The sequence below is a fragment of the Desemzia sp. FAM 23990 genome (assembly GCF_045528485.1).
In the GTDB taxonomy this organism is placed as follows: domain Bacteria; phylum Bacillota; class Bacilli; order Lactobacillales; family Carnobacteriaceae; genus Desemzia.
The window spans coordinates 1-57,671 of the sequence record NZ_JBGQQW010000019.1; the positions used below are offsets into that span (position 1 = coordinate 1).

The 57,671-nt window shown below is 38.3% G+C and carries 46 protein-coding genes, 1 pseudogene and 1 other annotated feature; of the genes and pseudogenes, 12 read left to right on the forward strand and 35 right to left on the reverse strand.

The features are described from left to right. Window positions 1-635: 635 nt before the first annotated feature. The 12 genes and pseudogenes from ACEN4I_RS08440 to ACEN4I_RS08495 form a co-directional block, all read right to left on the reverse strand. Window positions 636-1,820 carry an AI-2E family transporter gene (locus ACEN4I_RS08440; RefSeq protein ID WP_407103036.1) on the reverse strand — a complete coding sequence of 395 codons (1,185 nt, stop codon included), beginning with the start codon at window positions 1,818-1,820 and terminating at the stop codon, window positions 636-638. Between the two features lie 550 nt (window positions 1,821-2,370). Then, window positions 2,371-3,870 (reverse strand): lysine--tRNA ligase, encoded by a 1,500-nt coding sequence (lysS, locus tag ACEN4I_RS08445; RefSeq protein WP_407103035.1) that lies wholly within the window; start codon window positions 3,868-3,870, stop codon window positions 2,371-2,373. Between the two features lie 426 nt (window positions 3,871-4,296). Next, window positions 4,297-5,226 carry a cysteine synthase A gene (gene cysK / locus ACEN4I_RS08450; RefSeq protein WP_407103034.1) on the reverse strand — a complete coding sequence of 310 codons (930 nt, stop codon included), beginning with the start codon at window positions 5,224-5,226 and terminating at the stop codon, window positions 4,297-4,299. A gap of 409 nt (window positions 5,227-5,635) precedes the next feature. After that, entirely contained in the window at window positions 5,636-6,511 is an 876-nt protein-coding gene (gene hslO / locus ACEN4I_RS08455; protein ID WP_407103033.1) for an Hsp33 family molecular chaperone HslO, read from the reverse strand. Window positions 6,512-6,628: 117 nt separating this feature from the next. After that, window positions 6,629-8,842, reverse strand: a complete 2,214-nt coding sequence (gene ftsH / locus ACEN4I_RS08460; protein ID WP_407127711.1) for an ATP-dependent zinc metalloprotease FtsH — start codon at window positions 8,840-8,842, stop codon at window positions 6,629-6,631. Window positions 8,843-8,925: 83 nt separating this feature from the next. Then, window positions 8,926-9,462: a hypoxanthine phosphoribosyltransferase gene (gene hpt / locus ACEN4I_RS08465; protein WP_407103031.1), complete on the reverse strand. Its 537-nt coding sequence runs from the start codon at window positions 9,460-9,462 to the stop codon at window positions 8,926-8,928. Window positions 9,463-9,480: 18 nt separating this feature from the next. Beyond that, complete coding sequence (gene tilS / locus ACEN4I_RS08470; protein WP_407103030.1) at window positions 9,481-10,878, reverse strand: tRNA lysidine(34) synthetase TilS; 1,398 nt, start codon at window positions 10,876-10,878, stop codon at window positions 9,481-9,483. Window positions 10,879-11,016: 138 nt separating this feature from the next. Next, complete coding sequence (locus tag ACEN4I_RS08475; protein WP_407103029.1) at window positions 11,017-11,676, reverse strand: hypothetical protein; 660 nt, start codon at window positions 11,674-11,676, stop codon at window positions 11,017-11,019. A 24-nt stretch (window positions 11,677-11,700) separates the two neighbouring features. Continuing rightward, window positions 11,701-12,292, reverse strand: a pseudogene (locus ACEN4I_RS08480) (sugar O-acetyltransferase). Between the two features lie 72 nt (window positions 12,293-12,364). Continuing rightward, window positions 12,365-12,832 (reverse strand): DUF805 domain-containing protein, encoded by a 468-nt coding sequence (locus tag ACEN4I_RS08485; RefSeq protein ID WP_407103028.1) that lies wholly within the window; start codon window positions 12,830-12,832, stop codon window positions 12,365-12,367. Window positions 12,833-13,323: 491 nt separating this feature from the next. Further along, on the reverse strand, window positions 13,324-14,172 hold the full coding sequence (locus tag ACEN4I_RS08490; protein WP_407097111.1) for an SDR family oxidoreductase: 849 nt from the start codon (window positions 14,170-14,172) through the stop codon (window positions 13,324-13,326). Between the two features lie 139 nt (window positions 14,173-14,311). Continuing rightward, window positions 14,312-15,943: a peptide ABC transporter substrate-binding protein gene (locus tag ACEN4I_RS08495; protein ID WP_407103027.1), complete on the reverse strand. Its 1,632-nt coding sequence runs from the start codon at window positions 15,941-15,943 to the stop codon at window positions 14,312-14,314. 298 nt (window positions 15,944-16,241) lie between these two features. On the opposite strand from ACEN4I_RS08495, the gene ACEN4I_RS08500 reads away from it, so the two are divergent. Then, the gene (locus ACEN4I_RS08500) at window positions 16,242-17,561 is read left to right on the forward strand and encodes an APC family permease (protein WP_407103026.1); all 1,320 of its coding nucleotides are present in this window, start codon (window positions 16,242-16,244) and stop codon (window positions 17,559-17,561) included. Between the two features lie 46 nt (window positions 17,562-17,607). On the opposite strand, the gene ACEN4I_RS08505 is transcribed toward ACEN4I_RS08500, so the two are convergent. From ACEN4I_RS08505 to ACEN4I_RS08525, 5 genes are all read right to left on the reverse strand, one after another. Then, window positions 17,608-17,787 (reverse strand): 2-hydroxymuconate tautomerase, encoded by a 180-nt coding sequence (locus tag ACEN4I_RS08505; protein WP_407103025.1) that lies wholly within the window; start codon window positions 17,785-17,787, stop codon window positions 17,608-17,610. Window positions 17,788-17,852: 65 nt separating this feature from the next. Then, on the reverse strand, window positions 17,853-18,767 hold the full coding sequence (locus ACEN4I_RS08510) for a nuclease-related domain-containing protein (RefSeq protein WP_407103024.1): 915 nt from the start codon (window positions 18,765-18,767) through the stop codon (window positions 17,853-17,855). Between the two features lie 895 nt (window positions 18,768-19,662). Beyond that, the gene (locus ACEN4I_RS08515; RefSeq protein WP_407097116.1) at window positions 19,663-20,781 is read right to left on the reverse strand and encodes a lactate oxidase; all 1,119 of its coding nucleotides are present in this window, start codon (window positions 20,779-20,781) and stop codon (window positions 19,663-19,665) included. A gap of 56 nt (window positions 20,782-20,837) precedes the next feature. Then, the gene (locus ACEN4I_RS08520) at window positions 20,838-21,545 is read right to left on the reverse strand and encodes an LrgB family protein (RefSeq protein WP_407097117.1); all 708 of its coding nucleotides are present in this window, start codon (window positions 21,543-21,545) and stop codon (window positions 20,838-20,840) included. Continuing rightward, the gene (locus ACEN4I_RS08525; protein WP_407097118.1) at window positions 21,538-21,930 is read right to left on the reverse strand and encodes a CidA/LrgA family protein; all 393 of its coding nucleotides are present in this window, start codon (window positions 21,928-21,930) and stop codon (window positions 21,538-21,540) included. The genes ACEN4I_RS08520 and ACEN4I_RS08525 overlap by 8 nt, the downstream gene beginning before the upstream one ends. 177 nt (window positions 21,931-22,107) lie before the next feature. Between ACEN4I_RS08525 and ACEN4I_RS08530 the strand changes: the two genes are divergently transcribed. Continuing rightward, the gene (locus tag ACEN4I_RS08530) at window positions 22,108-22,995 is read left to right on the forward strand and encodes a LysR family transcriptional regulator (protein WP_407097119.1); all 888 of its coding nucleotides are present in this window, start codon (window positions 22,108-22,110) and stop codon (window positions 22,993-22,995) included. Between the two features lie 55 nt (window positions 22,996-23,050). On the opposite strand, the gene ACEN4I_RS08535 is transcribed toward ACEN4I_RS08530, so the two are convergent. The 3 genes from ACEN4I_RS08535 to ACEN4I_RS08545 all read right to left on the reverse strand — a co-directional run bounded on the left by ACEN4I_RS08535 (window position 23,051) and on the right by ACEN4I_RS08545 (window position 26,881). Then, window positions 23,051-23,773, reverse strand: a complete 723-nt coding sequence (locus ACEN4I_RS08535; RefSeq protein ID WP_407097120.1) for a GntR family transcriptional regulator — start codon at window positions 23,771-23,773, stop codon at window positions 23,051-23,053. A gap of 389 nt (window positions 23,774-24,162) precedes the next feature. Then, window positions 24,163-25,479, reverse strand: coding sequence for a PTS sugar transporter subunit IIC (locus ACEN4I_RS08540; RefSeq protein WP_407103023.1), 1,317 nt, complete (start codon window positions 25,477-25,479; stop codon window positions 24,163-24,165). Between the two features lie 22 nt (window positions 25,480-25,501). After that, window positions 25,502-26,881: a glycoside hydrolase family 1 protein gene (locus ACEN4I_RS08545; RefSeq protein ID WP_407103022.1), complete on the reverse strand. Its 1,380-nt coding sequence runs from the start codon at window positions 26,879-26,881 to the stop codon at window positions 25,502-25,504. A 175-nt stretch (window positions 26,882-27,056) separates the two neighbouring features. Between ACEN4I_RS08545 and ACEN4I_RS08550 the strand changes: the two genes are divergently transcribed. Next, window positions 27,057-27,344, forward strand: coding sequence for a hypothetical protein (locus ACEN4I_RS08550; RefSeq protein WP_407127713.1), 288 nt, complete (start codon window positions 27,057-27,059; stop codon window positions 27,342-27,344). A gap of 100 nt (window positions 27,345-27,444) precedes the next feature. Continuing rightward, window positions 27,445-27,912, forward strand: a complete 468-nt coding sequence (locus ACEN4I_RS08555) for a hypothetical protein (protein WP_407103020.1) — start codon at window positions 27,445-27,447, stop codon at window positions 27,910-27,912. A 242-nt stretch (window positions 27,913-28,154) separates the two neighbouring features. Here ACEN4I_RS08555 and ACEN4I_RS08560 read toward each other — a convergent pair whose 3' ends face one another. Then, window positions 28,155-28,313: a type II toxin-antitoxin system RelB/DinJ family antitoxin gene (locus ACEN4I_RS08560; RefSeq protein WP_407097124.1), complete on the reverse strand. Its 159-nt coding sequence runs from the start codon at window positions 28,311-28,313 to the stop codon at window positions 28,155-28,157. 32 nt (window positions 28,314-28,345) lie between these two features. Then, the gene (locus tag ACEN4I_RS08565; protein WP_407103019.1) at window positions 28,346-31,165 is read right to left on the reverse strand and encodes a TOTE conflict system archaeo-eukaryotic primase domain-containing protein; all 2,820 of its coding nucleotides are present in this window, start codon (window positions 31,163-31,165) and stop codon (window positions 28,346-28,348) included. Window positions 31,166-31,410: 245 nt separating this feature from the next. Here ACEN4I_RS08565 and ACEN4I_RS08570 point away from each other — a divergent pair, with 245 nt between their 5' ends. Next, window positions 31,411-32,670 carry an AAA family ATPase gene (locus ACEN4I_RS08570; RefSeq protein ID WP_407097126.1) on the forward strand — a complete coding sequence of 420 codons (1,260 nt, stop codon included), beginning with the start codon at window positions 31,411-31,413 and terminating at the stop codon, window positions 32,668-32,670. Between the two features lie 14 nt (window positions 32,671-32,684). Beyond that, complete coding sequence (locus ACEN4I_RS08575; protein WP_407097127.1) at window positions 32,685-33,332, forward strand: RloB family protein; 648 nt, start codon at window positions 32,685-32,687, stop codon at window positions 33,330-33,332. 798 nt (window positions 33,333-34,130) lie between these two features. Here ACEN4I_RS08575 and ACEN4I_RS08580 read toward each other — a convergent pair. The 11 genes from ACEN4I_RS08580 to ACEN4I_RS08630 form a co-directional block, all read right to left on the reverse strand. Beyond that, window positions 34,131-34,958: a MetQ/NlpA family ABC transporter substrate-binding protein gene (locus ACEN4I_RS08580; RefSeq protein ID WP_407103018.1), complete on the reverse strand. Its 828-nt coding sequence runs from the start codon at window positions 34,956-34,958 to the stop codon at window positions 34,131-34,133. Between the two features lie 18 nt (window positions 34,959-34,976). Beyond that, entirely contained in the window at window positions 34,977-36,197 is a 1,221-nt protein-coding gene (locus ACEN4I_RS08585) for an aminotransferase class I/II-fold pyridoxal phosphate-dependent enzyme (RefSeq protein WP_407103017.1), read from the reverse strand. Between the two features lies 1 nt (window position 36,198). Then, the gene (locus ACEN4I_RS08590) at window positions 36,199-37,299 is read right to left on the reverse strand and encodes an iron-containing alcohol dehydrogenase family protein (RefSeq protein WP_407103016.1); all 1,101 of its coding nucleotides are present in this window, start codon (window positions 37,297-37,299) and stop codon (window positions 36,199-36,201) included. Between the two features lie 65 nt (window positions 37,300-37,364). After that, window positions 37,365-37,633: a binding site (T-box leader), on the reverse strand. A 260-nt stretch (window positions 37,634-37,893) separates the two neighbouring features. Further along, window positions 37,894-38,226: a hypothetical protein gene (locus tag ACEN4I_RS08595; RefSeq protein ID WP_407103015.1), complete on the reverse strand. Its 333-nt coding sequence runs from the start codon at window positions 38,224-38,226 to the stop codon at window positions 37,894-37,896. A gap of 210 nt (window positions 38,227-38,436) precedes the next feature. Continuing rightward, window positions 38,437-39,612 carry an acyltransferase gene (locus ACEN4I_RS08600; protein ID WP_407103014.1) on the reverse strand — a complete coding sequence of 392 codons (1,176 nt, stop codon included), beginning with the start codon at window positions 39,610-39,612 and terminating at the stop codon, window positions 38,437-38,439. A 653-nt stretch (window positions 39,613-40,265) separates the two neighbouring features. After that, window positions 40,266-41,699: a PTS transporter subunit EIIC gene (locus ACEN4I_RS08605; RefSeq protein WP_407103013.1), complete on the reverse strand. Its 1,434-nt coding sequence runs from the start codon at window positions 41,697-41,699 to the stop codon at window positions 40,266-40,268. A 150-nt stretch (window positions 41,700-41,849) separates the two neighbouring features. Continuing rightward, complete coding sequence (locus tag ACEN4I_RS08610; RefSeq protein ID WP_407103037.1) at window positions 41,850-43,220, reverse strand: M24 family metallopeptidase; 1,371 nt, start codon at window positions 43,218-43,220, stop codon at window positions 41,850-41,852. A gap of 30 nt (window positions 43,221-43,250) precedes the next feature. Beyond that, the gene (locus ACEN4I_RS08615) at window positions 43,251-44,702 is read right to left on the reverse strand and encodes a M81 family metallopeptidase (protein ID WP_407103012.1); all 1,452 of its coding nucleotides are present in this window, start codon (window positions 44,700-44,702) and stop codon (window positions 43,251-43,253) included. A gap of 13 nt (window positions 44,703-44,715) precedes the next feature. Continuing rightward, complete coding sequence (locus ACEN4I_RS08620; protein ID WP_407103011.1) at window positions 44,716-46,176, reverse strand: glycoside hydrolase family 1 protein; 1,461 nt, start codon at window positions 46,174-46,176, stop codon at window positions 44,716-44,718. A gap of 99 nt (window positions 46,177-46,275) precedes the next feature. Further along, window positions 46,276-47,067 (reverse strand): MurR/RpiR family transcriptional regulator, encoded by a 792-nt coding sequence (locus tag ACEN4I_RS08625; protein ID WP_407103010.1) that lies wholly within the window; start codon window positions 47,065-47,067, stop codon window positions 46,276-46,278. A gap of 328 nt (window positions 47,068-47,395) precedes the next feature. After that, window positions 47,396-48,214, reverse strand: a complete 819-nt coding sequence (locus tag ACEN4I_RS08630) for a MurR/RpiR family transcriptional regulator (RefSeq protein ID WP_407103078.1) — start codon at window positions 48,212-48,214, stop codon at window positions 47,396-47,398. A 194-nt stretch (window positions 48,215-48,408) separates the two neighbouring features. Here ACEN4I_RS08630 and ACEN4I_RS08635 point away from each other — a divergent pair, with 194 nt between their 5' ends. Next, entirely contained in the window at window positions 48,409-49,101 is a 693-nt protein-coding gene (locus tag ACEN4I_RS08635) for an N-acetylmannosamine-6-phosphate 2-epimerase (protein WP_407103079.1), read from the forward strand. 11 nt (window positions 49,102-49,112) lie between these two features. Then, entirely contained in the window at window positions 49,113-50,615 is a 1,503-nt protein-coding gene (locus tag ACEN4I_RS08640) for a PTS transporter subunit EIIC (protein ID WP_407103080.1), read from the forward strand. 827 nt (window positions 50,616-51,442) lie between these two features. On the opposite strand, the gene ACEN4I_RS08645 is transcribed toward ACEN4I_RS08640, so the two are convergent. Then, entirely contained in the window at window positions 51,443-52,192 is a 750-nt protein-coding gene (locus ACEN4I_RS08645; RefSeq protein WP_407103081.1) for an HAD family hydrolase, read from the reverse strand. 298 nt (window positions 52,193-52,490) lie between these two features. Between ACEN4I_RS08645 and ACEN4I_RS08650 the strand changes: the two genes are divergently transcribed. From ACEN4I_RS08650 to phnE (ACEN4I_RS08665), 4 genes are all read left to right on the forward strand, one after another. Beyond that, window positions 52,491-53,558, forward strand: a complete 1,068-nt coding sequence (locus ACEN4I_RS08650) for a phosphate/phosphite/phosphonate ABC transporter substrate-binding protein (protein WP_407096315.1) — start codon at window positions 52,491-52,493, stop codon at window positions 53,556-53,558. A 96-nt stretch (window positions 53,559-53,654) separates the two neighbouring features. Beyond that, the gene (gene phnC / locus ACEN4I_RS08655) at window positions 53,655-54,431 is read left to right on the forward strand and encodes a phosphonate ABC transporter ATP-binding protein (protein WP_407103082.1); all 777 of its coding nucleotides are present in this window, start codon (window positions 53,655-53,657) and stop codon (window positions 54,429-54,431) included. Between the two features lie 12 nt (window positions 54,432-54,443). Further along, window positions 54,444-55,271: a phosphonate ABC transporter, permease protein PhnE gene (gene phnE, locus ACEN4I_RS08660; RefSeq protein WP_407103083.1), complete on the forward strand. Its 828-nt coding sequence runs from the start codon at window positions 54,444-54,446 to the stop codon at window positions 55,269-55,271. Between the two features lie 17 nt (window positions 55,272-55,288). Then, window positions 55,289-56,104, forward strand: coding sequence for a phosphonate ABC transporter, permease protein PhnE (phnE, locus tag ACEN4I_RS08665; RefSeq protein WP_407103084.1), 816 nt, complete (start codon window positions 55,289-55,291; stop codon window positions 56,102-56,104). A 161-nt stretch (window positions 56,105-56,265) separates the two neighbouring features. Here phnE (ACEN4I_RS08665) and ACEN4I_RS08670 read toward each other — a convergent pair whose 3' ends face one another. After that, window positions 56,266-57,576 (reverse strand): NCS2 family permease, encoded by a 1,311-nt coding sequence (locus tag ACEN4I_RS08670; protein WP_407103085.1) that lies wholly within the window; start codon window positions 57,574-57,576, stop codon window positions 56,266-56,268. Window positions 57,577-57,671 lie beyond the last annotated feature (95 nt).

Consider the following 57,671-nt stretch of genomic DNA (forward strand, 5'->3'; position numbering starts at 1 on the left):
TGTAGCTCATTAATTGATTGCTAGCGAATAAATATTCACTAATTTGTTTGTTTTGGCACTTGCCAAAACTTCCTTACACGTTTGGTTCGTCTTACTTTGTTTAGTTTTCAAAGGTCTAATTTCGTTCTCATCGCTTTGAGCGACAACTTCTAAATAATATCAAAGTCGAAAATGTTTGTCAACACTTTTTTTACATTTAATTTACTAGAACTTGTTGTTTCTTTTACATATGCCTCAGCGACATGTATTAATATACCACCATAACAAGGGCTCGTCAAACATTTTCTTTCTTTTTTTGAACTTTTTTTGTTTTACTGAACATTTATTTTTCAGATAATTCTTTTACTCATTTTTTGTTTAATAACCCGAATATTATGATGATTATTTTATTAAATCATTCCTGTTTTAAAAATACCGTTCTTTTTCATATAACTTCGCATTTATTAAGAGTAACTATCCATTAAGATGGATTTTTACTCATCGCCTTTATTATTGACTAATGTTTTCTCTTTCTTCTATAGTAATTATTCAATAAAATAGCAAGCATAATAAAAGGGAGGTGACCAATGTCGCCTCCCTTTGTCAAATTAATCTGTCCCTATATTTGTTTCAATAGTTATAGTTAAGGATCGTTTTTATTTTTTCTCATCTACTTGATACGTGTCCGGTGTAAATTCGACATTTTCATATTCGCCTGCTTCACTTGCATAAAAGCGATTGTAGCGGTGTTTGAATTTGCGGAATGCAAAAGTCACGATTACCTTACTGATCGCATAAATTGGTACTCCAAGTATCAATCCAACTAATTCTAAGAGCTCACCCAGCACAAGCAGGACGATGATGATTGTTAATGGATGGATTTTTAAATTTTTTCCCATAACATTTGGTTCCACAAGATTTCCGTCTAAGAATTGGACAACCAACCAAACAATGATCAACTTGACCAGCATAAACCACGATGTAGTCAAGGCGATAATAATTGCCGGTATCATTGCCAGTGTGGCGCCAATATAGGGAATGATACTAGTAACACTGGCTACAATAGCTAAAATTCCCGCATAATTCAAACCGATAATGGAGAATCCGATAAACATCATAATACCTAAAAATAACGAAATCGTTAATTGGCCTTTAACATAGGAGCCAACTTGATCTGCAATGATTACAGCTAAAGAGTGTGTATCTTTTCTAAATTTTGGAGGAATGATCTTCATCACATAATTAACGAACTTTTTATCATCCTTCAATAAAAAGAATAGAATAATAGGGAAAGTTACCATTATAACGATAAAGCTGGATACCGTAGAAACGACACTTGAAATCCCTGTGATAGCTGTTGTCAAGTAATTCACAATATTGCTTGGCAATTCTCCTATCCAACCATTGAACCATTCAATTACGTTATTCGTCGTTTCTTCAAAGACTGAATTCTCCGTCCATCCCATGATGGCAGCACCAATGCTGTCTACGTACCCGGGAAAAGCTTCTACAAATTGAGTAACTTGTTCACTGATGTATGGAACGACTAAGAATACTAACCCAACTAAAGCACCTATTAAAACAACAAATAAGAGAATGACTCCCCAGATACGTTTCAATCGATGTTTTTCCAGCCAGTCAATTAATGGGTTAAATAAGAAATAAGTTAATACAGCTAAAATAACCGGCGCTATAATCGATGAAAAGAAAACAAGCAGCGGTTCAAAAATGAAGGCAATTTGATCATAAATGAAGATCAATATTCCTACCATAATGAATACGCCTAATGTATATAATAAATTTTTCCCGCCAAGAAACGAGATATATTTTGAATCTTTCATAAGTAGAAACACTCCCAGTTGTTAGTTCTATTTTTGTAAACAGAGGAGTCTTTATGTGCTAGGGCAACCTTCATTTCATTCATATCTCTATCCGCACGAGTTAAAATGGTTGATGAAAACCTAATGAACTTGTGCATCTCTTACTAATGGAATAATTGCAAGATAAGTACATACATACCAAGGTTACCTTTTTCATTCATGAGCTCCTCTACTTTAGTTACATTATACTAGTTTTTCCTCATTTCTGTGAACGATTCACTTTGAAAAGAAAAAGAAAATAAAAAAGACCAGGAAAAACTCCTAGTCTCTATGTTCTATTGCTAGTCAAATGAATCAATAAGGTTACTACTGAGATAGCTAGATTCATAGCAGCCAAGATGGGAGCTAGAATGAACGGGCTTGGTAAGTTGTTCAATAGAACTGCTAAAGAACTCAAAGTCGTTAATGACTATGTGTACCCAACAAAAAAAGATTCCTATCCATAGTTATCTTCTTTCATAACTTGGATAGGAATCTTATATCCGAAAACCTGATCAATCCAGCTTGCTCTCTACAGGTTTCTCATTGTTGGAAATAGTAGTACGTCTCGAATAGATTGTGCGTCTGTTAATAACATCACCAAACGGTCGATTCCGATTCCTAGTCCACCTGTTGGCGGCATACCGTATTCTAATGATTCAAGGAAATCTTCATCGATTTGATGAGCTTCATCGTTTCCTTGTTCACGTTCTTTCATTTGTTGTTCAAATCGTTCTCTTTGGTCGATTGGATCATTTAATTCACTAAACGCATTGCCGTATTCGTGTTGCACGATAAAGACTTCAAAACGGTCTGTGAAACGTGGATCTTTAGGATTTTTCTTCGCTAATGGAGAAATTTCCACTGGATGTCCATAAACAAATGTTGGTTGGATCAACGTTTCTTCCACAAACATTTCAAAGAATTCATTCACCACATGGCCAAATTGGCTATGCGCTTCTACAGGGACACTGTGTTGTTTAGCAATTTCGCGCGCTTCTTCATCGGTCATTTCTTGCCAGAAATCAACGCCTGTTTGTTCTTTGATGGCATCAACCATATGGATTCTCTTCCAAGTGGTTTCTAGATCAATGTCTATTCCATTATAAGAAATTTTCCCAGTACCCAAAACATTTTGAGCAACGGTACGAATCAAGCCTTCAGTTAAGTCCATCACATCTTCGTAGTCAGTATAAGCAGTATAAACTTCTAACATCGTGAATTCAGGGTTGTGGGTCGTGTCGACCCCTTCGTTACGGAATACGCGTCCAATTTCATAAACGCGTTCCATTCCCCCGACAACCAATCGTTTCAAATGCAATTCTAGAGCGATACGCAGATACAATTCCATGTCCAATGCATTGTGATGTGTTGTAAATGGACGGGCTGCCGCCCCACCAGCAATGTTGTGAAGAGTTGGTGTTTCTACTTCAATATAGTCTTGGTTGTTTAAATATTTACGCACTTCAGCAATGATTTGGCTGCGTTTAACGAAACGGTCATAGCTTTCTGGATTACTAATCAAGTCTAAGTAGCGTTGACGGTAACGTTGTTCTACATTCGTCAAACCATGGTATTTGTCCGGTAATGGACGTAAAGCTTTAGACAATTGAGTAAGTGAAGTAGGTCTTACAGTAACTTCTCCCGTATTTGTTTTCATTAGAATTCCTGTAACTCCAATAAAATCTCCTAAGTCGGCACTTTTAAATGTTTCGTAATCGTCTTCTCCAACAGCATCTTTACGAACGTAAAGTTGGATTTGTCCTTTACGGTCTTGTAAGTGAGCAAATCCTACTTTCCCTTTACCACGTTTCGTCATGATACGACCCGCAACGGTTACCTCGATGTTTTTTTCTTCAATTTCTTCTTTCGTTAATGCATCATATGTTTCATGTAGCTCTTTAGACAAATGGGTACGGTTAAATTTGCCACCGAACGGTTCAATATCGCGATCACGCAATGTTTGTAGTTTTTCACGGCGTACTTGCAATTGATCATTCAATTCTTCTACATGCGAATTTTCATTGCTCATTAGTTTCTCTCCATTCTTCTTAGCTTCTCAATTCACCCTTTATAATGCCAAGAGCACGCAAAAAAAGCAAGGCAATTAGCTGATTAACCACTAACGCCCTCAAACGATTTTCATATACTCTATCATACCATATTTTAAACCGGTTTGAAAAGACAGTGAAAATCGTTGAAAAAGTGTCGAAATTCTGGATTCAATTGCTGCTTTTTAGTCGCTAGCGCTCCAACAGCTTCGGCAACGCTCGCACGCCTTGAGACACAGTTTTCGACTTAAGGTGCTCCCATGACTTTCCATAAGCAGCCCTATAAGCCGGAAGAAATTTCTTTACCGACATTAGAAGATGAAGAACCTTTATAGGCCTTTCCCCATCAAAAAAGCCCCCAAGATGAATTCAACGTTCTTCTTGGGGACTTACTGCTCATTAAATTCTTATTGTTCTACATCAAAAACACCTGTCGACAAGTAACGTTCTCCATTGTCAGGAGCAACTGTTACTACACGTTCATTGCTTTTCATCGTTTTAGCTACATCGATAGCAGCTTTGATCGCAGCACCAGAAGATGGCCCGACTAACAATCCTTCTTCTTTTGCTAAACGTCTTGCCATATCAGCCGCATCAGAACTGGTTACTTGAAGCACTTTATCGTATAAAATAGTATCCAATACCGTTGGCACAAATCCTGTTCCGATACCTTGGATCTTGTGAGATCCTGGATCGCCACCGCTTAACACTGGAGATTCAGCAGGCTCGACAGCATAGATCGTAATATCAGGATCCACATTTTTTAATACTTTACCCGCTCCAGTCAGTGTTCCTCCCGTTCCAACACCAGCCACAAATGCATCTGGCGCTTCTCCATCGAAAGCTGCCAAAATTTCTGGACCAGTCGTTGCAGCATGAACTGCCGGGTTGGCTAAGTTTTCAAATTGCATCGGCATAAAGAAACCGTCTTGTTCAGCCAATTCGGTTGCTTTAGCAATGGAAGCTTTGATGCCGTCAGCACCAGGAGTCAGCAGTATTTCAGCTCCATAAGCTTGCGCTAATTGGCGGCGTTCCACACTCATCGTGTCAGGCATAACGATCAGCACCTTGTACCCTTTAGCAGCACCGATCATAGCTAAACCAACACCTGTATTTCCGCTTGTCGGTTCTACAATAGTATCGCCTTTTTTCAATTTACCTTCTTGTTCAGCTACTTCAATCATGTTTAACGCAATACGGTCCTTAACACTTCCACCTGGGTTAAAGGATTCCAATTTAACGTATACTTCTGCAGCATCTGGCGGAACGACTTTTGTCAATCTTAAGAGCGGTGTTACACCGATCAAATCTGAAACTGAATGTACAACTTTTCCCATATACTTAAAGCCTCCTATTTTTCAACTATTCTTACTTTTAGTGGGTTCTTCCTCCCTAGTCTATCGTTCTTTCTTCGCAAATGCAATCATTTACATTTATTGAAAAATCAGTTTTTTTCTTTTATGTGCCGAATTTGAACGAATTTTCTTTAAAAGGGAACGTAAATTATTGTTGCGTCACCTTTTTCCTCGTTTTCTTCCCAAAAAGGAACGCAAATCATTTTTACGTTCCCTTTTTCCAAATCGAGCGTCCATTATGGCACGCAACTCTCTTTACAGACGTTCTGCTCTCCTCTAAAAACAAAAAAGCTGCTGAAAAAAAGTCCCAAATTACTAGGGAACTTTTTCAGCAGTCAATGTCAAGCAGCCTCAGCTCTTAACAATCATTCTATTTGCATGATGAGCGTTTTTACGCGTTAGCTTTTAATTCTTCCAAATCTTCTACTGAGAAGTGGTACTTGTTGCCACAGAAGTGACAAACTGCTTCAGCACCATGGTCTTCAGTGATCATGTCGTCGATTTCTTTATTACCTAGCGACACGATAGCTCCGGCAAAACGTTCTTTTGAACAATCACATTCGAAAGCGATCGGCATTTTTTCTAAGATTTTTGCATTGCCTTCACCCATTAGACGGTTCAGGATTTCTTCAGGAGTTTCGCCATTTTCCATTAATCTAGAAACCATCGGGATTTCTGCAACAGCTTTTTCGACAGCTGCAATTGTTTCTTCTGTTGCACCTGGCATAACTTGGATCATAAATCCGCCAGCAGCTTTGATAGACTCATCTGTATCTACTAAAACACTCAATCCAATTGCAGAAGGTGTTTGTTCACTTGTTGCCATGTAATACGTAAAGTCTTCTGCTAATTCTCCACTGATCAACGGAACTTGTCCAGCAAATGGTTCTTTCAAACCTAAGTCCTTGGTTACCGTTAATGTACCTTCTGTTCCAACAGCTCCACGAACATCGATTTTACCTTTTTCGTTCAACGGTAAACTTACTTTAGGATTGGCAATATATCCTTTTACAGTTCCTCTACCATTACTGTCCGCAATAATATGGCCAGCTGGCCCATTACCTTCTACTTTGACAGTTACCTTTTCATCACCTTTTACCATTACACCTAATAGCAATGCTCCAACCATTGTACGCCCTAGTGCTGCTGAAGATGCACTCCATGTGTCATGTCTGCGTTGTGCTTCTGCAATCGTTTCTGTGGCATCGATCGTAAAAACACGGATTTGACCATCATAACAAACACTTTTCAATAAATAATCTGACATTCATTCCCCTACTTTCTGATTCTTTCGTTTATTCATATCGTATGAAAGAGGGTTGCGGATTTTGCCGCAACCCTCTTTCATTTTGTTATTCAGTATACAATTTTACTAACTTTTTGTCTACTTTTTATGTGAGTCTGAATCCGTTTCTTCATTGTCGGATTCGTTCCCTTGCGGTGTCAATGCAGTATCGTCACCTTGTGAAGGCTGATCTTCATCAGTACCCAATTCTTTTTTAGCTTCTTCAACTATTTCTTCAGGATTTTCTGCTGCTTCCTGACCTTGAGATTTAGCTTGTTGTTCACGTTCGCGTTCTTTTTGTTCACGAGCTCGTTTAATTTCTTCAAAAGATAAGCCTTCTCCTTCACGTTTTTCACGTGGGAACTCTTCGTCTTCTGTCACTGGAGGCATTTCTCCTGTTTCAAATAAACTCTTGATTGTGCGTTCATCTAATGTTTCAAGTTCTAGTAATTTCTCAGCAATCAATTTGTGCGCTTCTTTATGTTCTTCTAGAATTCTGCGCGCTTCATCATGTGCTTTATTCATGATCGCCAATACTTCTTGGTCGATTTGGTAAGCAATTTGCTCAGAAAAACCTTTTGTATTTCCGTAGTCACGACCAACGAAAACTTGACTGTTTCCTTCATATTGTACTGGACCAAGTTTGTCACTCATTCCATACTCAGTTACCATACTACGGGCCAATTGTGTCGCTTGTTGGAAGTCGTTGCTGGCTCCAGAAGATTGAGAATCAAAGACCATTTCTTCAGCCACACGTCCACCAAGTAATCCAACAATCTGTTCAGTCATTTCTTTTTTCGTCATTAGGAAGCGATCTTCTTTAGGAAGCATGATTGCATATCCGCCAGCACGTCCACGAGGGACGATCGTAACTTTGTGTACGACACGAGCATCATTCAATACCATACCCACGATTGTATGTCCTGATTCATGGTAAGCCACCATAGCTCGTTCCGTTTTACTGATCACACGGTCTTTCTTAGCTGGACCTGCAATAACGCGGTCTTGAGCTTCATCGATATCTGAAGCATCAATCGTCTTCTTGTTTCTTCTTGCAGCTACTAGAGCTGATTCATTCAACAAGTTTTCTAGATCTGCACCGGCGAAACCTGGTGTTTGTCTAGCCACTACGCCTAAATCTACATCGACAGCAAGCGGTTTGTTTTTCGCATGTACTTTCAAGATTGCTTCACGTTCTTTAACGTCTGGACGACCAACCATGATTTGGCGGTCAAAACGACCTGGACGAAGCAACGCTGGGTCTAATACGTCAGCACGGTTTGTTGCTGCAATAACGATGATTCCTTCATTTCCTGAGAAACCATCCATTTCAACCAGCAATTGGTTCAATGTTTGTTCACGCTCATCGTGTCCGCCACCCATACCGGCTCCACGTTGGCGACCAACTGCATCAATCTCATCAATAAAGATGATCGCTGGTGCATTTTTCTTAGCTGTTTCAAATAAATCACGTACACGGCTTGCTCCGACCCCAACAAACATTTCCACAAATTCAGAACCTGAGATGGAGTAGAATGGTACTGCTGCTTCACCGGCAACGGCTTTAGCCAGCAACGTTTTCCCTGTACCTGGAGGTCCTTCTAATAAAACCCCTGCAGGAATACGAGCGCCTAAGTTGGCAAAACGCCTTGGATCTTTTAAGAATTCAACAACTTCGACAAGTTCTTCTTTTTCTTCTTCCGCTCCGGCGACATCTGAGAAGCGTACTTTACTTGCTTTTGTGTCGGCTTCTTTGGCTTTTGATTTACCAAAGTTCATGACTCCACGGCCACCTTGTCCGCCGCCGCCTTGACCACTTTGTCCCATCATCATGTAAATAAAGAAGATGAAGATGACTAAAGGTAAGACAGATATCAATAATGTAACCCATACACCTGATGACTCTTCTTGCATTGGAGTCACTTCAGTATTGTTTTCTTTTGATACTTCCCATATTTCAGAAACGATTGGATCATTTTGTAAAATTGATGTCGTAAAGTTTGTTACTTCTGAATCAGTTGTTCCAATAATCGGAATGTTGCTGCTTTCTTCCGATTCTTGTGCAGGTTGTTCCTCTCGGTATTTACCTGAAATCGAGTAGACACCAGCATTTGGTTGCATGGTAAATGATTCGATCTCATTATTTTCCAATTGCGTTACAAAATCACTAGCTGAAATACCTTGGCTTTGTTCATCAGAGTTTCCTCCGGTCGCCCAAGATACGATTCCGATGATCCCGATAAACACAATGGCATAAAAAATCCCATTTTTTAAGAATCCCTTTTTCACACAGTCGACCTCCCTTACTTTCATTCAAACTTTTCATTTATTTATATTTTTATTGCGACTGAATCCACTTAATCATAACATATTTGACCATAATTGACCAAACATTTTTACTCGTAAATTTTAGGTTTTAACACACCAATGTAAGGAAGATTACGGTAATGTTCAATAAAGTCTAGACCATATCCTACTACAAATTCATTTGGCACTAAGAAACCTACATAATCAGCTTCTAATGGCACCACACGACCTTCTGGTTTATCAAGCAAAGTAACGATTTTGATGGATTTTGCTTTGCGGTATTTAAACATATCGATGATGTAAGATAACGTACGTCCGCTATCGATGATATCTTCTACGATTAAAATATTGCGGCCTTCCACATTCGTGTCTAAATCTTTTAAAATTTTTACTTCTCCTGAAGAAACCATTGCATTTCCGTAACTTGACACATCCATGAAGTCCATTTCTAAATAAGTATCCATAGCTTTCGTCAAATCAGATAAAAATGGGACAGCACCTTTCAAAATTCCTACTACTAAAGGATCTTTCCCCTCATATTCTGCGCTTAATTCTTTCCCTAATTCTCGAGTTCGTTTTTGGATCTCAGCTTCAGTTACTAAAATTTTTTCGATATCGTTTTGCATAAAATTAAGTTCTCCTTTTTAACTTTCATCACCGTTTGGGTCATGAATTAGTATGTACTGTATTGTATCAGTTTCCCGCTCAATAGACAATCTTGAATCTTTGAATCCAAGGAAACAAATCACGTCTCCCGTAGCATCACAGACAATTCTCAACTCATCTCGCTGTTCCAAGGGGACCTTTCGATCAATCAAGATGTCTTTGATTTTTTTTGTTCCGGTACTCCCTTTCAACGACATCCGATCTCCCGCTTGGCGGCGGCGAATCGTTAACGGCAGCTGCACACTCGCTGCATCCAGCCAGATTGCTCTCTGCTCGCTGCTCTTTTGGTCTATTTCTGCAGGGAACAAGCCAACTTTTCCGCCTTGTGGCAAATACACCCATTCACCCAATTCCAATTTTTTATCTGGTTCAAAAAAGACTTTGTTTTCACTAAACGAGGAAAAAGTAAGTGTATCATAACTTCGCTTGGCTAGCCACTTCCCTGGCAAATCAATCTGCCCATTCGGTTTGTCGCTGTTCACTAAACCATGCAGGTCTTTGATGTGCTGCCGTTGAAATTGTTGATCTCCGCCCTTATAAACTTCCATCAATAACTGTTGTAGCACCAATCGCTGCAAACCGGCTTCCAAATGGAGATAGGGTTTGCGATCCATCACCCAGTTTCCATCGGGCAGCTTCTTGCTGATGATCGCTAGTTGTCGGTTGATTTCTATCTGCGCCACAGCTAACGCATCTTGTAAGTCATTTGAAAAGTTGGCAAAATGAGGCACCAATTGAGGAGTTTCTTGTTTCAATAACGGAATCACTTGATTGCGGTACCGATTCCGAGTATACGCTAAGCTATGATTGCTTTCATCTTCAAAATACTGCAGTCCATGTTCAGTACTGTATTGATACAATTGTTCTTTCGTATACGACAGTAACGGTCTGATCAACTCGCCTGTTAAAAAAGGACGAGCTGCTTTGATACCAGCCATACTCTCTAATGAACCTCCACGTACCAACCGCATCAAGATGGTTTCGATTTGATCATCTCCATGATGTGCCGTCAGCAAATGCGTGGCCTGCTGTTCAGCAAATACATCCCGGAAAAAAGCATAACGGAATTTCCGAGCCGCTTCTTCCACATTAGCTTTTGGCTGCTGATACTTGTCCCATTTGGCCATAAAAAACGGAATGTTTTTCTTGCAACACAATTGTTCCAAAAATTCTGCTTCTTGAATGGAAACTTCTCTTAATTGGTGGTTGACGTGAACGACTCCGAACCAAGGCTTTATATCATCTGGCAGTTGCTGCATCATATCCAGCAACACTATAGAGTCTACGCCTCCAGATACCGCCACCAGTACGCGGGAACTGTTATTCCAGTACAATTGTTTTTGACACTGCTTTAAAAAATCCGCCAACAAATCCATGGAAATAAGCTCCTTTAACCTGTCATATTTCTATTATACCTATAGAATACGAAGAATTTAAGAACATTCTACAGAATTTTATAATAAATTAAGAAATATACACTCTTTGACACAACTGTACGCTAAAAAGATACGCACTTAATCTTCATCCTCTTCTTCATAAAATTGCACCGCAACGCCCGAAGAATACAAGTTTTCTACCGGCTCACCTTGCATCTCCGCGATTTCGACCAGCGAATGCCCATTGTTTTGCCATAATCGCATACAATAGAACATTTCCTCGACCAACTTATGGATGTACAATACTTGTTCTTCCGTTTTCAATCTCACACCCATTCGTTGTAACTCAGTGAATGTATTACTGGTATTTCCATCTAAATGAATCGTATCGTAGATCTGTTCGCATACTTCTTGGGTATAATCTTCTTCACCATGAAAATAATCCTTCATATAATCGAAAAACGCTTGGTAAGCTGTTGTTTTCTCAAAATAGTAATGATCTTGATAACAAAGCAGCTCTTCTTTTTTTGGAATGTAATGAGGCTTGTCTGCTTTTTCTGCTAGTAACTTTGGAATGTCTGTTTCGAACAACACTAATGAATCATCTACAAAATAGTCTTCCATGGAGATCACAAAGTGTTGGGCAAGGTCTGCCGTTGAAGCCTCCACTTCTTTTTCTAAGTCTTCTTTAGTTACTCGTTTCTGATTTTGTGTATTGTATGTCTCTAGAACAACGTCTTTTGGTGCGATACCATACAAATTAGTCAGTGCTACAACATACGTAATGAGCAGTTTCATATCTATCGTCCTTTCTCCTAAATATCAAATGGGTTTCCGCGAAACTTCTTTGTCTTGTTTCGTGATTTCCCTCATTGGTCGGCACGGGTTGCCTATAGCCACTACATTTGCCGGAATATCTTTCGTCACTACGCTTCCTGCTCCTATGACAGCATTCTCTCCGATTGTTACGCCGGGTAAAATTTGCGCTCCGGATCCGATCCAGACATTGTTTCCGATCCGTACGGGTAGATTATACTGGAACCCTTTTTCTCTCAACTCTGGAGCTACTGGATGGGTTCCCGCAGAGATAGTCACATTCGGTCCAAACATAACATGATCTCCTACATAGATATGTGTGTCATCCACTAATGTCAAATTAAAGTTTGCATAGACGCCTTTTCCAAAATGGACATGGTGTCCTCCCAAATTTGCATGTAAAGGAGGTTCGATGTAACAACCTTCCTTTATCTTAGCAAACATTTCCTTCAATAGTTACCGTTCGCTCTCTCATTTGCGAAGGGCGGGTGGCATTAAAGTCGTACAGTTTTCCCAAGCATTCCCTTTGTTCTGCCAAGACATCCTCGTCATTTGGATCGTACAGTTCTCCACTATGTATTTTTTCGTAATGATTCACAACTGCTCCTCCTCTTTTTTAGGTACCATTCTCATTTAGTGGTCTTAAAAACAAAAGTTCCCCATGCTTATCTTAAAAATCATCCCAGTCATCACCTGAAAAGGCAGTTTCTTCATCATACAAATTATCTCTCTGAGAATTGCAGTTATATGAGTGATTTTGTTCGCTGCTTTTCGAGTAGTAGCTATCTCCATAAAAGGAGTCCGTTGCTGGACCAAATCGATTAAACCCTTGCGTTCCCGGCAAAACAAACAAAAACAATAGGATAAAAGTCCCGATTCCAGGAATAAAAGCTGCCAACATCACCCATGCTGAAAGATTACGGTCGTGTAATCGGCGGGCAAGCAGACTAATGGAAGGAATCAGATTCACAACGAACCACAAAGTCAATAGTGCATTAACAAAGAAAATCCAAGAAAACAACGTCAGAACAACTGTCCCCATGAATAAAAACAGTACAGTCCGCCAATACTCTCGTCTACTGATTCGACCCGTAAAATTAAAATAATGGCTATAATACACTTGGATTGATTCTCTCATCACATCTCCACCTTCTACCTGAATTAAACTCTTCCTTCTTATGTATTATACAGGATACTCTTCGTGAATGTTTCTTTTTATCCATTAAATACGCACTATTACTCACGCTGAATCATTTATAGCTTTAGGAAGGTATGTTTTTTCAGATAATTTTTTGGTCTTAGTGGAAGATTGACTCTATTTAGTAATGGAAAATCAGGATTGATTCATCAAGCCTCAAAGAATAAGCCGTGTTGATGAATAACAGGATTTAAACATCAATGGTAAAACCTCTTTGATGAAGAATGCAGTTTGAACACCAAGAATCAATTCTCCTTGATGTTAAACGCAGACCAGAACTCCCCTGTTTTTTTCAAATGAAGACCTTGCATGGATTAAATCAGCTAGCCAGAAACCAAGCTACTCAGTAGTACGTTCCAAAAAAACACGCTTAAAAAATCGTTAACGCCTATTCCAGCGCTAACGATTCTTTTTCAGTGTACTTTTCCACATTATTCAGCAGGTGTTCCGGGTTCGATATCATAGGCTTTTTGAACCATTTCATGACGTTGGCCTAATTTATCATCTGTCTTTTTCTCCCATAGTTGCGCCATTTGCTCTTTGATCTGCGGAACCATCTTTTCAGGAACGACATTCCGGTATGTTTTTGTTTCCCCAAGAATGACTTTGACAGCTGGATCGATGACTTCTTTTGGATCATACTGTTCGTAAGGGAATGCCAATTTGCTGTAATCAAAAACGCGTTCAGAATCATCTGGCCAATTTTTCCAAGTCTCAAATTCGCGATCATTAAATCCTGTCAGGTAAGGTCCCGGATTCACAGTGGCTACTTCTACATTGAACTCTTGCAATTCTTTGCTTAACGCATCTGCAAACGCTTCTACTGCATGCTTCGAACCCGCATAAGGGCCTGAAAACGGATTAACGGTCAATCCAGAGATCGAAGAAATAAATACAATACGCCCTCTTTGCTTCTTCACCATCTCACGCGCAAATTCTTTCGTCAGGATGATTGGACTGATCGCATTCACTTCAAATTGACTCCGCAAATTTTCTTCCGGAATATCCATCAATGAGCCGCCCTCTTTGATAGCTGCATTATTGACGAGGATATCAATATCCCATTTCCAAGCTTTCGCACGATCTTTCTCATTCGTAACATCCAGCTTTTCAATTTGCATGGAAAGGCCTTTAGCTTGCGCTTCCTTTTCTAATGAAGAAACTTGCGACATTGCTTCAACACTCGCGATCACGTTTTTACCCATTTCAGCCAATTTGAATGCGATGTCTTTTCCGAATCCTGTCCCTGCACCGGTTATGAGTATCGTTTCTTCGTTCACTAAAATTCCTCCTTCATGAATGCTGTTTCTATTTGTAGAGTACCAGTAATAAAAGAGTTGATTCAACTATTTTGGTTCAAGCACAAAAAAGAGTTATTGATGAGATTCGGAACCTCGTCAATAACTCTTTAGTCACTCCTTATTCTACATAAGCTCGGCTTAAATCAAATTCATTTCCAACAGATTGGAACACAATCCCTTTCAATGAAGGATCACGCAATTGTGTTTCTGCTTCTTGATACAACGGAATAACTCCCACATCACTGGTTAAAATATTATGTGCTTCAACCAAATCATTCCAACGCTCTTCAGGATTATTTGCATTCGTTGTTTTAGCAGCATCAATCAAGGCATCAAACTCTGGATTCACATAACTTCCTTCATTATAAGCAGAGGTACTGTACATGAGATCCATAAAGTTGATTGGATCCGCAAAGTCAGCTCCCCAACCCGTTTGCAGCAAGTCAAATTCATCATTATCAGCTAAAGCCAACCGGTTCTTTTTCGGTACGTTTCGAATCTCGATCGAAACTCCCGGCAAATTGTTTTCGACTTGTCCTTGGATATATTGACTGATTTTTTTGTTCTTTTCATCATCATCCGCCACTAAAGACAACTCAATCGTCTCCACACCTAGTTCTTCTTTTGCTTGGTTCCATAATTCTTGTGCTGCTGCAATATCATAGTTTAATGGGTTTTCTGCTGCTTCTGTAAAATCTGTTCCATCAATTGGACTGTTTACAAAATCAACCGGTAAAAAGCCAGTAATCTCTGTTGAACCGTCAGCCAATACCGTATTAACTAACTCCTCTGTATTGATGACCATTCCCAAAGCTTCTCTTAAGCTTGCATTTTGCAGGTTTTCATTTGCCCAGTTAAATTCCAAGTAAGCAGTACGGGCTTTATTTTGAACGACCACATTCTCATTACCGGCATATTGTTTCACCATTTCACCGGTTAATTGAGCATTGTCGATCTGTCCACTTTCAAATAAGTTCACAGCTGTGCTAGTCTCTTTGATAACTTGAACATTCACTTCATCCAACTGAATTTCATCGGCCGCATAGTAGTCTTCATTCTTCACTAAATCCCAAGTTAAACCAGTGCCATCCCAATTCTCCAAGGTAAATGGTCCATTTGCTAAAAGAGTATCACTGGAAGTTCCATATTCGCTTCCTTGTTCTTCAACAAACGTTTGATTTTGTGGGAAGAACGGTGTAAAAGCTAATAAATTCTCGAAATAAGGTGTCGGCTGAGTCAATTCAAATGTTACTTCATAATCACTGACAGCTGTGACCCCTAACTCGCTAGGATCCACTTCTCCAGCCATGATTTCAGGAGCGTTCACTATTGTCTCTGCTAAGTAACTGTATGCAGCTCCCGTATTCGGATCTACTAAACGTTGGATCGCAAATACAAAATCATTAGCCGTAACGGGTTCTCCATTTGACCACGTAGCATCTTCACGTAGTTTGTATGTATAAGTCAAACCATCTTCAGAAATGGTTCCTTCTTCTGAGGCAATCGCTGGAACAGGTTTCCCATTCTCATCAATTCGCAATAAACCTTCTACTACATGCCCAATGTAGTTGGCGCTGTTGATATCTGTAATTAAGCTCGCATCCATAGTAGCTATTTCAGTAGGCGCCGTGTATTGAGCAACTTGTTCACTGCCGCTTGAACTTTCTGTCGACTCTGCGCTTCCTCCTCCACAAGCTGATAATACCAGTGCCGCTCCAAGTGTTGTAATTAACCATTTTTTACTTCTCATTTAATTGACTCCCTTTTCTAATCTTTTTTAACGATTTCTAATATAGTAACACATAAAAAAGGAAAAGTAAGGTCCATTTGCAAAAAAGTGATAAAATATTCAGAATATTCGGATGATGCGTCTTTGTTCAACCTATAACTAAGGATTATGGAAATCAGCATTTACATCCCCTTTCTTCTCTATATAGATTCCTGTACAATAGGAAAAGGCAAAAACGGGGTGCTAGTTTAAATAGACGCGTTGCCATTACTGAGTTGAATTAGAACTTTGATACCACAAGATAAAGGCGGAGAGCTTTATGAAAGAAACCACTAAAGGTTTAAAAAAAGAAATATCCTTTTTTACAGCATTAACTATTGTCATGGGAACCGTCATCGGTTCAGGAGTGTTTTTCAAACCGGAAGCTGTTTATTTAGCTACTGAAACGGCGGGGCTAGGTCTGGCAGCTTGGGTCTTAGGGGGGTTAATCACTATTTGCGGCGGACTGACAACAGCAGAATTGTCCGCTGCTATTCCGGAAACAGGTGGGATGGTAGTTTACTTACGCCGTGCCTATGGTCCTTTGATCAGTTACCTCTTAGGATGGGCACAGACAATTGTTTATTTTCCAGCCAATATCGCTGCCTTATCAATTATTTTCGCGACACAAGCAGTCAATTTGTTGGGATTGACACAGTCATACGTGATTCCTATCGCGATTGCGGCAGCTTGTGCCATTATACTGACTAATTTGATGGGAACTCAAAAAGCTGGTCGCCTGCAATCCATAGCGACAGTAGCAAAGATGGTCCCGCTTTTTGTGATCATTGTGTTTGGTCTGCTGCATCAAGGAGATGTTCAGTTCCAATTACTGCCTGACTTTATGACTCCTACCTCCACGATTTCCAAATTAGGTACAGGATTGGTCGCGACATTATTTGCCTATGACGGGTGGATCAACGTTGGTACGATTGCCGGCGAAATGAAAGACCCTAAAAAAGATTTGCCAAAAGCTATCGTAGCTGGATTAACAGCCGTGATGGGGATTTATGTATTGATCAATTTGGCTTATCTGCAAGTGATGCCGGCTGCTGCACTCGGGGCTACGCCGATACCTGCCGCAGAAGTGGCTCATTTGCTGTTTGGAAATTCTGGAGGGAAACTGGTGACAATCGGTATTTTAATTTCTGTTTTTGGGACGATCAACGGCTACACGATGACGGGGATTCGTGTTCCTTATGCCATGGCTTTAAACAATGAATTGCCTTTCAGCAACCGGTTGAAAAAGTTAAACAGCCAGCAGGTTCCAGCCAACAGTGCTCTCTTACTTTTGTTGATCGCTATCGTAATGATTTTTACCGGTCAATACAACCAGCTGACGGATTTGCTGGTCTTCGTGATTTGGATTTTCTACACGCTGGTCTTTGTCGCTGTGTTTATCTTGCGCAAAAAAGAACCAGAACTTGTGCGCCCTTATAAAGTCCCTTTTTATCCTGTAATTCCTCTGATTGCTATCATTGGAGGCTGTTTCATAGTTGTGAATACTTTATTGACACAGCCTGCAAACACCGCATTAGGAATTTTCTTGACCATTATCGGATTGCCTTTTTACTTTTATAAACGCAGGAAAACGGTATAAAAAAAGGTGCAGCCTCCACATTGAGGGCTGCACCTTTTTAGCTTGTCTATCCTAATAATTTGCCGCCGACAGCGTAATCGGTCTTTTTCATCTCTTCAATAATAACGTGCACACGATCCGCTGGCACTTCAGCATTTTTCACTACTGCTTCTGTGATATCTTTGACCAGACCCGCTTTTTGTTCTGCAGTCCGTCCTTCAACTAATTCAACATGTACAAATGGCATAACGATCATCCTTTCTGTTTCTTTTTATTTTAGCTGTTCACAGTGAATAATCAACTGATTTTTTATTATTTATAACATCGCCATCTGCCGGTACCTTCAGCTTTTAAATGCTTGTTTAAAGCATACCTGATTCTGCTAGCAGATAACTGAAAGTCGCACCATTTGAGAAGAACAGAAACAGTGATCTTTTGATCAGGAAACAGCAGCCTACATTCTTTTGCGAGTCGAATGATAGCATGCGACACCAATTCTTCTTTGCCGCAATGACTACACACACAACTTCTTTTTTTAGTAAATTGGTTTATGAACTTACCGCATTGAACACAAGTCACCCCTTTTTTCAAAAGGTTGTCATCATAATAAGGCACATTTCGCAAAGAAAAATCTACTTTGTGCAGCTCTTTGATCTCCTCAGCAAATTGATGATGGTGTGGATTCAAATGACCCGTTATTTCATTTAACGTTGTAAAATGAGCATCTATCATACTCGGTAAGATCAACCCGCTATTTCTCGGCGCTCCAAATAAGGTAAAATTTGGATTTACAAAGACGATATACTTTTGGATTGCAAAATGATATCCCATCTGATCCAGTAATTGACGCAAGACAGATTCTGCATTCCGGATTTGGTAAGTCGGGTCGTACACCTCTTTTTCATATCGTCCATGATACATTTTGTCGTTTTGGTAATAATACTCGCCTGCAAAATTTTTCACTTCGTGTATAGATAGTCCTTTTGCCGTAATCACTAAATTGTCTATTTGACAACTTTTTCCTTTTACTTCTAAATATAGGTCATTCAAAATTAAACAGTCGCGTGTTAATCGTGTCGTCGTTAATGAAATAAAGGTGATTTCTCCTTCATCGCCTTTTTCCCAATTGCTGTACTTATTGCGGTCATCCCGAGATAAAATCATCCGATTTGCCAGAGATCTCATCACTAATAGACGATGAGGGGTCTCCCTTTCTTTAACGATCATCCTATCACTCCTCTTTTTCACTTCATAAATCCATATACGCATTTTTAAGGAGTATTTTTTAATCGCTAAAAATTTTTGCTTATCTGACAAGCTATTTCACACTTCTCAATCTAGTTTAGCTGTAATTGTTAGGTAAACTGCTGCTATCTACTAATCTAGACTAATTTTCAGCTTGAATGATTAGATAGACCAACGCTACCTAATCATTCAAGCCATTTTTTCTTGTCATTTGTGAGCTATAACTCCTCTACCTCATAAAAGACTCGTGTTTTTCTATGAAATGCTTCGGTAGCGCTCCTCTAGATTATGATTAACAACTTTTTATCTTGCTAATTATGAAGTAGCACCCCTCTACCTAATCATTGACCCACTTATTTCTCGCAAATCAGGAAGTAGAGCGTCTATAGCTCACCATTCGTCTTTAATAAAGTTCCTAATTATGAGCTATCCGGTCAATCACTTCCACAAAGCAGCTTTTCGCTTGAGCGAAAACTCTCCTAATGAAAAGTTCTTCATTACTTGACGACCTACTTCACACTTCTCGATCTGATTCAGCTGCAATTATGAAGTATGAGACATCTAGTTCATAAAACAAACGTATTTTTCTCTAGAATCATTAGGTAACGGCTCTCTATTTACTGATATACGCCCTTCAATCCTACCAATCGTTAGATAGAACCTCTCTACCTAATAATCACCTCGCTTTCTTCTGCCAAATTGTGAAGCAGAACGTCTATATCTTACAATTTACTAAGAAAAACAGTCCCAATTATAAGCTAGCAATACTCTGCAGCCTTTCATTAAAGAATCTTTTCGCCTACGCGGAAATTAATCTATCAAAAACAGCGCAAGCACCTAATAAGGGGCGCTTGCGCTGTTTCAAATTCATTCTAAATTAGTATTTCATATCAAACAAACGAGCATTCTTCACGTCTTCGATCGTTTGCGTTCCTGCTAATTGCATCACACGTTGTAAGTCTTTTTCAAAGTAGTCTAACACAGATTTAACACCTTTCCAACCGCCTAGAGCTAGTCCATATAATACTGGACGACCTACAGCAACGATATCCGCACCACTGGCTAGAGCTTTGAAGATGTGTTCTCCACGACGAACACCACTATCAAATACGATCGGCACACGACCAGCAACTGCTTTAGAGATCTCAGCCAATGTATCAAATGAACCTGGTGCTTCATCTAATTGACGGCCACCATGGTTAGAAACCCAGACGCCTGCTGCTCCAGCACCAATAGCCAAGGCAGCATCTTCAGGAGTTTGGATTCCTTTAACAAACACTGGCAATCCTGAATATTCAGAGATAAATTTAACATCTTCTGGACAGATTTTTTGTTTTGATTGAGCATAAATATTGTTTAGAGACATGTTTTTACCTGATCCAGTCAAGTAGCGTGATACGATCGGCATGCCAAATGGATAAACAAATTTGTTCAGCATATCTTTTTCGCGGTTACCGCTTAAAGTTGCGTCAGCAGTTAAGATGATCGCTGTAGCACCATCAGCTTTTGCTTCGTCTAAGATATTTTTATTCATATCTTCATCTTTACTCATATAGATTTGGAACCAACGCGGGTTGCCATTCAATCCTTTTTCGATTTCTTCAAATGTAGCTCCAGAATAAGCACTGATCGACATGATCGTTCCGCCAAATTCAGATATCCCTCTAGCTGTTCCAGCTTCTTTTGTAGCATGAGCTAATCCATGAGCTGCAATTGGAGCCATAATGAATGGTACTTTGATGTCATGGCCCAAAATAGATGTTGATGTATCTGGATTTTCTACATCTGCTAATACGCGAGGCAAAATCCCTTTGCGTTTCCATGCTTCGTTGTTTTGTTTCAATGTGTATTCTTCTCCAGAAGCACCTGAGATGTAATCAAATCCACCTTTAGGAACTACTGCACGAGCTTCATCTTCAAGTCTATAAGTGCTTACGACCTCAATTTCTTGTTCTACTGTTGGTGCATCATATTTAATAATTTGTTCATCTGCCATAATTTTTCAACCATCCTTTTAAAGTATTATTTTTTAAGAGTATAACCTAAATTAAATTAAAATAATAAATTTGTGATCGGTACTGTTAGCGGAGCTAGAATAACCACTATGATTCCGGTAACCACAATCGATAAACCTGACATTGCGCCTTGAACATCACCTAACTCGATCGCTTTTGTTGTTCCCATAGCGTGAGAAGAACTTCCAAGAGCCACCCCTTGCGCCACTGGATCGTCAATTTTGAAGATCTTGAAGACCGTTTGACCAACGACCGCTCCAATAACTCCGGTGAACACAACTACCGCAACCGTTAAAGAAACAATACCGCCTAAGGAGTCAGAAACACCGACTGCGATTGCTGTAGTAATCGATTTAGGCAGCAAAGTTGCCACCATATTCCGATCAAATTTGAACAACAATGCAAAAGAATAAATCATAACCGTATGGAAAATCACTCCGGAAACGATTCCCGATAAAATTGCTGCATAATATTTCTTTAAGTATACAAGATTCTTTTTCAGCTTAATAGACAAAGCCACTGTAGCTGGAGTTACAAATAAACTGAAGAAGCGTCCGCCTGTATTATAAGTCTCTAACGGGATATCTGTTGCGAGCAAGAATAAAATAATGACAATGATCGCAAATACCAACGGAGTAAACAAAGGATTCTTAGGCCATTTGGCTTTTAATTTCCCAGCTATTAGATATAGGCCAATAGTTATTGTGATCCACAACATTGGATTATTTAAAATACTCTCAAGCATGCGAACCTTCTCCTTTCTCAACTAATTTATTTTTCTTCACTATACCTTTGACACTTTGTACTATTTTGCCAACAAATCCCATCATCAAAATAGTCGTTACTGCCATAATGATCAGTAGTTGCCACCAAGTATTTGCTAAGACACCAAAGTTTGACATCAGCCCCACACCTGCTGGGACGAAGAAAATCCCCATATTATCTGTCAGCCATGTACCGACCTCATCTACTTGCTCAACGCGAACCCAGTTAAATTGCAGCGCTAAGAACAGCAAGATCATCCCGATAACGCTACCGGGTATTGCTATAAATGAAGCGATCAAAGCGGAAATAATTTCCCCTATAAAAGAGAATAAAAAAATCCAAAAGAGCTGTTTGATTATTTTCAAAAGACCACACCTTCCACCAGCGTTTTGTAAACGCTTCAAGATGTATAGTATATCATGCTATCATTTAGTTCGAAAATACTGTTTTTTTATGGTACTATAAACATTATTTATGAAAATAAACACTATCATATCTTTTGTTTATGTTTGTGTTTTCACAATCTTTCGAAGGAGCCTTATATGAATTTACAAGATTTAGTCTATTTTAACCATTTAGCAAAAACACTAAATTTCACTGCTACCGCCGAACATTTCTATATCTCTCAACCGTCTATTTCCATGTCTTTGAAACGTCTCGAAAAAGAGCTGGATACTACTCTGATTGATAGGAAAAGACTTCACAAGAACTTGCATTTGACCGAGACTGGTGAAATACTGCTCAAACACTCCCAGCAAATTTTAAATACTATTGATACAGCTAAAGAAGAAATCCATGATTTAAAGAATCAAGTTGTCTACTTCGGTTTCCTGCCCACGATCGGCGGCCACTTTATGTCCAAACTGATGCCTCATTTAGGCAAATTCACCAATTCTTTAAAGCTGATTGAAGAAGAAAGTTCAGATGTCATGCTTGACCTAGTGAGCAGTGGACAAGTTCCTTTGGCGATCATTGGAAGTGATCAGTCTGTATTCAAGGACAAAAACCTGATACAGATTCCTTTAGTGACACAAGATTTGGCTCTTTGGGCATCTCCTGATAACCCTTTAGCTGCAAGAGAGTTCGTCCGTGTGGAAGATGTCCAGCAAGAAGTCTTTATTTCCTTGGCGCAAGGTTACACTCATCAACGTGTATTTGAACAATGGGCTAAAACTCATCTGATCAAACAACCAAAAACCCTTTTTACCAAAGAAATTCAAACGGCCTTGTCGATCGCTTCTTCTACCAACATGGTTGCCTTCATGATTGACATCTTGGTAAAAGACCACTACGATCTCGTCAAAATCCCTATTGAAGATGCACCAAAATTTTACATCAGCTTGATCGTCAATAAGGAAAGCAATGTCACTTATTTCCAAAAAGAGTTCAATAATACGATGATTCAACTAACACAATCCCGTGCGAAATAAAAAAACTGCCGCCCGCTACCTAAATGAATAAGTACCGAGCGGCAATTTTTTATCTTCAACTATGCTCACCATAATTTTTTACGACATTGACCCCGCCTTTGTCGAAACGATGCCGGGTCCTTGAATATTCAAAAGGCGTTCCATCTATCAAATGAACCACTTGTTCCACCTGTAAAACAGGATCTTCCTTTGTACAAAATAGGTACTCTTGATCCAATTCATCCGGTCTTTCAGCCGTTATACGTCTGTTCAATCCACCTATCTTCAATCCCAGCGTATGTTGAATGTAACTATAAATCGAACCGGCAAGGACTTTCTTCGTCACATCCGGAATAACTTCCACAGGCATGAGAGTGTGTTCGATCAAGTACTCTTCACCGTCTACGTATCGCACCCGCTGAATATCATAAATGAAATCTTCTTCCGTCAACAACAATTTGTCTGCTTCATCTTCTGCAGGATTGCGAATGACAAATTGAATCACTTTACTTGTAACGATTTGGTCAGAAAGTTGGTCTGTTAAGCCCGTGTACACATCAAACCGGGAATCCAGCTCATTCTTAGCAAGTGCATTTTTCATTACGTAGGTCCCAGAGCCTTGTCTGCTGTAAAGATAACCTTCCTCAATCAACAAGTTCAAGGCGCGCTTAATCGTTATCCGGCTCGCCCCAAATTCTTTACACAACTGCATTTGATCGGGCAAAGCACTCTTTAGTGTGTATGTCCCATTTTGGATCCTATCTCGTATCGCTTGAGCAACCTGTTCGTATTTATGCATGGTTCTATCTCCTCTTTATCTGCTATTTAAATTATACGAAACACCTCACAAAAGTAAAACTGTTCTTCATCATTCAGACGGATTAATTGATGTTAATACCCTAGTTTCATTGTTCAGGCTGGCTTATTGATGATAAAGCTCCTAACTTCATCATTCAGAACACATCATTGATGATCAAACGTCAATTCTTTCTCATCATGGTTAAGTCTCATGACTCTACACGTATCCCATACTCCTGCAGAAGTTTCTATAAGGTTTAGAATTAAGAGGCAGTTCGTTTTTATTCGCCAACATAAAAAGTTGAAGAACCAGTAAAACTAGATGTTATAGATAAAAAGACTGAGAGACGAGTCACAGCCTTTTTGTCTTTTATTCAATTTGTCAAAAAATCAGGTATTTTTCTCTGCAGCAATCTGTGCGGAACGTTCACTGATTTTCATAAATGGCAAATACAACGCTACTCCTATTACGATAATAATAAGTTGTACCACAATGGCTCGCCAATCTCCCGCAGTTGCCAGAAAAGCACTCAGAAGAGGCGGTGTCGTCCAAGGAATATTGGCCACTGTATAATTCATCCATCCCCAAGATGTCGCGAAATAACCAATCACAATCCCAATAGCCGGCTGCAATACGAAAGGAATCATCATCGGCAAATTAAAGACGATCGGATAACCGAAAATGACAGGTTCATTAATATTGAACACCCCAGGCGCCAGCGCTAGTTTACCCAAATCTTTAGGGGCTTTTTGCTTACTAAAGATGAAAATAGCGATCAGCAGGCAGAGTGTACTCCCTGTCCCTCCGATCATTCCAAATGTAGGAACAAAGGCGCTAGTCATGATATTTGGAATTTCTTCTCCATTTGCGAAAGCTAACGTGTTTTCATTCATATTTGTCAGCAGTAAGGGATCTAGCAGGGTTCCGTTGATTACGCTTTGGTGAATCCCCAAGGTAAACAAGAAATTTCCAGTGCTGTAAATCAACAATGTCCCCAACAAGCTCGTGTTAACAGCTCTCAATGGTTCTTGAATAGCTACTGAGATCAAGTTGATCAGGTCAGTGTCAAAGAATACATGTAAAACCAATGCCACGATACCAAACAACGAAAGCACTAAAATAACAGGAATCATAGTACTAAACGATTTTCCTACTTGAGGCGGCACATTTTCACCTAGATTGATCTGCAATCTTTTAATATTGGACAATCTTATAAACAACTCTGTGGCGACTAAACCAATAATAATTCCCGCAAACATCCCAGTCGTACCTAGGTTTCCATAAGTCATGACACCTGAAGTGAGTATTTGTTCTTCTGATCCGACAGGTGTGACGAAAAGATTTACAGGCATCATGATAACCAGAGAAGCAATCCCAACTGCGGCTGAAGCAATAGGGTTCATAAAGCCTTTGTTCACAGATAAGTTGTACCCGATCATGGGCGCAATCAGTAACCCAGCAATATTCAACGTTCCATTAATAATAACCGTTCCCCAAATCTGTGCACTTTCCAAGGTACTTCCTTCAAAAACCCAAGGAAATACAACATTATTTATTAGAACTGCTACCCCAGCTAAAATGAATAGCGGCATCAATACAGCAAAAGCGTCGCGCAATGAGCGTAAATGAACTTGGTTTCCTAATTTTGCAGCAAATTCAGCAAATTTATCTAAAAAGTTCGAACCTTTTTTTGTAGTTTGAGCCATCGATCTTCCTCCATTTCAGTCTCTAGCCTAAGTTTTCGCCATTGCTTTGAATCACTTGTTGAAGCCAAGCAAAACTTTTCTTCGGAACCCGTTTTAAGTCTTTCAAGTCGTGATTCTCACGATTGACATAAACCACACCATAGCGTTTGCGCATATCGCCTTGCGAACTTAAAATATCGATTAAGCCCCAACCTAGGTAACCAATACAATCGACACCGTCTAAGAAAATAGCATCTTTCATTGCTTGAAGATGGTCTCTGTGGTAAGAAATTCGGTAATCATCTTGGATAAGTCCTTCTTCAGGCAACTCTTCGATTACACCGATCCCATTTTCAATTGGGAATATGGGCAAATGATAGCGGCTATGCATATCCAGTAATATCGAACGGAAACCAAGCGGATCGATTTGCCAATCCCATTCTGTAGCTTCTAAATACGCGTTCGCTATTTTCCCTACTTCCAAATAACGGTAAACAGGTGTTGTCTCCATGATGTTTTCTGCACTGACCACATGGCTGGCGTAGTAACTGAATGACAACCAGTCACTTGTCAACTTCGCTAGTACTTCCAAGTCATCTTCTCTCATTTCAGGAGTTAAGTCATGATTTTCTAGATACGTCGTCATAAAGGCAGGGTATTTGCCATAAGTAAAGACTTCTAAGAAAAATTGATTGAAGAAATCATCCAACTTTTGAGCCGCGAAGACATCCTCGGGTTTAGGTGTAGCCGGATAAATTTTTGAGTAAGCGACCATTCCGCCGATTTCACAACCTGGAGCTGTTTCGTGAATGTAATTGGCTATCTCCGCATGTGCCATCATTGTATTGTGTTGCAACTGATACAACTCTTTTTCAGTATTCTCCCCTGTCATTACTCCGCTGATATGAAAAGCACCAGAAAAACCAAAAATATTTTGTTCATTAAAGGTGATCCAGTATTTCACTTTTCCTTTAAAACGGTCTACCATAGCTTTCCCATAACGGACAAATGCATCTACAACTTCACGAGATAAGAATCCATTATAAGTTTCTGCTAAATGCAGCGGCATATCAAAATGGTACAAGCAAATCATTGGCTCGATGCCTCTTTCGAGCAATGTATCAATAAAGCGTTCATAAAAGGCTACACCCTCTTCATTGATTTCGCCATCCCCATTGGGAAACACACGCGACCAAGAAATCTGGAATCGGTAGCAGTTCATGCCCAACTCGTTCATCCAATCGAAGTCTTCTTCGTAACGGTGGTAGCTGTCTGTTGCCACCTTCCAGTCAGAAGCAAATTCCGAAGCTTCACGTATATCGTATACGGATTTTCCTTTCCCGCCTTCATTCCAAGCTCCTTCAGTCTGCATACTCGACACCGAATTACCCCATAAAAAATCGTCTCTCAGTTTCTTGCCCATGCAAATACCTCCTCTGTTTTATGCGTTTATTGTAAGCGTTTTTATATTTATTGTCAATACAAATGTATCCATATTTAATAATTTGGTATATCAAATTATATTTAAATATTCTCTAAGTAAACAAAAAAAAACTGATTATTATTCTGAATTTTACTATAATAAAAAAGGAGGGATCATGATGAGTATTGAACGTGATGAAATGAGCGATGAGCAATGGAACCACATCAAAGACTCGTTTCCTAAATACCGTACTGGCACGCCTAAAAGTAATCGGCCGATGTCCAATACTATTTTATGGATTGCGGAAAGCGGTGCGATAACCGTGCTCATACGGTTCTTTAGCATTTGCTCTTATGTCAATCAGTTCTTTTTCAATAAACTAAAGCAATTCCTATATATTGCTGCACCTTATGATAAATTGCCCAAGTTCTATTTAGCTTTTATCTATATAGCCATTATTTAACTTATAAAAAAGTTTTAAGACACACCCTAATTAAACCGTTTAATATTTCTATATCATACACAATGTAATTGGGTTAAAATTGATTTAGGAGTGAATTGTGATGAAAAAAAAACTAATTATCGTAGGTACTATTCTAACTATTGTTAGTGGAAGTATAATTCTATTTCTTGGATTTAAATGGGTTTCACCACGATTTTTTCCACCAGATAGCATATATCGATCTCCAACTGCAAGTGCAGCTGGACATACAATAAAAATTGATAATCATTATCATATTGTTACAACTAGTGCCACGACTTCATATTTGTGGTTTGTTGAAGAAAGAGAAAACCCAATAACTTTAATTGAACATGTAGAAAAATTAAATTATAACGATAACTATATTATTGTTCAATCGATTACTAAAAATAATGATAGTCTCTTTTTTAAAGAATACCAATATTTTATTGTAGATAAAGAAACACAGAAGGTTGATTCTTTTTCAAAAAAAAATGATTTTTTAGATGAATGCCAGAAGAGAAATATCGATTTAGATTTGAAGATTAAAGAAGAGTTTGATTGGTATTAATAATGCTTACTATGCACAGTTTAAATTTCAAAAAAATAAGAAGGTGACAACAAAAAATAAGAATTCTTAATCTCCAGATTTTGGAAGCTAAGGATTCTTATTTTCTATTATGATAATTTTAAAAGCTTGTTAGCACCACCAATTTTTACCATTCCGCAATTGTTCCATCATAATTCTTCCACTGAGGATTCATCCATACTAGCCCTTCTTGTGAAATATCATGAATCAACTCTTCATTCAACTCAAGTCCTATTACGAATAGCCATTTTAAGGAATATTTTAATAGCTTCATTAGTAGATGTACCTAGTTGATTAAAAAGCTCATCAGCTTCATCTTTTAATTCGCTATCTATACGGATTTGCAAACTTTTTGTTTTAGTAGTCACATTAATCCTCCTCATACTTATCTTACAGTTCTAATTTTATAAAAACATTACTTTTTATTCAGTACCTCTTCCATCCCTTCAGCAACTTTTGGACTTTCAAGACGGATGAAAAGATTTTCCTTATTATTTTGGCCTAACACATTTATGCTCCCATACCACACAATATTCGAATCAATAATCACGCAATGGTGGTACAAATTACTTTCAAGTGAAACAGAAATAGCCTTTTGTTCCAATTGTTGAGAGCAACTTTTTTGGTTGTTTATGCGGCTTTTGCTTTTTATCGAGTCATAATTCCTTGTAATCACTGAAAGCGCAACCGTCTGATCCACTCCTGAAATCATTTCTTTCAAAAATTGGGTAACTGCTTGTTTGGTTAACGAAGGACTTGATATCACTACTTTAGTTTGAGATTTTGTCATGTCTTCTTTTAATTGTTCTACATATTGGTCACTGCTATAAATAATGCTTCTTTCTCCCGCATCCTTCTCATTCATTTTCACTGTATAGCCTAAGGAAGAATAACTACGCAACCGCTTTTGATACATTTTTTCCAAAACTGGTACATGAATGTCTGCATAATCATAGATTCTGACTTCTGTCTTACCTTTGTACAAACGGTGGAGTCTGCCAGCATACTGTTGAACTCTTCCTTTCCAAGAAATAGGCATAGCCAAAAATAAGGTATCTAATCTCGGTTCATCAAACCCTTCACCGATGTATCTACCTGTAGAAATGATAGTTAGAGGCTCATTTTTCTCAACTTCACGTATTTGTTTAAGCTTCTCTCTGCGTTCTTTCTTACTCATTCCACCTGTAATTGCAATAATATCTGGTATTTCTTTTTTCAGTAGTTTTTCTAATGTCTCTACATGAGCCACTCTTTCAGTTAAAATAATGCTATTTCGGCCTTCTTTGTAGCAGTTCACAATGTCTTTTATAATTTTTTCGTTGCGCACTTGCGACTCAGCTACTTCGTTATACAGTTCTTGCAACTCCATATTTTGCTGCAACAAGGGATCGAATGGAACAAATCGAGTTACAACAGTATGCTCAAACGGTCTTTTTTCCATTTGTTTTTTATTGTTATCCTGAAACCGAATAGGGCCACATTGCATAAAAACTATCGGTTGATGTCCATCTTTTCTTGTAGGCGTTGCGGTTAATCCATAAACATATTTAGCATTTGCTTGTTGTAACACACTTTCAAAGCTAAAGGCTGAAATATGGTGACATTCATCAACAATGATCATCCCATAGTTATAAATGCTTTCATGAACTTTGCCTTTTCGATACATCGATTGAAGCAAAGCGACATCAATCTTGTTTGACAGTTTCTTTTTTCCACCACCTAGTTGTCCCACATTGCTCTCTTCATCATTTTCAAAAACAAGGAATTCATTGATTTTTTCTTGCCATTGCTCAACCAGACTTGTCTTGTTGACAAGGATTAATGTATTGACCTTTTTCCTGGCAATCATATTGAGAGCGGAAATTGTTTTACCAAACGCAGTCGTTCCGCAAAGGATACCGGTATGATATGCCAGCATTTTTTCTACTGCCTCTTCTTGCTCTGCTCTTAATTTCCCTTTAAATGAGACCCTTGTTTCCTTCCCTTCAAAAGAACGATCATCTATTTCAAATGAAACGGCTGCTTCTTTGAACAATTCTTCAACTTGCTCCTGTAATCCGCGTGGCAAAATCAAATAGTCTTCAGTCTCGTTGCTGCAAGAGATAATTCTTGGGATTTTCCAGGTTGATTTCCTCATCGCTTGTGCTTGATAAAATTCCGGATTTTGAAAAGCAGCCATTCGCTTTAGTAGATTTAACCCTTTTTGAGAAACCCCGCTTTTATGGATGTAAAGTTGATTCAGTTTTATCATATTGACTGTTTCAGAAAAATCTTCTTTTGTTAAACTGACGTTATTTTTAGCACCCTCTGATTTTCTATTTGACAATAAGCCAAGAGAACTCACAGAATCCGTTTCTTTTGTAAGTATCTCGATAAAATGCGCCAACTCTTCTAATGAGATTTTTTTGATTTGGCTTAAAAATTGCCATTGATCTTCATACTCCAAGAAATCCTCATCAACAAATACACTATTACCATTCTGTCGAGCTTCCTTTTGTAAAGGCAAAGCAATCAGGTTACCAAATCCACCCTTCGGCAGAGTATCCTGATTAGGAAATAACCGATCATAAGACGAGAAGTCTATTTGAGCATGTGCATTCATGGCGTCCGTAATCAATAAAGAGCCAAATTTCCTGGCCCTTCTAGCTGGTACCGCTTCTTCAAAGAAAAACCAAATATGCGCTCCATTCCCTGAACGTGAACGTTCGATATTTACTGGTATTTGATATTTTTTTGCTACTTTTCTTAAAACAGCAGCATCCTTTTGCCATTCCTTTTTGTCTAGATCAATGGCTAAAAAGTAACAACTATCATCTACGCCAATTGGAAATATTCCTGCGATTATATTTCCTCTCAGATGACTATTGACCACTTGAGAATCGAGAGGTGCATAACTTTTATTCGAAGAATCCCAATATCCGACCTTAACAGGAGCATATGCAGGTCTACCTGTTTTAGAATGGATAAAACGTTTGGCGTAGACATCATCTCTTCCTCTAAATAGAGTCATATACAGCTCAATTTTTTTATCGGTAGGAGCATACTTATTGAATGTAGTGGTATCAAATATCTTTGATTCTGTTTTTTTATGCCACACTTCGCCAGTTGTGGCATCGCTTTCACTTAAAACAGCTTCATGGTTCAGCATATTTTTCAAAACACTTACTTCTTCTTTTAATTCATCATTTTCCTGTTTCAATTGATTATAAGCTTTTAACAACTCTTCATAATTCACTTGTATCACCTACTATTCCTATTCTATTTACATCAATTGTAATAGAACATTGTTGCAGTAACAACAAAAAAAGGTTTCAAGTCTACACAAGTAGTGACACTTTCCTTACTTTTTCTTCATTCACCTTTCATGATTTTCAAAGGGCACTTAGCAAGCACTATTATTACAACACTAAATTTGAGAAATTTTCTCAAAAATTTCATTTTAACGGTGTGGTGTGATATTATAACCTTGAGGTGATGGATATGTTACAACAGTTTACATTTGAGAACTTCAAGTCTTTTAAAGATGAAGTAACCCTAGACCTAATTGCTTCTCCTATATCAGAGCATAAAAGTGATATTGCAGTAGATGTTTATGATGAAAAGGTACTAAAAGTTATTTCCATATTTGGCGCAAATGCTAGCGGAAAATCAAATATTATTAAAGCATTCAACTATATGAAACGTTTTGTTTTACTTTCTTTCTCCCAGGATAATTTTTTAGAAAATAATTTATTTAAAGTCGATAAATTCCGGTTTGAAAATGAAAATCGTCCTTCTTCTTTTGAAGTATTGTTCTCTTTAAATCAAGATGTCTATCAATATGGCTTTTCAATGAATCATGAAAAAATACTGGAAGAATATTTGTATATTAGAAAATCTACAACCAGGAAAGAACAATTTAATACTTTGTTTTATTTACAAAACGGTGAAATTCAAGAACTAGATGAAAACATCGGTGAAGCTACTGAGCTAGTAAAATTAATGGATCAACGGACACTTTTTCTTTCTCTCGCTTCTAAATTAAAAATCCCAGTGATTAGAACGGTTTTTGACTGGTTTAAAAATAGTGTAGTTATTAATTATGGTGATGAATCTTATAGAGAACGAGTACTATTTGTTGGACGTCAAAGTTCACCTCTTGTAAGTATTATTAAAGACAAAGAGAGAAAAACGGAATTAACCAGATTTGTTAAAGCTATTGATTTAGGCATAGAAAATTTTGGATTAATTGAAAATCCCATGCTTAATGAACTTGACTCCGCGAAAGATATCCAATATCAAGTGGTAACCTACCATAAGAATATTGATGATGGTAAGTTGGTTCCAGTTCCGCTATCTTCCGAATCTAGCGGAACAAGGAAAATGATTTCACTGTTTATCCAAATTAACGAGGCTATTAAAAAAGGGGATACTGTATTTGTTGATGAGCTAGATGCTAAACTACACCCCCTGCTTTTGAGATATATTATTATCCTGTTCCATGACATAAATAAGAACCCTAATAATGCTCAATTAATCTTTACTACGCATGATGTCTTCACACTAGATAAAGATAATTTTAGACGAGATGAAATTTGGTTTGTAGACAAAGATAAGAATGGAGTTTCTGATTTATATTCATTAGATTCTTATGTTTTTGAAGATGAAGAAGGAGCTACAAAAAAAATTAGAAAAGATGCAAGCTACGGAAGAGACTACATTCTTGGAAAGTATAAATCTATTCCAAAATTGAAACGATAGGCAGGTACAAAGAATTGAGTCCTAGAAGACAACCGGGGAAAAAGGGAAAAAGAGCAAAAAAAACACCACTCCCTTCAAGCTATTTAATTGCAACCGAAGGCCAACAGACAGAAGTTAATTATTTCAAAGGATTTGAAGACGATATCAATATACGATATTCTGGCTCTGTAGAATCTTTTACCATTCATATTCGTGGATTAGGCAAAGAAACTTTACGTGTCATAGAGGATATCGAAGATTATAAAAGAACTTCTCCTATTATTTATGAACATGTCTGGGCTGTTTTTGATAAAGACGATTTTCCTGATGATCATTTTGATAATGCCATCAATAAAGCTGAATCAATGGGAATACATGTTGCTTGGTCTAATGAATCTTTTGAACTGTGGTATTGTCTACACTTCGCTCTTCAACAGTCAGCCTTACCTAGGAGTCAATACAATTCTATAGTAGATACTCACTTGAAAAATATTGGACAGCCAGGATACAGTAAAACTGATCCCGATATGTATGATAAGCTTAAACCTTATATGAGTAGTGCAATAAAAAATGCAGAAATACTAGATAGTCGCTATGAACCATCTGATAATTACTCAAGTCGGAACCCCTGTACACATATATATAAATTGGTTGCAGAGCTCAAAGAAATCTTAGATAGATAAGTATAGTAACATCAATTGTTTATCTCTATAAAAAGGAAGGCCCCTCTTCATAATGTATTTTCCTGATAAGGATACACATTTATGATGAGGGGTCTTCTTTCTTTTTTAATACATTAATACAATCTCAATAACTATCTTACATGTGCACATGACTTAATTGTTCGGGAGACAATCTTTTTAAAGCCAGAAAAAGATCGAGTCAATTAAGACTCAATCCTCAGCAAATTCTACTCCGATGGCAAAACCAGAGTTGTTTTTTTACTATAAAAAGCTTTTCGGCCCCGAAAAGTCCCCGAATTAAAACTTACTTCATAATATATTGCGCGTAAAATTATAGAAGAGACTCTCTAGTTAATATTTCCACAAGTTTCACAGCACCAATTATGAGATAAACGACTGCTACTTAACATTACAACTTGGTTCACTGCTCCTTTTGCGAGATAACCACTCGCTACTTAACATTACAACCTGGTGTACTGTTCCTTTTGCGAGATAACCACTCGCTACTTAACATTATAACCTGGTGCACTGTTCCTTTTGCGAGATAGTCTACCGCTACTTCGCATTCCAGCCTAATTCAAAGCACCTATTGTTAACTAGATGACTTATAGCTCACATTCCGACCTAATCCGCAGCTCCGATCGTTAATTAGACATCGGCTACTTAACAATCGCCACCAATTTCCATACCAAACTACGAGCTACGACATCTAAAAGAGCACAATTAGTTCATTTAAGAAACTTTTCGTCCCCGAAAAGATTCAAAATCAAACAAGTTTCTTCTATCTCTAAACTCAGCTTACCAAGCCGGCACCAATGCCCCTTTAAACTCGTCTTCGATAAACTGCTTGATTTCATCCGTCTTATAATACTCCACAAACTGCGCTAAAGCCTCATCGTCTTTGTCTTCTGTTCGCGACACAATGTAGTTCACTTGCACTAGGTCTTCCACATTTTCCATCACTAAGCCGAATTCTTCCGGATTCATGCCGGCATCCAACACAAAGTTCGAGTTGATTCCTGCAGCTCCCACGTCTTGCAATTGAGACGGCAGTTGAGCAGCTTCAGAAGTCACAAAATCCAAGTTCAACGGGTTTTCTACTATATCGCTAGTCGTCACTTCTACTCCAGACCCCTCTGGCAAGGTAATCAAACCGGCTTCTTCAAACAATTGCAGTGCCCGTCCTTCTTGAGTCGGTGAATTCGGAATCCCAATCACGTCGCCTTCTTGGATCTCACTGATATCGTCATACTTTTCAGAATAAATCCCCATTGGAATTGTAAGAGTAGGCTCAATCTTAGCCAAGTTATAGCCGCTTTCCTCCACGACCGTGTCTAAAAAGATCCCCGTTTGGAAGGAGTTGATATCTAGATCACCTTCTGCTAGCGCAGTATTTGGCTGCACAAAGTCGCTAAATGACACGACTTTAATTTCCAATCCGTCTTCTGCGGCCAATTTTTTCACTTCATTCACGATGTCTTCGTGCGGGCCAGCGGTTACTCCCACTGTCAACACGCCATCACTCAATAATCCTTCTGTTTCAGCAGAGTCGGCTTTCTCGCCGCCGCATCCTGATAATACTGCTCCTATGGCTAAAGTCGTTAGTAATCCCCATTTTTTTTGCATTTCTATTCCCCCTATTTTTTAGTAACTCAACACTTTGTCGCTTACCGGTGTGCTAAACGGCGCCAAACCCGCGATTCTTTTCGCGGCTTCCAGCAACAACTCGTCTGATTGCGACAATCCAATACGCACATACCCTTCCCCTAATGTACCGAATCCGTCTCCTGGTGCCACCAGTACTCGGGCTTCATTTGCCAAGAAGTCCATGAAGCCTTCTGAGGTGTACTCGCCGGGTGCTTTGATCCAGACGTAAAAGGAGCCTTTTGGTTTGTTGATTTCGAGTCCAGTCGCTGCCAACTCGGCCAAAAATAAGTTTCGGCGGCGTTCGTAGGTTGCTGTCAATTCTCTTACAGACGCTTGATCTCCCGTTAAGGCTTTCGCCGCTGCTCGTTGGATTCCTCCATAGAAGCCGCAGCCTGTGTGGTCTTGCATCAAATTAATCCCTTCGATAACGGACGCATTTCCGACAGCAAATCCCATCCGCCATCCAGCCATGTTGTGTGATTTTGACAAGGTGAAAAATTCTACCCCCACTTCTTTAGCACCAGGCGTTTGCAAAAAACTCAACGGTTTCTCCCCATCAAAACCAATCGTGCCGTAAGCAAAATCATGCGCTACACACACTTGATTTTTTTCCGCAAATGCCACCGTTTCGGCGAAAAATTCAGCCGATGCTACAGCAGAGGTCGGATTATTCGGGTAATTCAAAAACATCAATTTGGCTGCTGCAGCCGTTTCCGCATCAATCAAATCATACCGCGGCAAGAACTGATTTCCCGCCAACAAGGGCAATTCAGCAATCTTCGCAGCCGCCAACGCAATCCCGGATAAATAATCTGGGTAAGACGGATTCGGCAACAGCACGGTATCTCCGGGATTCAATAAGCATTGGCTAATTTCCACGATGCCGGCTTTCGACCCATGCAAAACAGCGACTTCCGTTTCCGGATCCAGAGTTACTCCATACTCTCGTAAATAATAGTCCGCCACAGCTTCTCTTAAGTAATCGAATCCTCGATCCGGACCATAACGGTCATTCGCCAAATCGTCGGCTGCTTCTTTCAATTCATCCACAATAAACTTCGGTGTTGGTAAATCCGGATTGCCTATCCCCAAATCAATGACGTCATCCCATTGCGCTTTAATCTGGTCGGTCTTTTCCGCTAAATAAGTAAAGTACTGTCTCGGTAGACGTTTCATCGTATCCGAAAGTTCAAATGTTGCCACGCTGCATTCCTCCATTTTATATTGCTTTTGCTACTACATATTCTTCTAAAGACACGACGGCTTGGTACAATTCTTCTTTTGAAGCTGGATAGCCAGATTCCACTAAGTTCTCGTCTCCAGCCACCTCGCTTGCAAGCACCACCAGCTGCTCATCGGTCAAATAACTCAACTGCAAGTCCGCTAACGACTTCGGCAAATGCAACCCGTCATAGAAAGCAGACAACTGATCAATCTCAGTCCATTTGCCTTCAAAAGCCAACTGTACCAATATCCCGTAAGCGACTTTTTCACCATGCAAAAAGGCGTGTGTCTCAGGAAAGACAGTGATTTTATCATGGATTGTATGACCAATAGTTGTCCTTGCATAACCGTCTCCCAGTCCGCCTACCAAGCCGCTGACCGCAATAATGGTTTCGGCTACTTGGATAAACGCCGTCGTCAACGACTGCGCTTGAATATCAGCTACTGCTTGCTGTCCGTATTGGACAATGTTGTTTTTGCAATTCAAAGCTGCTGCACGAGCCATCAGCAAAAATGCATTGGTTTGGTGCTCGGTTTGAGACAAGATGACGTCCGACTCATACCATTTCGCCAGCGTGTCCGCTACTCCGGCCACAAAATAATTGACTGGTGAATCTAAGACTAAATTCGGTTCGATCAGCAATGCTCCAACTTGTTTCGTGTGCAAATCAAATCCCAAACAAACGCCGTCAACTGTATACATCACGCTCAAAGGAGTCCATGGGGCACAATTGCTGGCTAAAGTTGGGATCAAAATCGACTCCGCTCTCGGAGATTTAGCAGCCGCATATTTGACGGTATCCATCAGCTTTCCGCCGCCTACCCCAATAATGGCCTCGGCTTTTATTTGCTCGGCGAAGGTTACAATTCGTTCGACTTCTTCATAGGTGCATTCTCCATTGAAAGCCACGAATTCCAATTCGATGCTGCTTTCCAGTAAATCTGCCAAGTACAAGCGCGCTTTTTCCCAAGAAGTTGTTCCATGAATGACAACGGCTTTTCGAATACCTCGCACCTTTAATTTATTGGTTAAGGAATCCAATACTCCCACTTTGCATTCATATTCTTGCGGTCCAGTTCTAACAACTAATGACATATCTTTATCCCTCCTATTTAATTGCTGATAAAACAAAAAAATCCGCCCCGCACAAAAAAACTTTGTGCAAGGACGGAAAGAACATTTCTCTCGTGTTACCACCTTGATTCGCAACAACTTTACAGTCATTGCCTTAGCCAGTGCGTTCGGTCAGACAACGACCTACTGAGACTGTGGCACTGTAACGGGTGCACCCGTAACTGTCTAAAGTTTTGCAACTCTCGACCGTTCCACTCCAAGACCATCTTCCATTTCCATTCCGCTGCCTCTTTTCACCAACCGAGGCTCTCTTGTCAGCTTCCTTGAAATGTACTCTTCTTTTCACAGTGTTATTTAATCTTCATTTAATGTTTATTAATGTTATCTAATATAACAGTCAAATAGGCTGCTGTCAATATTCATTTTTTGTATTTTTATGTTTTCATTAAGTAATAATCTGGATAAAAATAAATCATGCAATTAGAAAAAGAACAGGCTATTTCATCTTGAGACACCTTAGAAATGATAAAAACAGCAAAACCTTTATAGGGATTTTGCTGTTTTGTGTCTCAACGATATTAAATTCATGAAGAAAGACTAAATCTGTCCGCACTCCTACTCAGAAACTGGATATTTGTAGGTCATCATCGCACTAATACTATTTAAGACAACAGTTACAATAAGAAGTACTGCTGATACCCAGTTTAAGGTACTAGTCGTATCCATCAGCGCAGTCCAATCTTGAATTTGGACTAAGTAATTGTTATAGGAAATTTGAAACCATAAGGCAATAGCACAAGCCCCCACGCTCAACAACGACAGGATAAGCGAAAATTTATTTTTTCCTTTTTTGTGTTGCATTATGCTAACAATCGGAATCAACCAGGCAATCAAGCCAAGAACTAAACTCCCTACATTAAGCCAACCATAATCAAATAATTCAACCATAAAAGACTCCTCTCAAGATTATTGCAGTATGTGTCTGCTTAGATTAATTAGTTGTATTATAGCCTAATGTTGTTAAGAAAAACGTAAATAATACAGCCCTACATGTTTATATCATGTGATAAATCAATAAAATACTTATAGAAAAATTACCAATCACTTTTTAAAATCTCCCTTATAGCACGATTAAAATTTGGCACTTAATTTCATTATCTATTCAACTATATTTTTTACCTTACTTTTCACTGACTTATTGAGATCTAACCATCTTCTACTTTTATTCAATTGGCTAAAGTCATAATGAGAAAGTAGTTGTCCTATTTTGTGGAACAGAACTTGCCGAACGAGTTCTATGAGTGTGGAAACTAGATAAACAATCAGCGTTACCAACACTGCATAAAAGACGAAAAAGAAAGGTGAATCTATTAGATGCTCCTCGGTATGGAAAAATGACTGCCATAAAACCGGTCTGATAAACTCATTATCGTGAAACAAATACACGCCAAGAGTCGCTCCTGAAACAGTATTGATCCACTTTATCGAGCCTATTGAAATGTTCTTGAACCAAATAAACAACCCCACTGCAGCTCCTAAAATAAACACACTGCTGTCTTTCGTTAAAAAAGTGGCGTTTCTTATCAAAATATCCAGATTCATTTTTTCCCCAATTAGATTGAATACAGCAATTGATACGATCATCAACCAACAAGAAACGACCGTTAACTGGATGCCTATTTTGCGTTTTAAAAAGGAGTCAGGATAAAGTTTAATATATGCACCAATACTATAGAATAGTAAAAATCGTGTAATATCGTGGTCTCCCATGGAGCCTTTCGTAAAAGTTGGAATCAAAATCCAGAGAAAAATCATTAAGAAGAGTAATTTGAGGTAGTCTATTTTTTTTAGACTCAATAGCAGCTTATTCAAAAACGGAGTAAACAAATATAAAAAGATGTAAGTAGTCATGAACCAATATTGACCATACAAAATGGGGAATACGTTTCTTAGTGTATCTACTAACCCAATAGGAAAACCCAGCAACTGAAATAACAATAAGATGCCCATAGAATAAAAGGATACTTGTAAAATGAGCAAAACCAGCTTTTTAAGCTTGATTTTTGAGTGAATCATAAAATATCCGGTGATCATCACAAAAAGTGTCACTCCAATTTTCCCGCCTGATTCAATCACTTCTGATAAAAATATCGTAAGTGTCTGCCGGCCAAATCCAGTTTCATAAGAAGTCTTTAAAACACCATGATAGGAAAAGTGATGTGCTACGATGAGCACCATAGAGATGATTCTCAACAATTCGAAGTTGGATTGTTTTGCGGAGGTTTTCTTCGCAGATACAGCATGGTCTTCTGTAGCTCTATTTTTATCCAGCATGTCTTCCTCTCCTCAGTAAAAAAAGTTTACATCTTTTTTTGATATACAAAAAGGAATTCTCTCAATGGCTACATTGCAGGAAAAACGTATGCACATCTAACCTGAATCTAGCAAAAATCATTTGACAATGTATTAACTAATCTGACAAAAGTATTCTATTTAAAAATAACTTTACAACTCCTCTAAACTAAAAATTCCTTTCTCACTTCCTTATCTACATGTTCTTTATCTAATGAATCATCAAACGCCTTTGGCGCAATCATTATATCTCAACAAAATCCTAATAAACAACTGATAACATGGTTTTAGATTCCATCTTTTAGTACTAAACTAGCACTTGTCTTTACTCGTATTATCTATTCTTAATCTCTGTACCATACATAGATTATATCCCTCAATTGTTATTATCAGATCTTGTATGTGTACAGAATAATCATAATACATAATCGTAACTAGAATAAGCAGAAAGAAAAAGCCTCCAAACATCCTTTCTTCGGAAGTTTGGGGGCTAGTTTAGCATTTCTTTATAAATGCCTATCATTAAAGTAATTAAAAAGCATTAAGGTGTTCACTCAATTAATCTCCTAAAAATTTATATGAAATTTTTATTTCGTAAGTCTTCTTCCAAGTGAATCCAAGCAAGCTTTTTTAGATTATTGCCCTCTATCAACGCTAGTTTTATTTGACAAAGAATGTACTTTATTTTGTTTTTTATCATATCTCAAAATAAAAGTAGTCGCAAAAAATGAAACTGCTATAGCTATTGCGCCTGTTAAAATAGCTATAACCATATTACTCGTAGATCCATCAGGGTTTAGGAAGAATAATAATGTAAATAGTCCTGGTGCGCCTCCCATTACAAAACTCTTTAAGGAGAAAATAGCAGCAAATATACCACCACTGATTGCGCCTATCGCAGTTCCTATTAATGCTTTAGGACGACCGATTAAGGCTCCATAAAATGCTGGTTCAGTAATCCCAAATACTCCTGTTAATCCAAATGAAAAATAAGCTCCGCTTTTTTCTTTGTTTTCTTTGACGAACCTACTTACAGCTAAAGCAGAAGCACCAATACACAAGTTCGAAATAAAGCCTATTACTACAACCACAGGATCATATCCTAGTGTTTCAACTGCTTGGAATCCTATTGGCATAATTGCCTTATCTAAACCTAGCATAACCATATAAGGATATAGAGCAGATAGTATTGGCAGTGCAATAAATCCAGCATTACTCATCAGCCACGTAATACCATTACCTACATATTGACTTAAAATAGTTCCAATTGGTCCAAATAGAATCAACGTAAACGGAACAACAATTAGCATTGTTAAGAATGGTTTGAGGAAATACTTAATAAATTCCGGTATAAATTTGTCTAAAACTTTATCTACGTAGTACATAAACAGTACTCCAAGAATAACAGGAAGAACACTTCCACCGTAATCTACCGTCGTAACTGGAATACCTAAAAAATCTAATCCCTCTACAGCACTGATAGATGGACTTACTAATATTGCTCCTAAAAAGGCACCCAAAATTGGAGAAAGTTTTAGTTTTCTTGCAGTAGTATAACCCAAGTATATAGGCAACATAGAGAAAGCTGCACTGAAAATAGCTAAAATAATTTGAGCTGTTCCACTTTCTGGAGATACATTAAAATAATTGATTAGAAGGTTATTAGTGGCTAAAATTACTCCGCCGGTAATTAAAGCTGGTACAATCGGCATAAAGAGTTCTGCAAAAAAGCCTCCTACTAAATCAACATAGTACTTAAAATTCTTTTTTTGATCTTGAGCATCTTCTACGGCTTCTGTTTTTCGTGGATTTTTATCATCATCATATCCTGATACTTCTAAAAAATCATTGTATGCTTCATTTACATTTGCTCCAATAATCATTTGAATTTGTCCATTTTTAAATACATACCCAAGAGAACCTTCCAAATCTGTCAAAGCTTCTTTATTTATCTTATTTTCATCTTTAATATTAATCCTTAGCCTAGTTGCACAATGTCCAACTTGTTTAATATTATCAAGTCCACCAATATTCTCTAAGATTTTTTCTGACATTTTTGAGTATTTCATTTGTATTTCCCTCCTAAAACTTTATTTTTTTGCTTAGACGCAGATAGCAAGTTATGTTGTCTTATACAAATATTTGAAATCGATTACAATTTTTAATTAAGATAAACTTCCTCTCGAGAGGAAATTTATCTTAATCATTTCTATATAATATTATTCGTCTATATATAAAGAATATTTTTTATCTAAGAAAAATGGTCTATAATAACCTAGTGTATTCGCTAAAGGAAGAACCTCGTCAGGTAAATGAATATTTAATTCATCACGCATATATTTTCTTCGCTTTTCAATTACTTCCCATAAATCTGGATATTGTTCTTTTATTTCATTACGTAGCTTCTTATCTGCTAGCGCTAGTGTACTCTCAGCAGATACACCATTATGGTTTGGTTGAGATGGTATGAAGTCAACTTGAAAAATCATACCTGATTGAACTGTAGCATCTGAGTCTTTATAAAAGAGTGAAGACATCCATTCTTCTTCTGCTGTTAAATGACCAGGACAAAGTTCCCAACCATATTTTGCCTGTGGGTAATACTCTTCGAATTTTTTATAAAACTCTCCAGCATTTTCTCCAATTTTGATATTTGTTAACCAATAATGGTATGCCTCAAAGTAAGGCACTACAACTTCATCAAAATAGTTTTTATCTACCTCTTCAAGTTCTGATATATTTTCTACAGCGTATCCAGATCTACTTGATAATCCTCCACGATATCCTGTTGTCAAAGCAACCTTATTTCCCTTTTGTAAACGATTATGAGTAGGGTAAAGATTGCCATCAACAAAACGTTGTCCAAACGCAGCGATAGTTACTACAGTATTGTACTGGCCATGTTTCGTTAATGTTTCACCTATTTCTAATTCGCTTTTATTAATCTCAAGAACATCCATTGCCTCTAAAACAGCATCTGAAGCTAAGGAAGCTCCATACTCATAATGAGCTATTTCATTAGCATTATTGGTAATACGTGCACCATATTTGGGACTGATAAATAAATCTGTTGCATTTACCAATTTCTCCCTGTTAATGACAGAGGTTAAGGCCTGAACAATAAATTCGGGAATATCAAATTGTACTTTCATCCCAGGAATCAGTTTCCAACCAACCAGGCCTACTAACCCTGATGCATCAATATTTGTTTCAGCAAAAATGTCCTCTGACGTTTCAATACTTCCCATCGGTTGATTTGGCAAAGAGAATAAAGAACTTTTCTTACTCATCGATTTGATTCGTGAATATTGAGCCTTATTATAATTTTCATTACCCAGAATCAAAGTACTTGTCTTATCAATATTCAGTACTAATATCGCTTCTTCAAACCGTGGAATAAACCCCACCAGATATTCAAAATTACTTCCATGTTCCTTATCAGCATAGATAACCAGCGATGTAATGCCTTTTTCTTGCATTAAATGCAACAAATTATTACGTCTTTTTTCTATGGTTTCATCTGTTAATGAGATCATTACTCCAGAGTTATCAGCAGCTGGTGGTTGTGTTTTTTTAAAACGTACAGTAATGTTAATCACCCCTTATTTATAATAAAGACTTCATCTATCTAATTCATCAAAAGGCAGCATCGGACGCATGATTTGTTTAAAAATAATATTTTCAGTTTTTTGATTTGTAGGACCATCGGTTAAAGCCATAATAGAATAATCGCAGTACTTATTTAATTCTGGGAAGATATACCCTTGCTTCACTACAACAACACCATACTCATCCAAATCTATATTTGCAGCGTTGAATTGATGCATTTCAGCAAAACTTATGGATTGATCTAGTAGTACAATATCAACTGGTTTTTCTTTAACTGATAATGTAAGTGTCTCCCCATAACTGTCAGTATCGCCAAATATTTGTTGCAGAGTTCCACTATTTGTTACCTTAACAGTTAGCTTGATTTTTTTTGATAACTCATCGGTGTCTGTTCCTAATTCAATGTCAAAATAGTCTTTATGGCTATTTTGTTTTATCAAATTGAATAACTTATTATCAGTAATTGCAGAGAATAATAATTTCTTGTTGTTATAGTTCTTTAAAGACAAATACTTATTTAGTAGAAAAGTGTTATTCCCCATTGCACCTGAAGTCACGTTATCTCCAGAATCAGTTACTACTACATGTTTAAATTCACTATGAATAGATTTTTTAATAGCATCTTCTACTTCTAGTGCATTCCCGTGGTAATGAAATTCATTATATTTGTCTACACAAAATCCATATAATTCATCTAGTACTTCTTGTGCATAGTCCTTATATTTCATATCAGAAGGTACCACAACCAATCCGGATCCAGCAGCATAATTATCATGTCTTAAATAACCTACATGGAAAGAAGCACTTAGAATTCTATTATCTTGTTCTATCTCATTTAATTTTCTATTAATAGATACCATCGGTTCATCAGTTGAGACGCTTCTTTCCCCGCCTAACACAAAAGGAAGCTTTCGATATTGAGAAACTAATATCTTCTTTTTATGAAGCAAATTCACCATCATTTTAGCTACAACTCTGTACGTTTCTACCATGTCTGTATGAGGTGACTCTCGGTAACAGCGTCCAATTGTCATCATTGATACATATTCTTCTGTTAAATTTCCATGGGGATCCATCACTACACAGATTGGTAAATATGGACCTGTAATTTTTCGAATATCTTTTAGTAATTGTCTTTCGCCAGAACCTTCAGGTAAATCTTCTACTTTACTCGCTCCATGGAGAAATAGAAAAATACCATCTAAATCGTGTAAATTTTCTCTAACAGCTCGAATCATTTTGTCATGAATATATTTATAGGCTTCTTTACTAGCGACTTTAGCTGAATGTGCATCAGCAAATATTGCCGGAACAACTTCAATATTACTCTTCCTGAAGATATCTCCTACATGCATTGCAGTAATAAGATTTTCTCCAAATTTAAGATTAAAGCTATCTAGTTCGGTTAAGCCATTCACATGTTCGTTACTCTCTAAAGTATAGTGTCCCATTAAAACTTTCATAATTATAACCTTCCTATATCTTTACTTGTTTAGATGTTTCTCGCTCAAGTAAATTTTTATTGTAGTTATTAATAAAGTCTTTGTACCAGTAGTAACTCTTTTTAGGTGTACGCTTTAAATCATTGTCAAAATCTACCCTTACCAATCCATATCTCTTCTCATAGCCATTGATCCAACTATATAAATCCATTGTTGACCAGTGATAATAACCTTTTACATTTACACCTTCATCTTTAGCTTTTAACATATATTCCAGAAATTCATTAAATATTTCTATTCTTTCATCATCTTCTACATAACCATTTGTATCAGGAGTTTCATAAATTCCATGTCCATTTTCAGAAATCAATATTAATGGATCATCATATCTTTCTTTTATTTCCATTAAAGCTGTATACATAACCCTAGGATTAACTTCTCTTCCCCATTTATTCCTTCTTACTTTTTTGTCAAAAGAACTTTCAAATAAGTTGTTTAGGCGAATACCTTCTAAGCTTTTACTTTTTGTTCCCTTATTATTATGGAAAATTTCAGTTTCTCCTTTTTCCCAGTGTTTCACATATTGTCTGTTGTATAAATTCAGTCCTAAATAATCTCCTTTACCTTTACTAAAAATTTCTTTATCGTTTTCATGATGATAAATCATGAAATTAAACTTTTTCTTCATTTCTTCAAGATTATCAGGAAGCTTTCCTTCCAAAGCTGGAACTAATATCATACGGTTATAAAAAAAGTCAGCAAGTTCAAAAATTTCTTCTTTGTTTTCAGTTTCAGGATCAAGCTCGACACTTCCATTATCGTGTACAATACCAATAATCCCATCGATTTCCATTTCTCTAAATGAATTTACTGCTTTTGCGCTAGCTAACATCAAGTTATATTGATATTGAAAGTACGACTGAATATCAGCATAACGATTTGGCGGATAATTCCCTACCATATTTGAACAATAGCTATAATAACGAGGTTCATTTATAGTTGACCAAATTTTCACTCTATCTCCAAATGCTTTAAAACAAATTTTTGCATATTCATTAAAATAATCCGTAACTTTATTATTTAGCCATCCACCTTGTGACGCAAGAGTTAAGGGCAAGTCATAATGGAAAAGAGTTGCGTTAGGCTCCACTCCTTTCTGCAAACAATAATCAATTACATTATTGTAGTAATCTACACCGTTTTGATTCACTTCTCCTGTACCATTCGGTAAGATACGTGCCCAAGAAATTGAAAAACGATAAGTGTTTTGTGCCCCTTCAGCCATCATATCAATATCTTCTTTGTAACGATGATAAAAGTCGCTCGCTTCATCTCCGTCTTCATTGTGAATGTTTAAAACGCTATGATGATTAAAGTAATCCCATTCTCCCTCACCTTTACCATCTTCATCCCAAGCACCCTCACATTGGTATGATGCAGTCCCCGATCCCCAAAGAAAATCTTTATCACTAAAAACATCTGAATAATTACGCATTAATGATTCCTCCTTATTGTTAATCGCTTTCATAAATTAGTATAACGAATATAAAAAATAGCAGTAGTTCAAAATTTGAACTACTGCTATTTCACTATATTAAATATTATCTTTGTATTTATAAATATATTCTTCTGATATCAAATCAAAAAAATAGGTCATCCCGTATTTTCCTAATAAGCCATAATTATCCTCTCGAACATCATTTTTGCTAATATAAATCACTTGATCATATGACTCTATAAGCTTTTCATCACGGCTTGCTGAAATTAATATCTTTTTGCCAGGCATTTCGCTTATTGAGTCGTTAATTGCATTTGCAAATACCCCTGAAACAGATACAACAAATATCAAACTTGATTGCCTAGAAACCTTTTTCAAAAACTTACTGTCAAAGTTATTATTTATAAGCCTAACTACTTTTTTTGCGTAAAAGAGTTCTTGCTGAAATTTCACAAGGTTGCTACTGGTATTGTTAGCACTAATTAATAAAATATCTTCGTATTTGTTTATTGTCTCTACTAAATATTCGATAATGTTATCTGTAACCATTCGGTTTACATCTCTAATCATATTAGATAATCCTTCTATCAATTCTTTTCTATAGCTTTTAATATCTTCGAACTCACGCAAATGAATATTTGAAGGAAATATGATATCAGTCAAAGAATTTTTTAATTCACTAAAATTATTGTACCCTAATCTATTACAAAACCTTCTTACAGATGACCTTGAAACAAATGCTTCCTCTACAACTTCATTAATTGAAATAGCGCTCAAGTTGTCAATATTATTTAGGATATAATTTGTAATAGCGTAATCACTATCATGCTCATCTCCATTTATGATGGTACTAAACATATTTAATAATCCTAAATTATTAATGTTCATTTCTGTGCACCTCCTGTAAAACAATAGATAACATTTTCAAATATATTAGGAATTAAACCTCTTGAACTCTGACTAGGATTAACAAGTAACTTCCTATACGAACAACCTCAATAAACACTAGTTTTAGTTTATAAAAGATTTTATTTTTTTACAAAAAAAGCCTGACTTCGTTCCAGTAAAATAATTGGTTTCTCTGGTTTTTCTTCAAATAACACAATTTTAACTATGTCATTTCGTTCGATAGTTTCATACATGTTGATAACGATTATTTTTTCCTTATGATAAGCTACAGTGTAAACAATTTTTATCTTCCTTTACTTCTATTGCGTTATTCCACCTGCTTACCTATAATCGACCGCGTGATCTTCTCTCTGATTTCCAGGACATCTTTCTTATGTTCCAGCTCATAACCCCTCACGATCGTTTCGCAGATCGACAACTGAGCGATTTTTCCTTCGATGGATTCTCCATTGATGAATTCATTTACTGGTGTTTGCAGCAGCACATCGGCTAATTTGGACAAAGGAGATATTGTCGTGTTGCTCAGCACAATGATTTTGGCTCCATTTTTCTTCGCTAAACGAACAGAATCGATAATGTCTTTGGTTCTGCCGGATAACGACATGGCTACTACCACGTCATTGTCTGACATAATCGAAGCGACTTGTGATTGAAAATGGGCGTCATGATAAGCTTTTCCTCGAAGCCCTACACGCAGCAGCATCTTTTCAAAACTCACTCCGATTTGCCCGCTGGAACCTACACCAAATATACTGATGTTTTCAGCTTGTGCAATGTATTGGATCGTCTGCTTCAGATCATTGGAGTCGATCAGCTGATACGTTTCATTTAGTACGGTTATCGAATCTTGGAAGATTTTATCGTAATACATTTCTTCCGATTGGTATTCATATCGCTTAGAAAAATCTTCTTTGGCTATCTCTATTTTTAAATCACTAAATCCGCTGTACCCGATTTTTTTGCAAAAGCGAATCACGGTCGCATCCCCAACACTGATCTCTGCTGTGATGTCATTCATTGTTTTGTTAGAGACCTCACTGCGATTCGTTAAGATGTAATCGGCCATTTTCCGTTCGGATTTCGTCAACTCTGGGTAACAATCTTGAATTTTTTTTATATAACTCATATTCTTTCCTCTCATTCCGCTCGACATTGTATCCCCATTATACAATACTTCTTCTCATTTATCCTCTTCACTCCACTTTTCTCCAAATAGACACAAATAAATTAAATAATAATTGTAAAAGGTTTACAAAATCATTAAAATAGTGATATTATGATTTTGAAGAAAAAATCCGAAAAAGAAAGGGCGTCTATAAAATGGATAAAGAAACATTTTTAAACCAAGTCAAAGGAGGAATAATCGTCTCTTGCCAAGCCTTGCCTGATGAGCCGCTTTATACCGAAGAAGGTGGCGTGATGCCGCTATTGGCCCAAGCAGCAAAAGAAGCTGGAGCCGTTGGGATCCGAGCTAACTCTGTTCGGGATATCATCCAAATCAAAGAAAAAGTCGATCTACCGGTTATTGGTATTATCAAACGCGATTACCTACCTGAAGAACCCTTTATTACCGCTACTATGAAAGAAGTAGATGAATTAGCAGAGACAGGCGTTGAAGTTATCGCTTTAGACTGTACTTCAAGAAAACGACATGACGGCTTGAGCATCAATGAATTTATCGAACAAATCAAAGCCAAATACCCAGAGCAATTATTTATGGCCGACATCAGTACATTTGAAGAAGGCGTCAATGCTCATGAGGCTGGGATCGATTTTATCGGAACTACTTTATCAGGATACACTTCTTACAGTCCTAAAGTAGATGGACCAGACATCGAATTGATTCAAAAATTAGTTGACGTTGGTATCCCAACGATCGCTGAAGGAAAAATCCACACTCCACAACAAGCTAAAACAATTCATGATTTAGGCGTTAGCGGAATCGTAGTTGGCGGAGCTATCACTAGACCCAAACAAATTGCCGCCGGATTTATTCAGGCACTAGAAAACTAGGAGGGAATAACATGTTTAAGAAATTATCTAAATTAGGCCAAGCCTTGATGCTGCCTATCTCTATCTTGCCAGCAGCTGGTTTGCTGCTTGGGCTTGGTGGCGCATTAACCAACCCTGCAACTGTATCCGCTTTTCCGTTTTTAGGAGCAGCTTGGTTGCAAACGATTTTACAAGTAATGAACTCTGCAGGTAGCGCCGTATTTGCCAACTTGCCGTTGATTTTTGCAATCGGTATCTCGGTTGGTTTAGCCAATGGGGATAAAGGAACTGCTGGTCTTGCCGGAGCCGTATCGTACGTCGTTTATACCGGTACCTTAAGCGTTCTTGCAACTTTGTTCCTTCCAGAAGGCACGATTGTGGATACTGGAGTCCTTGGGGCTATCGTGATCGGTTTGACCGTTGTTGCTTTACACAGTAAATACCGCAAGATCCAATTACCGCAATTTTTAGGCTTCTTTGGAGGCTCCCGATTCATTCCGATTGTCGCTTCACTTGCTGCTATTGTTATCGGTGGTATGTTCTTTATCGTATGGCCGCCAATCCAAAACTTATTGGTTTCAGCCGGTGAGTCTATTGCGCAAATGGGAAGCTTTGGCTCATTCCTTTATGGATTCTTACTTCGTTTAACAGGAGCTGTTGGACTACACCACACGATTTATCCATTGTTCTGGTATACAGAATTAGGTGGTACTGAAGTTGTTAATGGAGAAACTATCTCTGGAGCACAAAATATCTTCTTTGGTCAATTGGCTGATCCAAATCACACAGGATTATTCACTTATGGAACTCGCTTCTTCTCAGGTCGTTTTGCAACCATGATGTTTGGTTTACCAGCCGCATCACTTGCGATGTTGCACTCTCTTCCTAAAAAGAACCGCAAGAAAAATGCTGGGCTTTACATCAGTAATGCTTTCACTTCTTTCTTAACCGGTATCACAGAACCGATTGAATATTCATTCTTATTCGCTGCACCCTGGTTGTATGCCATTCATGCCTTTTTAGACGGAGTATCTTTCTTCGTAGCCGATATTTTAAATATCCGTATCGGAAATTCATTCTCCGGTGGCTTTATTGACTACTTACTATTCGGTGTCTTACAAGGAAATGATTCAACGAACTGGATGTTGGTCATTCCTATGGGGATCGCATGGGCGCTTGTGTACTATGCGGTATTCCGATTCTTCATCACGAAATTCGTAGTAGCTATCCCGGGTATGGAAGTAACAGATGACGACGCTGCTGAACCTGTTGAACGCGGAAAATCTTCTTTAACAGACGAAGCATTGGTGATTATTGAAGCATTAGGTAACGAAGAAAATATTGAATACGTTACTGCTTGTGCAACTCGCTTACGCGTTTCCGTAAAAGACAATAAAATAGTCGACAAAGACCGCATCAAACAATTAGGTGCCGCTTCTGTCTTCGAAGTAGACGGCGGAGTTCAAGCTGTTTTCGGCGGTAAAGCCAATCTATTGAGTCAAGAGATCAATCAGATCATGGGGACAGATGACTAATTCTTTTCTTTCTGATACAAATAAAACCGTGTTCTGCTCAGAGGTTGAGCAGAACACGGTTTTTCGTTTTTTGATGGAATAAGAAAGAAATTTAGCCAACACACGTAAAGTCCATTATAACGCTGGTTGCGGTTTAACGCTGATTGATCAAGGCTGTTTTTACCTTGATGTTCAAACTCAATTCTTCATCAAGGCTGTTTTTACCTTGATGTTCAAACCCAATTTTTCATCAAGGGCGGTTTTCCCTTGATGTTCAAACCCAATTCTTCATCAAGGCTGTTTTTACCTTGATGTTCAAACCCAATTCTTCATCAAGGCTGTTTTTACCTTGATGTTCAAACCCAATTCTTCATCAAGGCTGTTTTTACCTTGATGTTTAAATGCGATTCTTCATCAAGGGCGGTTTTCCCTTGATGTTCAAACTCAATTTTTCATCAAGGGCGGTTTTCCCTTGATGTTCAAACCCAATTCTTCATCAAGGCTGTTTTTACCTTGATGTTCAAACTCAATTTTTCATCAAGGCTGTTTTTACCTTGATGTTCAAACCCAATTCTTCATCAAGGCTGTTTTTACCTTGATGTTCAAACCCAATTCTTCATCAAGGCTGTTTTTACCTTGATGTTCAAACTCAATTCTTCATCAAGGCTGTTTTTACCTTGATGTTCAAACCCAATTTTTCATCAAGGGCGGTTTTCCCTTGATGTTCAAACTCAATTTTTCATCAAGGGCGGTTTTCCCTTGATGTTCAAACCCAATTCTTCATCAAGGGCGGTTTTCCCTTGATGTTCAAACCCAATTCTTCATCAAGGGCGGTTTTCCCTTGATGTTCAAACCCAATTCTTCATCAAGACTGTTTTTCCCTTGATGTTCAAATCCATACTCATCTTTTTAATATACTCATAAACCTGTTGATCCGTAGAAAACTGAACCAAATTCTCATCCTCTACAGTTTCATCATTCACGTTATAATACACCGCCGTCCAACTATTCTGCTGGCACCCAATGATGTCATTCTCATAGTGATCCCCAATATACAGGATTTCATTTCCGGCTAGACCAAGAGAATCCTCGACTAAACCAAAAATTTCCTTATCTGGTTTGGCCACTTCCATCGCCCCTGAAATAAACGTATTTTCAGCCGGTATCAGCTTATCAATACCTAAATAATGCAACTTACTGGTTTGCGTTTCCTGAGCGCCATTTGTTAAAACAAATAATTCCACATTGACCGAGTGGAGATAGTTTATCAGCTTTGCCATCCCTGGCCTCAGTTCTATTTGTTTTTTATGGTGAAGATACAACTCATTGAATTGGAGTGCTTGTTCATAGTTGAGAGGATAACCTAGTCTTTCGTAAGTCGATAAAACCCGATCAATTTTAAACTTTACTTCCCCTTTTATTCCCTGAGTAAATTTTTGAAATTCTATCTGCGACTCTTGCTGAAAGATGTCATTAAAGTTTCGAAAGGAAATCCCTGTTGTAAGAACGCTTTGTTCCATCACCTGAAAAGTTTTCTCATATACTTGATTTCTGTCATACAATGTATCGTCTAAATCTAACCCAACTGCCTTAATCACTTAATCCCGCCTCGTATTTAATTGCCGTAATATCTAATTGACTACCTATAACATTATATGGAACATCCTTCATAAAGCAAATCAAGATTCAGCAGATTAAGGCTTTGTGATAGAGAAAAAGAACGGTTATTCCCCCTTTAACGTTGCTAGAAAACCGCTCTGCTTAACTGTTTCTTTACTATTTACATTGTTTTTTTACAGTAACTTTACTTTAACTTGATAGAACCACCTTATGCATTATCGTTACAATACATAAGTATTAAAAATCTCATACATAAAAGTACTAGGAGGAGAAAATGTGTCAAAAAAATGGTTAAAAGGTCTAGGGCTGGCTTTTGCATCAACTTTAGTATTAGCAGCATGCGGAAACAGCGGGACTGCATCTTCAGAAGATACGAATTCAAGCGCAACTAATGAAGGCAATCAAGCGATTGACGAATTGTCCATTCAATTCGTACCCTCACGTGATCCGGAAGAAATCGTCACAGCTACAGAACCTTTGAAAGATATACTGATTGAAGAAATGGCTGATTTAGGTTACGACATCGGCGAAGTTACAATCGATGTTGGGACTGACTATGAAGCTGTAGGAGAAGCAATGTCTGCAGGATCTGTTGACGTTGGATTCTTACCAGGCGGTACCTATGTATTGTACGATGATGGAGCAGAAGTTATTTTGACCTCAACTCGTGCCGGTTTAAGCAACGATTCAGAAGATCCAGCTGAATGGAATGCAAACAAACCGACTGAACCAACCGATGAACAAGTAACTTACTACCGTTCAATCTTGGTTGCCGGACCTTCTGAAAAGGGACAAGAACTGGCAGAAAAAATAAATAACGGCGAAGAGCTGACTTGGGAAGACTTGAACTCAGCTACTTGGAGCGTTATGGGTTCTACTTCTTCAGCAGGGTACATCTATCCAACAATCTGGTTGCAAGACAACTACGGCAAATCACTTTCTGACTTAGAGCATATCTCTGAAGCAGATTCTTACGGAACTTCAATGGCTCGTTTAGCACAAGAACAAGCTGACATTTCAGTGGTATTCGCAGATGCTCGTCGTGACTATGAAGAAGACTGGCAAAACAGTTTCGACCGAGATGAAACAATTTGGGATGCAACAAATGTCATTGGTGTTACACCTGGTATCTACAACGATACGATCAGTGTTTCTAAGAACTCCGATATTATGACGGATGATTTAAAGACCGCTTTACAAGAGGCATTTATCAATATCTCTGAAACAGATGAAGGCAAAGAAATCATTTCAATCTATTCTCACGAAGGGTATAAAAAAGCTCAAAGTTCAGACTACGATAATGAACGTAAAGCACAAGAAGTGCTGTTAGAGCAAGCTCAATAATCTATACGGCATAATTTAATACCCCATTTAAAACATTAAGCTGGGAGTCTTCTCTTGGTTTAATGTTTTAGTATATCTTAGGAAGGACTATCTACTATGATTGAATTTATTAATGTAAATAAAACTTATCCCAACGGTGTTGCCGCACTAAAAGACATCAACTTAAAGATCGACCAAGGTGAATTTGTAGCTATTATCGGTTTGTCCGGAGCAGGAAAATCTACCTTGATCCGCTGCATCAATCGAATGCACGAAATCAACTCCGGGACATTGAATGTCAATGATGTCAATGTAAGCAACTTGAAAGGCCAACAAATCAGAAGCTTCCGCCGTAAAATCGGAATGATTTTCCAATCGTTCAACTTGGTGACACGTACCAGTGTAATCAATAATGTTTTGGTATCTTCAGTTCCCGAATTGCCTCTGTGGAGAAAGTTTTTTGGATTATTTCCCGAAGATAAAAAAATTGCAGCACTTGAAGCTTTGGACAAAGTAGGTATTTTAGATAAAGCCTACAACAGAGTTGATCAATTGTCAGGCGGGCAACAGCAACGTGTGGCGTTAGCACGAACTTTAGCCCAAAATCCTTCGATTATTTTAGCGGATGAGCCGGTTGCTTCTTTGGATCCAGTCACAGCTAAAGTAGTCATGGATGATTTTAAGCGCATCAATCAAGAGATGAAAATGTCTATTCTGATCAATATCCACCATGTCGAACTGGCATTGGAATATGCAGATCGAGTGATTGGTATCCGTAAAGGTGAAATAGTCTATGATGGACAATCCAAAAATGTCACTCAAAAAGTGCTGAACGATATTTACGGAAACGTCGCTAAAGTGCCGCACATAAATACTTTTGAAGCAGCAGTATAAGGAGGATACGAATTGAACGAAACAGTATACGATAAACTAGTCAAACCAAAAACCTATACACTGCAAAATGGAAAAACAGTCAAGCAACGGGCTTCCAAGGTACCGCTTATTCTGTTACTGACAGCAATTGCGATTGCGGTTTCTTTCCAAGTTACGGGTGCTGATCTCTCCTTGCTCTTCACACGAGGATATCAATTATTCGTCATCATCGTCGACATGTTCCCTCCTAATTTCTCCTTCATTTCAAATATATGGGGTCCTTTACTTGATACGATTCAAATGTCTTTATTGGGATCTATTGCTGGAGCAGTATTGGCGGTTCCGTTAGCCGTGTTGTCCTCTGGAAATATCATTCATAATAAATGGATCAACGGCTTTTTCAAAGCTGTTCTAAGCGTACTGAGAACCTTGCCCACCCTTGTCGTTGCTCTAATCGCCACCTTTTTATTTGGATTAGGAACTATGGCCGGAACTATTGCGATTTTTTTGTTTACCTTGTCTTATATCGGTAAACTGATGTATGAACACATCGAAAGTGCCGACATGGGAGCTTTTGAAGCACATGAGTCTATGGGATTATCCAAAGTAGCAGCTTTCCGTTATGCCATCGTTCCGGATGTAATGCCGACTTATTTGTCTGTATCGTTGTATGCTTTTGAAGGAAACGTACGCTATGCTGCTATTTTGGGATATGTAGGTGCAGGCGGGATCGGTTTGGTATTAAACGAGCGTCTAGGTTGGAGAGACTACCCTAGTGTAGGAATGGTCTTAGTAGTTTTAATGATCGTCGTTTTTATTATCGAGCGCGTCAGTGAATACTTTAGACGGAAATTATCATAGTGAAAGGAAGAGATTCAATGGAATTAGCTGTTAAAAACCAATTGAAAGAAGCACCGAATCGTAAGCTGTACTTATCCACTATTGCAGCCGTCGTATCAGCTCTTGTTGTCTGGTCATTTGTAGGTGTTGAGGTTACAGGCCTTGACGAAAAAGGAACCGGATTGGCTATGAATATCATCAAAGGGATCCTAACTCCGGATTTGGAATTTTTATTTAATTTCACTACTGGAGGTGTCTCCTTCTTATTGTTCCAAACTATTGCGATAGCCTTTCTGGGAACGATTTTCGGATCACTGCTTGCGATCCCAATTTCTTTTTTGATGGCTCCAAGTGTCGTAGGCGGTCCCGTATCGTACATCACCAGACTAGTCGTCATCTTTATCCGTACCATTCCTTCATTGGTGTACGGCCTTATGTTCATCCGTGTAACAGGGCCTGGTGCCTATGCCGGGGTATTGACAATGTCCATCACTTCCATCGGTATGATTTCTAGATTGTATGTAGATATCATTGAGAACTTGGATCGTGGGGTACTTGAAGCAATGACTTCTATGGGTTGCAGCACGTATGAAAAGATTCGTTACGGTATTTTACCCCAGTTGTTCTCAAATTTCTTATCCACAACTATTTATCGTTTTGACATGAATTTAAGAGATGCTACCATATTAGGCTTAGTCGGCGCTGGAGGTATTGGGGCACCGCTGATTTTCGCAATGAATTCTTATCGCTGGAATGAAGTAGGTTCAATATTGATTGGACTGGTCATATTGATCTTAGTGGTTGAAGTGTTCTCCAATAAACTAAGAGCCCAGTTGATAAGCGGCGAAAGATAATAATATGTCTATACGAAAAGAGGCGGTAAAAAAATTTCCGGTCTTTTTGCGACACCTCAAATTCTAGAAAAAAATCCAGCAGGAAATACTGGAAGTTTAGCTTCCTATATTTCCTGCTGGATTTTCTATCCATTTAAGTTAATGTTTCTCTTATTCAGTTGTTACACGTTCAAAATCCACATAAATCCAATGAATACAAAGAATAAACCGTACATAATCGGCGAGACTTCTCTTCCACGTTTTGCCGCGATCATGGTGATCGGGTAAAAGATACAACCAAGAGCGATTCCGTCTGCAATACTGTACGTTAACGGCATTCCAATCAGAATCAAAAATGAAGGAATAGCGATTTCTAATTTACTCCATTCGATTTGACTTAGAGAGTGGACCATTAAAACACCGACAACGATTAAAGCAGGTGCTGTCACTTGTGGTGTGACCACCGATAATAACGGAGAAAAGAACAGACTAAAGATAAAGAACACGCCAGTTGTCACTGCTGTCAAACCAGAGCGGCCGCCTACAGCGATTCCGGCAGAAGATTCTACGTAAGCACCGACTGGAGAAGTTCCAAAAAGGGATCCCGCCAACATAGCCGTTGAGTCAGCAGCCAACGCTTTTCCAACACGCGGCATCTTGTTGTCTTTCATAAAGCCGGCCTGATTGGCTAAACCTACAAGTGTCCCCGCGGTATCAAAGAAAGTCACCAACAAGAACGTCAAGACAACTACCCATAATTGGATGGAGTTGATATCGCCAACGTGTTTCAAAGCTACTAAGAAAGTTGAAGAGATGCTCGGTGCAGCTGAAACCAGGCGGTCAGGAGCTTGGATGAGATCGGTTGCTAAACCTAAAAGGGTTGTAGCTGCCATCCCGATAAAAATGCCGCCCGGTACACGTTTGATCATTAAAATAGCCGTCACGACCAATCCAAAAACCGTTAACCACGTAGAACCCACCTGAAGCGATCCTAATCCAACAAGAGTGGATTCATTTGCGACAACAAGGCCGCCCTCGCTTAATCCGATAAAGGCGATAAACAAACCAATCCCACCAGAGATGGCGTATTTTAAATCAGCAGGGATCGCTTCAATAATCAATTCCCGCAATTTAAAAATCGTGATGACCATAAAAATCAAAGAAGCAACGAACACACCGGCTAGAGCGGTTTCCCACGGAACGCCCATTCCGATACAAACGGAATAAGAAAAGAAGGCGTTGATCCCTAATGCAGGTGCTGTTGCAATCGGATAACGTGCCAACACTCCCATTAAGACACATCCCAAAGCACTGGCTAAAGCCGTTGCGGTAAAAACGGCTCCTTCATTCATACCAGACGCTCCCAAGACGGTCGGGTTCACAAATAATATATACGCCATTGAAATAAACGTCGTGAATCCAGCTAATATCTCTCGCCTTACTGTTGTATGTAATTCCTCAAGTTCAAAATAGGAAGTAATTTTATTCTTCATACTGATCCTCCAATATTCTAAGCTGTTAACAGCTTTTTCCCTAAATCAACGAGTTTAATCATATAATAAACAGCTTAGCAAGTAAATAAAAAAGT

Coding starts and splice junctions, on each gene's coding strand:
- ACEN4I_RS08440 (WP_407103036.1), bottom strand. CDS start 1,820: ATGAAAGATTCAAAATATATCTCGTTTCTTGGCGGGAAAAATTTATTA.
- lysS (WP_407103035.1), bottom strand. CDS start 3,870: ATGAGCAATGAAAATTCGCATGTAGAAGAATTGAATGATCAATTGCAA.
- cysK (WP_407103034.1), bottom strand. CDS start 5,226: ATGGGAAAAGTTGTACATTCAGTTTCAGATTTGATCGGTGTAACACCG.
- hslO (WP_407103033.1), bottom strand. CDS start 6,511: ATGTCAGATTATTTATTGAAAAGTGTTTGTTATGATGGTCAAATCCGT.
- ftsH (WP_407127711.1), bottom strand. CDS start 8,842: ATGAAAGTAAGGGAGGTCGACTGTGTGAAAAAGGGATTCTTAAAAAAT.
- hpt (WP_407103031.1), bottom strand. CDS start 9,462: ATGCAAAACGATATCGAAAAAATTTTAGTAACTGAAGCTGAGATCCAA.
- tilS (WP_407103030.1), bottom strand. CDS start 10,878: ATGGATTTGTTGGCGGATTTTTTAAAGCAGTGTCAAAAACAATTGTAC.
- ACEN4I_RS08475 (WP_407103029.1), bottom strand. CDS start 11,676: ATGAAACTGCTCATTACGTATGTTGTAGCACTGACTAATTTGTATGGT.
- ACEN4I_RS08485 (WP_407103028.1), bottom strand. CDS start 12,832: ATGAGAGAATCAATCCAAGTGTATTATAGCCATTATTTTAATTTTACG.
- ACEN4I_RS08495 (WP_407103027.1), bottom strand. CDS start 15,943: ATGAGAAGTAAAAAATGGTTAATTACAACACTTGGAGCGGCACTGGTA.
- ACEN4I_RS08500 (WP_407103026.1), top strand. CDS start 16,242: ATGAAAGAAACCACTAAAGGTTTAAAAAAAGAAATATCCTTTTTTACA.
- ACEN4I_RS08505 (WP_407103025.1), bottom strand. CDS start 17,787: ATGCCATTTGTACATGTTGAATTAGTTGAAGGACGGACTGCAGAACAA.
- ACEN4I_RS08510 (WP_407103024.1), bottom strand. CDS start 18,767: ATGATCGTTAAAGAAAGGGAGACCCCTCATCGTCTATTAGTGATGAGA.
- ACEN4I_RS08515 (WP_407097116.1), bottom strand. CDS start 20,781: ATGGCAGATGAACAAATTATTAAATATGATGCACCAACAGTAGAACAA.
- ACEN4I_RS08520 (WP_407097117.1), bottom strand. CDS start 21,545: ATGCTTGAGAGTATTTTAAATAATCCAATGTTGTGGATCACAATAACT.
- ACEN4I_RS08530 (WP_407097119.1), top strand. CDS start 22,108: ATGAATTTACAAGATTTAGTCTATTTTAACCATTTAGCAAAAACACTA.
- ACEN4I_RS08535 (WP_407097120.1), bottom strand. CDS start 23,773: ATGCATAAATACGAACAGGTTGCTCAAGCGATACGAGATAGGATCCAA.
- ACEN4I_RS08540 (WP_407103023.1), bottom strand. CDS start 25,479: ATGGCTCAAACTACAAAAAAAGGTTCGAACTTTTTAGATAAATTTGCT.
- ACEN4I_RS08545 (WP_407103022.1), bottom strand. CDS start 26,881: ATGGGCAAGAAACTGAGAGACGATTTTTTATGGGGTAATTCGGTGTCG.
- ACEN4I_RS08550 (WP_407127713.1), top strand. CDS start 27,057: ATGATGAGTATTGAACGTGATGAAATGAGCGATGAGCAATGGAACCAC.
- ACEN4I_RS08555 (WP_407103020.1), top strand. CDS start 27,445: ATGAAAAAAAAACTAATTATCGTAGGTACTATTCTAACTATTGTTAGT.
- ACEN4I_RS08560 (WP_407097124.1), bottom strand. CDS start 28,313: ATGAGGAGGATTAATGTGACTACTAAAACAAAAAGTTTGCAAATCCGT.
- ACEN4I_RS08570 (WP_407097126.1), top strand. CDS start 31,411: ATGTTACAACAGTTTACATTTGAGAACTTCAAGTCTTTTAAAGATGAA.
- ACEN4I_RS08580 (WP_407103018.1), bottom strand. CDS start 34,958: ATGCAAAAAAAATGGGGATTACTAACGACTTTAGCCATAGGAGCAGTA.
- ACEN4I_RS08585 (WP_407103017.1), bottom strand. CDS start 36,197: ATGGAGGAATGCAGCGTGGCAACATTTGAACTTTCGGATACGATGAAA.
- ACEN4I_RS08590 (WP_407103016.1), bottom strand. CDS start 37,299: ATGTCATTAGTTGTTAGAACTGGACCGCAAGAATATGAATGCAAAGTG.
- ACEN4I_RS08595 (WP_407103015.1), bottom strand. CDS start 38,226: ATGGTTGAATTATTTGATTATGGTTGGCTTAATGTAGGGAGTTTAGTT.
- ACEN4I_RS08600 (WP_407103014.1), bottom strand. CDS start 39,612: ATGCTGGATAAAAATAGAGCTACAGAAGACCATGCTGTATCTGCGAAG.
- ACEN4I_RS08605 (WP_407103013.1), bottom strand. CDS start 41,699: ATGAAATACTCAAAAATGTCAGAAAAAATCTTAGAGAATATTGGTGGA.
- ACEN4I_RS08615 (WP_407103012.1), bottom strand. CDS start 44,702: ATGAAAGTTTTAATGGGACACTATACTTTAGAGAGTAACGAACATGTG.
- ACEN4I_RS08620 (WP_407103011.1), bottom strand. CDS start 46,176: ATGCGTAATTATTCAGATGTTTTTAGTGATAAAGATTTTCTTTGGGGA.
- ACEN4I_RS08625 (WP_407103010.1), bottom strand. CDS start 47,067: ATGAACATTAATAATTTAGGATTATTAAATATGTTTAGTACCATCATA.
- ACEN4I_RS08630 (WP_407103078.1), bottom strand. CDS start 48,214: ATGAGTTATATAAAAAAAATTCAAGATTGTTACCCAGAGTTGACGAAA.
- ACEN4I_RS08635 (WP_407103079.1), top strand. CDS start 48,409: ATGGATAAAGAAACATTTTTAAACCAAGTCAAAGGAGGAATAATCGTC.
- ACEN4I_RS08640 (WP_407103080.1), top strand. CDS start 49,113: ATGTTTAAGAAATTATCTAAATTAGGCCAAGCCTTGATGCTGCCTATC.
- phnC (WP_407103082.1), top strand. CDS start 53,655: ATGATTGAATTTATTAATGTAAATAAAACTTATCCCAACGGTGTTGCC.
- phnE (WP_407103084.1), top strand. CDS start 55,289: ATGGAATTAGCTGTTAAAAACCAATTGAAAGAAGCACCGAATCGTAAG.
- ACEN4I_RS08670 (WP_407103085.1), bottom strand. CDS start 57,576: ATGAAGAATAAAATTACTTCCTATTTTGAACTTGAGGAATTACATACA.